Source organism: Pseudomonas sp. PA-7-1E (assembly GCF_021605325.1).
Classification (GTDB): domain Bacteria; phylum Pseudomonadota; class Gammaproteobacteria; order Pseudomonadales; family Pseudomonadaceae; genus Aquipseudomonas; species Aquipseudomonas fluorescens_BV.
Window position 1 is genome coordinate 1 of sequence record NZ_WKFA01000015.1, and the last position, 54,520, is coordinate 54,520.

57 protein-coding genes and 2 pseudogenes are annotated in these 54,520 nt (G+C 60.0%); 36 read left to right on the forward strand and 23 right to left on the reverse strand.

What is annotated here, in order from left to right:
- Positions 1–183: 183 nt before the first annotated feature.
- The 5 genes from GIW79_RS12325 to GIW79_RS12345 all read left to right on the forward strand — a co-directional run bounded on the left by GIW79_RS12325 (position 184) and on the right by GIW79_RS12345 (position 5,473).
- Positions 184–1,092: a carbohydrate ABC transporter permease gene (locus tag GIW79_RS12325; RefSeq protein WP_003193765.1), complete on the forward strand. Its 909-nt coding sequence runs from the start codon at positions 184–186 to the stop codon at positions 1,090–1,092.
- Complete coding sequence (locus GIW79_RS12330; RefSeq protein ID WP_034128525.1) at positions 1,085–1,930, forward strand: carbohydrate ABC transporter permease; 846 nt, start codon at positions 1,085–1,087, stop codon at positions 1,928–1,930. Before GIW79_RS12325 ends, GIW79_RS12330 begins: the two co-directional genes overlap by 8 nt.
- Before the next feature lie 2 nt (positions 1,931–1,932).
- Entirely contained in the window at positions 1,933–3,093 is a 1,161-nt protein-coding gene (locus GIW79_RS12335; RefSeq protein ID WP_054918234.1) for an ABC transporter ATP-binding protein, read from the forward strand.
- A gap of 85 nt (positions 3,094–3,178) precedes the next feature.
- Positions 3,179–4,525: a carbohydrate porin gene (locus GIW79_RS12340; RefSeq protein ID WP_054918236.1), complete on the forward strand. Its 1,347-nt coding sequence runs from the start codon at positions 3,179–3,181 to the stop codon at positions 4,523–4,525.
- A 102-nt stretch (positions 4,526–4,627) separates the two neighbouring features.
- Positions 4,628–5,473, forward strand: coding sequence for a D-hexose-6-phosphate mutarotase (locus tag GIW79_RS12345; protein WP_054918237.1), 846 nt, complete (start codon positions 4,628–4,630; stop codon positions 5,471–5,473).
- A gap of 188 nt (positions 5,474–5,661) precedes the next feature.
- Here the strand turns inward: GIW79_RS12345 and GIW79_RS12350 are convergent, their stop codons facing one another.
- Positions 5,662–6,522: a MurR/RpiR family transcriptional regulator gene (locus tag GIW79_RS12350; RefSeq protein ID WP_236455026.1), complete on the reverse strand. Its 861-nt coding sequence runs from the start codon at positions 6,520–6,522 to the stop codon at positions 5,662–5,664.
- A 220-nt stretch (positions 6,523–6,742) separates the two neighbouring features.
- Between GIW79_RS12350 and zwf the strand changes: the two genes are divergently transcribed.
- Genes zwf through GIW79_RS12365 form a run of 3 tightly spaced genes read left to right on the forward strand, consistent with a single transcriptional unit; the run spans position 6,743 to position 9,592 of the window.
- Positions 6,743–8,209 (forward strand): glucose-6-phosphate dehydrogenase, encoded by a 1,467-nt coding sequence (gene zwf / locus GIW79_RS12355; protein ID WP_034128521.1) that lies wholly within the window; start codon positions 6,743–6,745, stop codon positions 8,207–8,209.
- Positions 8,196–8,909 carry a 6-phosphogluconolactonase gene (gene pgl, locus GIW79_RS12360; RefSeq protein ID WP_034128520.1) on the forward strand — a complete coding sequence of 238 codons (714 nt, stop codon included), beginning with the start codon at positions 8,196–8,198 and terminating at the stop codon, positions 8,907–8,909. Before zwf ends, pgl begins: the two co-directional genes overlap by 14 nt.
- A 17-nt stretch (positions 8,910–8,926) precedes the next feature.
- Positions 8,927–9,592 (forward strand): bifunctional 4-hydroxy-2-oxoglutarate aldolase/2-dehydro-3-deoxy-phosphogluconate aldolase, encoded by a 666-nt coding sequence (locus tag GIW79_RS12365; protein WP_026067364.1) that lies wholly within the window; start codon positions 8,927–8,929, stop codon positions 9,590–9,592.
- A 204-nt stretch (positions 9,593–9,796) separates the two neighbouring features.
- Here GIW79_RS12365 and GIW79_RS12370 read toward each other — a convergent pair whose 3' ends face one another.
- Both GIW79_RS12370 and GIW79_RS12375 read right to left on the reverse strand, forming a co-directional pair.
- The gene (locus GIW79_RS12370; protein WP_072448469.1) at positions 9,797–10,972 is read right to left on the reverse strand and encodes an aminotransferase class V-fold PLP-dependent enzyme; all 1,176 of its coding nucleotides are present in this window, start codon (positions 10,970–10,972) and stop codon (positions 9,797–9,799) included.
- Positions 10,973–10,982: 10 nt separating this feature from the next.
- Positions 10,983–11,219, reverse strand: a complete 237-nt coding sequence (locus GIW79_RS12375; RefSeq protein ID WP_003193750.1) for a DUF3820 family protein — start codon at positions 11,217–11,219, stop codon at positions 10,983–10,985.
- 204 nt (positions 11,220–11,423) lie between these two features.
- Here GIW79_RS12375 and GIW79_RS12380 point away from each other — a divergent pair, with 204 nt between their 5' ends.
- Positions 11,424–11,891 (forward strand): ferritin-like domain-containing protein, encoded by a 468-nt coding sequence (locus tag GIW79_RS12380; protein ID WP_034128518.1) that lies wholly within the window; start codon positions 11,424–11,426, stop codon positions 11,889–11,891.
- Positions 11,892–12,036: 145 nt separating this feature from the next.
- Here the strand turns inward: GIW79_RS12380 and GIW79_RS12385 are convergent, their stop codons facing one another.
- The gene (locus tag GIW79_RS12385) at positions 12,037–12,507 is read right to left on the reverse strand and encodes a MaoC family dehydratase (protein WP_003193747.1); all 471 of its coding nucleotides are present in this window, start codon (positions 12,505–12,507) and stop codon (positions 12,037–12,039) included.
- Positions 12,508–12,563: 56 nt separating this feature from the next.
- Entirely contained in the window at positions 12,564–13,508 is a 945-nt protein-coding gene (locus GIW79_RS12390) for an alpha/beta hydrolase (protein WP_054918239.1), read from the reverse strand.
- A gap of 219 nt (positions 13,509–13,727) precedes the next feature.
- Between GIW79_RS12390 and fadD2 the strand changes: the two genes are divergently transcribed.
- Complete coding sequence (fadD2, locus tag GIW79_RS12395; protein WP_034128516.1) at positions 13,728–15,416, forward strand: long-chain-fatty-acid--CoA ligase FadD2; 1,689 nt, start codon at positions 13,728–13,730, stop codon at positions 15,414–15,416.
- A gap of 381 nt (positions 15,417–15,797) precedes the next feature.
- Positions 15,798–17,489, forward strand: a complete 1,692-nt coding sequence (fadD1, locus tag GIW79_RS12400) for a long-chain-fatty-acid--CoA ligase FadD1 (RefSeq protein WP_034128515.1) — start codon at positions 15,798–15,800, stop codon at positions 17,487–17,489.
- A 162-nt stretch (positions 17,490–17,651) separates the two neighbouring features.
- On the opposite strand, the gene GIW79_RS12405 is transcribed toward fadD1, so the two are convergent.
- A complete protein-coding gene (locus tag GIW79_RS12405; protein WP_003193739.1) occupies positions 17,652–18,029 on the reverse strand; it encodes a hypothetical protein in 378 nt (125 codons plus the stop codon).
- Positions 18,030–18,230: 201 nt separating this feature from the next.
- On the opposite strand from GIW79_RS12405, the gene GIW79_RS12410 reads away from it, so the two are divergent.
- The 3 genes from GIW79_RS12410 to def all read left to right on the forward strand — a co-directional run bounded on the left by GIW79_RS12410 (position 18,231) and on the right by def (position 20,090).
- On the forward strand, positions 18,231–18,416 hold the full coding sequence (locus GIW79_RS12410) for a CsbD family protein (RefSeq protein ID WP_003193737.1): 186 nt from the start codon (positions 18,231–18,233) through the stop codon (positions 18,414–18,416).
- Positions 18,417–18,600: 184 nt separating this feature from the next.
- Positions 18,601–19,554 carry a YihY/virulence factor BrkB family protein gene (locus GIW79_RS12415; RefSeq protein ID WP_032895581.1) on the forward strand — a complete coding sequence of 318 codons (954 nt, stop codon included), beginning with the start codon at positions 18,601–18,603 and terminating at the stop codon, positions 19,552–19,554.
- On the forward strand, positions 19,551–20,090 hold the full coding sequence (def, locus tag GIW79_RS12420; protein WP_034128513.1) for a peptide deformylase: 540 nt from the start codon (positions 19,551–19,553) through the stop codon (positions 20,088–20,090). Before GIW79_RS12415 ends, def begins: the two co-directional genes overlap by 4 nt.
- 117 nt (positions 20,091–20,207) lie before the next feature.
- Here the strand turns inward: def and GIW79_RS12425 are convergent, their stop codons facing one another.
- Entirely contained in the window at positions 20,208–20,627 is a 420-nt protein-coding gene (locus tag GIW79_RS12425; RefSeq protein WP_054896707.1) for a GNAT family N-acetyltransferase, read from the reverse strand.
- 302 nt (positions 20,628–20,929) lie between these two features.
- Here GIW79_RS12425 and GIW79_RS12430 point away from each other — a divergent pair, with 302 nt between their 5' ends.
- From GIW79_RS12430 to GIW79_RS29805, 6 genes and pseudogenes are all read left to right on the forward strand, one after another.
- Positions 20,930–21,859: a fatty acid desaturase gene (locus GIW79_RS12430; RefSeq protein WP_072448470.1), complete on the forward strand. Its 930-nt coding sequence runs from the start codon at positions 20,930–20,932 to the stop codon at positions 21,857–21,859.
- Positions 21,860–21,868: 9 nt separating this feature from the next.
- A complete protein-coding gene (locus GIW79_RS12435) occupies positions 21,869–22,660 on the forward strand; it encodes a phosphate/phosphite/phosphonate ABC transporter substrate-binding protein (protein ID WP_072448471.1) in 792 nt (263 codons plus the stop codon).
- A gap of 108 nt (positions 22,661–22,768) precedes the next feature.
- Positions 22,769–23,290 carry a sigma-70 family RNA polymerase sigma factor gene (locus GIW79_RS12440; protein ID WP_034128509.1) on the forward strand — a complete coding sequence of 174 codons (522 nt, stop codon included), beginning with the start codon at positions 22,769–22,771 and terminating at the stop codon, positions 23,288–23,290.
- A gap of 110 nt (positions 23,291–23,400) precedes the next feature.
- On the forward strand, positions 23,401–24,351 hold the full coding sequence (locus GIW79_RS12445; protein ID WP_054918256.1) for an aliphatic sulfonate ABC transporter substrate-binding protein: 951 nt from the start codon (positions 23,401–23,403) through the stop codon (positions 24,349–24,351).
- A 188-nt stretch (positions 24,352–24,539) separates the two neighbouring features.
- A pseudogene (locus GIW79_RS29800) lies at positions 24,540–25,313 on the forward strand (PAS domain-containing protein); the annotation flags it as partial.
- Positions 25,314–25,463: 150 nt separating this feature from the next.
- Positions 25,464–25,859: pseudogene (locus GIW79_RS29805) on the forward strand (methyl-accepting chemotaxis protein); the annotation flags it as partial.
- 106 nt (positions 25,860–25,965) lie between these two features.
- Here the strand turns inward: GIW79_RS29805 and GIW79_RS12455 are convergent.
- The 4 genes from GIW79_RS12455 to GIW79_RS12470 form a co-directional block, all read right to left on the reverse strand.
- The gene (locus tag GIW79_RS12455) at positions 25,966–26,427 is read right to left on the reverse strand and encodes a hypothetical protein (protein ID WP_054896713.1); all 462 of its coding nucleotides are present in this window, start codon (positions 26,425–26,427) and stop codon (positions 25,966–25,968) included.
- Between the two features lie 132 nt (positions 26,428–26,559).
- Positions 26,560–27,966, reverse strand: coding sequence for an MFS transporter (locus tag GIW79_RS12460; protein ID WP_236455024.1), 1,407 nt, complete (start codon positions 27,964–27,966; stop codon positions 26,560–26,562).
- An 86-nt stretch (positions 27,967–28,052) separates the two neighbouring features.
- The gene (locus GIW79_RS12465; protein WP_200583319.1) at positions 28,053–28,685 is read right to left on the reverse strand and encodes a glutathione S-transferase family protein; all 633 of its coding nucleotides are present in this window, start codon (positions 28,683–28,685) and stop codon (positions 28,053–28,055) included.
- 249 nt (positions 28,686–28,934) lie between these two features.
- Positions 28,935–29,966, reverse strand: coding sequence for a LacI family DNA-binding transcriptional regulator (locus GIW79_RS12470; protein ID WP_161793224.1), 1,032 nt, complete (start codon positions 29,964–29,966; stop codon positions 28,935–28,937).
- A gap of 225 nt (positions 29,967–30,191) precedes the next feature.
- On the opposite strand from GIW79_RS12470, the gene GIW79_RS12475 reads away from it, so the two are divergent.
- Together GIW79_RS12475 and GIW79_RS12480 are read left to right on the forward strand one after the other, a co-directional pair.
- The gene (locus GIW79_RS12475; protein ID WP_034128504.1) at positions 30,192–30,725 is read left to right on the forward strand and encodes a gluconokinase; all 534 of its coding nucleotides are present in this window, start codon (positions 30,192–30,194) and stop codon (positions 30,723–30,725) included.
- A gap of 84 nt (positions 30,726–30,809) precedes the next feature.
- A complete protein-coding gene (locus GIW79_RS12480) occupies positions 30,810–32,162 on the forward strand; it encodes a GntP family permease (protein WP_014719640.1) in 1,353 nt (450 codons plus the stop codon).
- A gap of 135 nt (positions 32,163–32,297) precedes the next feature.
- On the opposite strand, the gene alaC is transcribed toward GIW79_RS12480, so the two are convergent.
- Positions 32,298–33,509 (reverse strand): alanine transaminase, encoded by a 1,212-nt coding sequence (alaC, locus tag GIW79_RS12485; protein WP_236455022.1) that lies wholly within the window; start codon positions 33,507–33,509, stop codon positions 32,298–32,300.
- A 195-nt stretch (positions 33,510–33,704) separates the two neighbouring features.
- Here alaC and GIW79_RS12490 point away from each other — a divergent pair, with 195 nt between their 5' ends.
- Positions 33,705–34,187 carry a GyrI-like domain-containing protein gene (locus GIW79_RS12490; RefSeq protein ID WP_236455021.1) on the forward strand — a complete coding sequence of 161 codons (483 nt, stop codon included), beginning with the start codon at positions 33,705–33,707 and terminating at the stop codon, positions 34,185–34,187.
- Positions 34,188–34,253: 66 nt separating this feature from the next.
- Here the strand turns inward: GIW79_RS12490 and GIW79_RS12495 are convergent, their stop codons facing one another.
- Positions 34,254–34,745: a GNAT family N-acetyltransferase gene (locus GIW79_RS12495; protein WP_054896716.1), complete on the reverse strand. Its 492-nt coding sequence runs from the start codon at positions 34,743–34,745 to the stop codon at positions 34,254–34,256.
- Between the two features lie 145 nt (positions 34,746–34,890).
- Between GIW79_RS12495 and GIW79_RS12500 the strand changes: the two genes are divergently transcribed.
- The 4 genes from GIW79_RS12500 to GIW79_RS12515 are packed head-to-tail and all read left to right on the forward strand — an operon-like array spanning position 34,891 to position 37,427.
- A complete protein-coding gene (locus GIW79_RS12500) occupies positions 34,891–35,310 on the forward strand; it encodes a YybH family protein (RefSeq protein WP_060765182.1) in 420 nt (139 codons plus the stop codon).
- 42 nt (positions 35,311–35,352) lie between these two features.
- Positions 35,353–35,706 carry a YciI family protein gene (locus GIW79_RS12505; protein ID WP_034128501.1) on the forward strand — a complete coding sequence of 118 codons (354 nt, stop codon included), beginning with the start codon at positions 35,353–35,355 and terminating at the stop codon, positions 35,704–35,706.
- 24 nt (positions 35,707–35,730) lie between these two features.
- The gene (locus tag GIW79_RS12510; RefSeq protein WP_236454926.1) at positions 35,731–36,207 is read left to right on the forward strand and encodes an SRPBCC family protein; all 477 of its coding nucleotides are present in this window, start codon (positions 35,731–35,733) and stop codon (positions 36,205–36,207) included.
- Positions 36,204–37,427, forward strand: coding sequence for an RNA polymerase sigma factor (locus tag GIW79_RS12515; RefSeq protein WP_057975140.1), 1,224 nt, complete (start codon positions 36,204–36,206; stop codon positions 37,425–37,427). The genes GIW79_RS12510 and GIW79_RS12515 overlap by 4 nt, the downstream gene beginning before the upstream one ends.
- A 112-nt stretch (positions 37,428–37,539) precedes the next feature.
- On the opposite strand, the gene GIW79_RS12520 is transcribed toward GIW79_RS12515, so the two are convergent.
- On the reverse strand, positions 37,540–38,394 hold the full coding sequence (locus GIW79_RS12520; protein ID WP_034128498.1) for a LysR family transcriptional regulator: 855 nt from the start codon (positions 38,392–38,394) through the stop codon (positions 37,540–37,542).
- 88 nt (positions 38,395–38,482) lie between these two features.
- On the opposite strand from GIW79_RS12520, the gene GIW79_RS12525 reads away from it, so the two are divergent.
- Entirely contained in the window at positions 38,483–38,947 is a 465-nt protein-coding gene (locus tag GIW79_RS12525) for a multidrug/biocide efflux PACE transporter (RefSeq protein WP_236454929.1), read from the forward strand.
- An 80-nt stretch (positions 38,948–39,027) separates the two neighbouring features.
- Here the strand turns inward: GIW79_RS12525 and GIW79_RS12530 are convergent, their stop codons facing one another.
- Positions 39,028–39,786 carry an SDR family NAD(P)-dependent oxidoreductase gene (locus tag GIW79_RS12530; RefSeq protein WP_054896722.1) on the reverse strand — a complete coding sequence of 253 codons (759 nt, stop codon included), beginning with the start codon at positions 39,784–39,786 and terminating at the stop codon, positions 39,028–39,030.
- Positions 39,787–39,891: 105 nt separating this feature from the next.
- Between GIW79_RS12530 and GIW79_RS12535 the strand changes: the two genes are divergently transcribed.
- Positions 39,892–40,788 (forward strand): LysR family transcriptional regulator, encoded by an 897-nt coding sequence (locus tag GIW79_RS12535; RefSeq protein ID WP_198790621.1) that lies wholly within the window; start codon positions 39,892–39,894, stop codon positions 40,786–40,788.
- Here GIW79_RS12535 and GIW79_RS12540 read toward each other — a convergent pair.
- Complete coding sequence (locus GIW79_RS12540) at positions 40,785–41,702, reverse strand: LysR family transcriptional regulator (RefSeq protein ID WP_236454931.1); 918 nt, start codon at positions 41,700–41,702, stop codon at positions 40,785–40,787. The two genes, GIW79_RS12535 and GIW79_RS12540, sit on opposite strands and share 4 nt — an antisense overlap.
- 249 nt (positions 41,703–41,951) lie before the next feature.
- On the opposite strand from GIW79_RS12540, the gene GIW79_RS12545 reads away from it, so the two are divergent.
- Genes GIW79_RS12545 through GIW79_RS12555 form a run of 3 tightly spaced genes read left to right on the forward strand, consistent with a single transcriptional unit; the run spans position 41,952 to position 44,616 of the window.
- Positions 41,952–42,710, forward strand: coding sequence for a 5-oxoprolinase subunit PxpA (locus GIW79_RS12545; RefSeq protein WP_054896725.1), 759 nt, complete (start codon positions 41,952–41,954; stop codon positions 42,708–42,710).
- A gap of 56 nt (positions 42,711–42,766) precedes the next feature.
- Entirely contained in the window at positions 42,767–43,645 is an 879-nt protein-coding gene (locus GIW79_RS12550; RefSeq protein ID WP_236454933.1) for a 5-oxoprolinase subunit B family protein, read from the forward strand.
- On the forward strand, positions 43,642–44,616 hold the full coding sequence (locus tag GIW79_RS12555; RefSeq protein WP_034128491.1) for a biotin-dependent carboxyltransferase family protein: 975 nt from the start codon (positions 43,642–43,644) through the stop codon (positions 44,614–44,616). Before GIW79_RS12550 ends, GIW79_RS12555 begins: the two co-directional genes overlap by 4 nt.
- Positions 44,617–44,733: 117 nt before the next feature.
- Here the strand turns inward: GIW79_RS12555 and GIW79_RS12560 are convergent, their stop codons facing one another.
- The 3 genes from GIW79_RS12560 to GIW79_RS12570 form a co-directional block, all read right to left on the reverse strand.
- Positions 44,734–45,753, reverse strand: a complete 1,020-nt coding sequence (locus GIW79_RS12560) for a transporter (RefSeq protein WP_034128490.1) — start codon at positions 45,751–45,753, stop codon at positions 44,734–44,736.
- A gap of 145 nt (positions 45,754–45,898) precedes the next feature.
- Entirely contained in the window at positions 45,899–46,204 is a 306-nt protein-coding gene (locus GIW79_RS12565) for a PepSY domain-containing protein (RefSeq protein WP_034128489.1), read from the reverse strand.
- Positions 46,205–46,298: 94 nt separating this feature from the next.
- Positions 46,299–47,426 carry a glycerophosphodiester phosphodiesterase gene (locus tag GIW79_RS12570; protein WP_034128488.1) on the reverse strand — a complete coding sequence of 376 codons (1,128 nt, stop codon included), beginning with the start codon at positions 47,424–47,426 and terminating at the stop codon, positions 46,299–46,301.
- 232 nt (positions 47,427–47,658) lie between these two features.
- Here GIW79_RS12570 and GIW79_RS12575 point away from each other — a divergent pair, with 232 nt between their 5' ends.
- Entirely contained in the window at positions 47,659–47,982 is a 324-nt protein-coding gene (locus GIW79_RS12575) for a DUF2025 family protein (protein ID WP_032895610.1), read from the forward strand.
- Between the two features lie 130 nt (positions 47,983–48,112).
- On the opposite strand, the gene GIW79_RS12580 is transcribed toward GIW79_RS12575, so the two are convergent.
- Positions 48,113–48,433 carry an antibiotic biosynthesis monooxygenase family protein gene (locus tag GIW79_RS12580; protein ID WP_034128487.1) on the reverse strand — a complete coding sequence of 107 codons (321 nt, stop codon included), beginning with the start codon at positions 48,431–48,433 and terminating at the stop codon, positions 48,113–48,115.
- Entirely contained in the window at positions 48,430–49,137 is a 708-nt protein-coding gene (locus GIW79_RS12585) for a CTP synthase C-terminal region-related (seleno)protein (protein WP_034128486.1), read from the reverse strand. The genes GIW79_RS12580 and GIW79_RS12585 overlap by 4 nt, the downstream gene beginning before the upstream one ends.
- 79 nt (positions 49,138–49,216) lie before the next feature.
- Between GIW79_RS12585 and GIW79_RS12590 the strand changes: the two genes are divergently transcribed.
- Complete coding sequence (locus tag GIW79_RS12590) at positions 49,217–50,101, forward strand: LysR family transcriptional regulator (RefSeq protein ID WP_057975145.1); 885 nt, start codon at positions 49,217–49,219, stop codon at positions 50,099–50,101.
- Between the two features lie 25 nt (positions 50,102–50,126).
- Here GIW79_RS12590 and GIW79_RS12595 read toward each other — a convergent pair whose 3' ends face one another.
- Together GIW79_RS12595 and GIW79_RS12600 are read right to left on the reverse strand one after the other, a co-directional pair.
- Complete coding sequence (locus GIW79_RS12595) at positions 50,127–51,446, reverse strand: methyl-accepting chemotaxis protein (RefSeq protein ID WP_054918288.1); 1,320 nt, start codon at positions 51,444–51,446, stop codon at positions 50,127–50,129.
- Between the two features lie 326 nt (positions 51,447–51,772).
- A complete protein-coding gene (locus GIW79_RS12600; protein ID WP_034128571.1) occupies positions 51,773–52,399 on the reverse strand; it encodes a TetR/AcrR family transcriptional regulator in 627 nt (208 codons plus the stop codon).
- A gap of 122 nt (positions 52,400–52,521) precedes the next feature.
- On the opposite strand from GIW79_RS12600, the gene GIW79_RS12605 reads away from it, so the two are divergent.
- A complete protein-coding gene (locus tag GIW79_RS12605; protein ID WP_057975146.1) occupies positions 52,522–53,580 on the forward strand; it encodes an MBL fold metallo-hydrolase in 1,059 nt (352 codons plus the stop codon).
- A 266-nt stretch (positions 53,581–53,846) separates the two neighbouring features.
- Positions 53,847–54,383 (forward strand): hypothetical protein, encoded by a 537-nt coding sequence (locus GIW79_RS12610; protein ID WP_233098120.1) that lies wholly within the window; start codon positions 53,847–53,849, stop codon positions 54,381–54,383.
- Positions 54,384–54,520: the final 137 nt, after the last annotated feature.

Genomic DNA, 54,520 nt, shown 5'->3' on the forward strand with positions numbered 1-54,520 from the left:
AGTCGAAAACGACACCCTGGACGGGGGCAGCGGGCGAGGTGGGGGGGGGGTGCGGCCGCGGGGGGGGGCGAAGAGCGCCCGCACAGCTTGCGACTGCTACGCAGTCGAGCGGGAGCAAGCTCCCTCGCCACAAAGGCGGGTTCCTGCAGGCTGTAGTCCTTTTTCCCTGTACTGGATTTTCCCATGAGTTCTGTTGCTGTGTTCAGCAAGGCCTCGCCATTCGATGTGCTGCAGCGCTGGCTCCCTAAACTGGTGCTGGCGCCGAGCATGTTCATCGTGCTGGTGGGCTTTTATGGCTACATCCTGTGGACGTTCGTGCTGTCGTTCACCACCTCGACCTTCCTGCCCAGCTACAAATGGGCGGGCCTGGCGCAGTATCAGCGGCTGTTCGATAACGACCGCTGGTGGGTGGCGAGCAAGAACCTGGCCGTGTTCGGCGGCATGTTCATCGGTATCACCCTGGTGATCGGCGTGCTGCTGGCGATCTTCCTCGACCAGAAAATCCGCCGCGAAGGCTTTATCCGCACCATTTACCTGTACCCGATGGCGCTCTCCATGATCGTCACCGGTACCGCCTGGAAATGGCTGCTCAACCCGGGCATGGGCCTGGACAAACTCCTGCGGGACTGGGGCTGGGAAGGCTTCCGTCTCGATTGGCTGATCGACCCGGACCGCGTGGTCTACTGCTTGGTGATTGCCGCTGTGTGGCAAGCCTCGGGCTTTATCATGGCGATGTTCCTCGCCGGCCTGCGCGGTGTTGATCAGTCGATCATCCGCGCTGCGCAGATCGACGGCGCGAGCCTGCCGCGTATCTACTGGAGCGTGGTGCTGCCCAGCCTGCGTCCGGTGTTCTTCAGTGCGGTGATGATCCTGGCGCACATTGCGATCAAGAGCTTCGACCTGGTGGCGGCAATGACCGCAGGCGGCCCGGGCTACTCGTCCGACCTGCCGGCTATGTTCATGTACTCGTTCACCTTCAGTCGCGGCCAGATGGGCATGGGTTCGGCCAGTGCAATCCTGATGCTCGGTGCGATCCTCGCGATCATTGTGCCGTACCTGTATTCCGAGCTGAGGACCAAGCGCAATGACTAGTCTCGCCACCAAACCTGCCATCAGCCTGAGCCGCATCGCGATCTACGCGGTGCTGATCCTGGCGGTGCTGCTGTACCTGGTGCCGCTGGTGGTGATGCTGCTCACCAGCTTCAAGACCCCGGAAGACATCAGCACCGGTAACCTGCTGAGCTGGCCCACCGTGGTCAGCGGCATCGGCTGGGTCAAGGCCTGGGCCACCGTGGATGGCTACTTCTGGAACTCGATCAAGATCACCGTTCCTGCTGTGCTCATCTCTACCGCCATTGGCGCCTTGAACGGCTACGTGCTGTCGTTCTGGCGCTTCCGCGGTTCGCAGCTGTTCTTCGGCCTGCTGCTGTTCGGCTGCTTCCTGCCGTTCCAGACTGTGCTGCTGCCCGCGTCGTTCACCCTCGGCAAGATGGGCCTGGCCAGCACCACCACCGGCCTGGTGTTTATCCACGTGGTCTACGGCCTGGCGTTCACCACGCTGTTTTTCCGTAACTATTACGTGAGCATCCCGGATGCGTTGATCAAGGCAGCACGCCTGGACGGAGCGGGTTTTTTCACCATCTTCCGCCGGATCATCCTGCCGATGTCGACGCCGATCATCATGGTCTGCCTGATCTGGCAGTTCACCCAGATCTGGAACGACTTCCTGTTCGGTGTGGTGTTCTCCAGCGGCGATTCCCAGCCCATCACGGTGGCGCTGAACAACCTGGTCAACACCAGTACCGGGGCCAAGGAATATAACGTGGATATGGCGGCGGCGATGATCGCCGGGCTGCCGACCCTGCTGGTCTATGTGATCGCAGGCAAGTATTTCGTGCGCGGCCTCACGGCCGGCGCGGTCAAGGGGTAATCATGGCTACGCTTGAACTTCGCAATGTAAACAAGACCTATGGCGCCGGCCTGCCCGACACCTTGAAGAACATTGAACTGTCGATCAAGGAAGGCGAGTTCCTCATCCTGGTCGGCCCGTCGGGCTGTGGTAAATCCACGCTGATGAACTGCATCGCCGGCCTTGAGACCATCACCGGCGGCGCGATCATGATCGGTGATCAAGACGTGAGCGGCATGAGCCCCAAGGACCGTGACATCGCCATGGTGTTCCAGTCCTACGCGCTGTACCCGACCATGAGCGTGCGCGAGAACATCGAGTTCGGCCTCAAGATCCGCAAGATGCCGCAAGCCGACATCGACGCCGAAGTGGCGCGCGTGGCCAAGTTGCTGCAGATCGAACACCTGCTCAACCGCAAGCCGGGCCAGTTGTCCGGTGGCCAGCAACAGCGCGTGGCCATGGGCCGTGCCCTGGCGCGTCGGCCGAAGATCTACCTGTTCGACGAACCGCTGTCCAACCTCGACGCCAAGCTGCGGGTCGAGATGCGTACCGAAATGAAGCTGATGCACCAGCGTCTGAAAACCACCACCGTCTACGTGACCCACGACCAGATCGAAGCGATGACCCTGGGCGACAAAGTGGCGGTGATGAAGGACGGCATCATTCAGCAATTCGGCACCCCGAAGGAAATTTACAACGACCCTGCCAACCTGTTTGTGGCAAGCTTTATCGGTTCACCACCGATGAACTTCGTTCCCATGCGTCTAAAACGACAGAACGGTGGTCTGGTCGCGCTGCTCGACAGCGGCCAGGCCCGTTGCGAGTTGCCGCTGGGCGTGAATGACGCCGGGTTGGAAGACCGCGATGTGATCCTAGGCCTGCGCCCGGAGCAGATCGTGCTGGCAGCGGGCGAGGGCAACGGCTCGTCGAGCATTCGCGCCGAAGTGCAGGTGACCGAGCCTACCGGCCCGGACACCCTGGTGTTTGTGCAGCTCAATGACACCAAGGTCTGCTGCCGTTTGGCGCCGGACGTGGCACCGCAAGTGGGCGAGACACTGACCTTGCAGTTCGACCCGGCCAAGGTATTGCTGTTTGACGCCAAGACCGGTGAGCGGTTGGGCGCAGTGGCTTCATTGCCGGCACAGGGGCATGCCGACAATGTGACCCAGTTCAAGGGGCGTTGAGCAAGATAAGTGATTGTTTTAGTTAAAAAATGTAACCCGCGTTAGATAAAAACAGTTTAATAACAATAAAGACGAGGATGTAGGGATGAAAAAGCAACACAACAACACCCGGCTGATCTGCCAACTGTCAGCGGCAGCAGCCCTTGTATTGTCCGCCAATGCGATGGCGGCCGATGCATTCAGCGCCGATTCCAAGTGGATGACCGGCGATTGGGGCGGCGAGCGTACCAAGCTGATCGAGCAAGGTATCGACATCAAGGCCGACTACGTGGGCGAGATGGGCTACAACGCCCACGGCGGCTACAACGACGACAAGACCGGTCGTTACTCCGACCAGTTCGGTCTGGGCGTGGCGCTGGACCTGCAAAAACTGTGGGGCTGGGATAACACCCAGGCCAAGATCCAGTTGACCAATCGTAATGGCCAGAACATCTCCAATGACCGCATTGGCGACCCGCGTGCCGGCACCTTGAGTTCCTCGCAAGAAGTGTATGGCCGTGGCCACATGGTGCGTCTGACCCAGTTCTGGATTCAGCACCAGATGTTCGACAACAAGCTGGACGTGAAGCTCGGTTACTTCGGTGAAGGCGAAGACTTCAACACCTTCCCTTGCGACTTCCAGAACCTGTCGTTCTGCGGCTCGCAGGTCGGTAACTACGTCAATACCTGGTACAACTGGCCGGTCGCCCAGGCCGCTATCCGCGTGAAATACAACATCACGCCTGAGCTGTATGCGCAAATCGGTGCCTACAACCAGAACCCGTCGCAGTTGGAGCACGGCAACGGCTTCAAACTCAGCGGCAGTGGTACCAAGGGCACCGTGATTCCGGTGGAATTGGTCTGGTCGCCGAAGGTTAATAACCTGCCGGGCGAATACCGTGTGGGTTTCTATAAAAGTGCGGCCGATGCTCCGGATGTACGTGAAGACGTCAACGGTAACGATGCGGTCCTCAGCGGCGCCGACTTCCGTACCCGCAGCAGCAAGAAAGGCTACTGGTTCGTTGCGCAACAGCAACTCACCACCCATAACGGCGACGCTTCCCGTGGCCTGAACATTGCAGCCAACGCGACCTTCCATGACAAGGAAACCAACCTGGTCGACAACTACCAGTCGTTGATGCTCGTGTACAAAGGCCCATTCGACGCGCGTCCAAAAGATGACGTCGGCATTGGCGTCGCTCGCCTGCATGTCAACGATGACGTGAAGAAGAACTCTCAATTGCTCAACGCCGCCAATGGTGTGAGCGACTACGACAATCCGCTGTACACGCCGATTCGTGAGACTGAGTACAACGTCGAACTCAACTACGGTTTCCACGTCACCAACTGGCTGACTGTGCGTCCGAACCTGCAGTACGTTGTCCAGCCTGGCGGCGTGGATAAAGTCGACAACGCGCTGGTAGCGGGCCTGAAAATTCAGTCTACGTTCTAACGCTGTTGCGATAAGCTCCTCTCTCTGTGCGCATTTGCGGGTAGCCAGCCATGGCTATCCGCTTTTTTTTGCGTGGCACTGTGATATTCGGGACCTGGGCACATGCACGAGCAACCGCTGCAACGCTTTTTCAAATCCCTGCGCGAGCGTCCGGTGTTCGCCTGGGAGCGCTTTCAGATGCGCGATGTGTTGGTGATCGACCACCCCCTGTGCCAGGCGGTGTTCAGTCGCCAGGGCGCGCAATTGCTGCACTTTCAACCTACGGGCCAGAAGCCGTGGCTGTGGTGTGCCGCCAAATGGCCGCAAGTCGGGGCTATCCGTGGTGGCGTACCGGTGTGCTGGCCGTGGTATGGCCGCCACCCCAGCGAAAATGCCTGGCCGTCCCACGGATGGGCCCGCTTGATCGACTGGAAACTGCTCGACAGCAGCACCGATGACGACGGCGTGCGCCTGCTCTGGCAATTGCAACTGTGCGACTGGCAGGTGGACTTGCACGCGCACCTGGGTGACACCCTGGAACTGCGCCTGAGCACCGAGCATCACGACGAGCTGCCGTGCCAGTTGAGTCATGCATTGCACGCTTACTGGCGTATTGGTCACGTCGATGAGGTAGCGCTGTCTGGGCTCGAAGGAGCACAAGGTTACGACCAGCTCAATCGCCAGGTTTGCCAGCAGGAAGGTGAATTGCGGGTCGATGGCGGATGCCAGCGGGTGTTCCAGCATGAGGGCGAATTGCAGCTCAAGGACCACGCCTGGCAGCGTGAACTGTGCATCGACACCGGCGACAGCGCCGACACGGTGGTGTGGCACCCGGGGAGCCGGCCGCTGTTGGGCGTGAGCTTTAACGAAGCGTCGGGGTTTGTGTGCGTAGAGGCGGCGATGGCGGCGGCGAGCCTGGCGCCGGGGGAGAGGGCCCACTTGAGTTTACAGGCCAGGGCAGGGGTTTAGCGGTGTGGCTGATGGCGCTATCGCAGGTACTGCTGGAAGAGCTGCCTGCTAGTTGCATTCATGATCGTTCCCACGCTCCGCGTGGGAATGCAGCCTATGACGCTCCGCGTCACGACGCTAAAGGCAGACGCAGAGCGTCCAGTGAGGCATTCCCACGCGGAGCGTGGGAACGATCAGTTGACACGGATTTAGTTGAATTCATCCCCCACCGGATATCGGCTGTCATTCAAGCTCTCTTTGATTTTCCGCAAATGCGGCTGAAAATCTACGCCACGGCGCAACGTCATGCCGGTCGCCAACACATCCAGCACCGTCAATTGAATGATCCGCGAGGTCATCGGCATATAGATATCGGTATCTTCCGGCAACGGGATGTTCAGGCTCACCGTACTGGCCTTGGCCAGCGGCGAGTTTTCGGCGGTCACGCCCAGCACTGACGCACCGTTTTCCCGAGCGATACGCGCCACTTCCACCAGCTCGCGGGTACGGCCGGTGTAGGAAATGATCACGAACAACTCACCGGTGTGCGCCACCGAGGCGATCATGCGTTGCATCAGCACGTCGGCATGGGCGGTCACCGCCAGGTTGAAGCGGAAGAACTTGTGCAACGCGTCCATGGCGACGGGGGCCGAAGCGCCGAGGCCAAAGAAGTGGATTTGCCGCGCCTGGATCAACAAGTCCACGGCCTTGCTGATCAGCGCCGGGTCCAGGGCCTGGCACGCACTGTCCAAAGAGGCAATGGCGCTGCCAAAGATCTTCTGGGTGTAGGCCTCGGGGTTATCATCGGCCTCCACGGCGCGGCTGACATACGCGGCGCCACTGGCCAGGCTTTGCGCCAACTGCAATTTGAGTTCAGGGTAACCGCTGACACCGAATGAACGGCAGAAGCGGTTGACCGTCGGTTCACTGACCGAGGCGGCCTGGGCGAGGGCGGCGATCGAGAAGCGTGTGGCCTGCTGCGGGTTGAGCAGGATCACTTCAGCGACTTTGCGCTCGGCCTTGTTCAATTCTTCGAGGCGGCTCCGGATCTGTTCCAGAAGATTTCGCACGCGGTCCATTCAGTCTTTCCTTCGGGCGACGATGCAAATAAAAAGGCGGTAACCAATCGATGAGTGGCTTTTCGCGGTGGCCTATCCTACTGAGGGTAGCTGAACACCACCACTCGCAATGCGTATTTCGGGAAAATGTTGTGGTTATTACTACATTTTTCCTTGAGTGATGCCTTGAAAAAAGGTATTTGTAGCTTAACTTGATAAAAGAACAAACATCATGCCTTCGATAACCGTGGAACCCTGCACCTTTGCCCTGTTTGGCGCCTTGGGTGATCTGGCGCTGCGCAAGTTATTTCCTGCCCTTTATCAACTCGATGGCGCCGGGTTGCTGCACGACGACACACGCATCCTGGCCCTGGCCCGTGAAGCCGGCTCCGAGCAGCAACACCTGGCCCATATCGAAAAAGAATTGCGTAAATACGTCGGCAAAGAGCTCGACGAAGCCGTGGCCCAGCGTTTCCTCGCACGCCTGGCTTATGTGCATGTCGACTTCATGAAGGCCGACGACTACGTCGCCCTGGCCGAAAAAGCCGGCAGCGAGCAACGCCTGATTGCCTACTTCGCTACCCCGGCGGCGGTATACGGCGCGATCTGCGAAAACCTGTCCAAGGTCGGCCTGGCGGAAAATACCCGCGTAGTGCTGGAAAAACCCATCGGTTCGGACCTGGAGTCGTCGCGCAAGGTCAACGACGCCGTGGCGCAGTTCTTTCCGGAAAACCGCACCTATCGCATCGACCACTACCTGGGCAAAGAGACGGTACAGAACCTGATCGCCCTGCGTTTCGCCAACAGCCTGTTCGAAACCCAGTGGAATCAGAACTACATCTCCCACGTGGAAATCACCGTGGCCGAGCAGGTTGGCATCGAAGGCCGTTGGGGTTACTTCGACAAGGCTGGCCAGCTGCGCGACATGATCCAGAATCACTTGTTGCAACTGCTTTGCCTGATTGCCATGGACCCGCCTGCCGACCTGTCCGCCGACAGCATCCGCGACGAGAAGGTCAAGGTGCTCAAGGCCCTGGCGCCGATCAGCCCCGAGGGCCTGACCACTCAGGTAGTCCGTGGCCAGTACATCGCCGGCTACAGCGCTGGTAAAGCCGTGCCGGGTTACCTGGAAGAAGACAACTCCAATACCCAGAGCGACACCGAGACGTTCGTTGCCCTGCGTGCCGATATCCGTAACTGGCGCTGGGCCGGCGTGCCGTTCTACCTGCGTACCGGCAAGCGTATGCCGCAAAAACTGTCGCAGATCGTCATTCACTTCAAGGAACCGTCCCACTACATCTTCGCCCCGGAGCAGCGCCTGCAAATCAGCAACAAGCTGATCATCCGCCTGCAGCCGGACGAAGGTATTTCCCTGCGTGTGATGACCAAGGAGCAGGGCCTGGACAAAGGCATGCAACTGCGCAGCGGACCACTGCAATTGAATTTTTCCGACACCTATCGCAGCGCACGCATCCCCGATGCCTACGAGCGATTGTTGCTGGAAGTGATGCGCGGCAATCAGAACCTGTTTGTTCGCAAAGATGAAATCGAAGCCGCGTGGAAGTGGTGTGACCAGTTGATCGCCGGGTGGAAAAAATCCGGTGATGCGCCCAAGCCGTATGCGGCGGGGTCCTGGGGGCCGATGAGCTCCATTGCACTGATCACGCGGGATGGGAGGTCGTGGTATGGCGATATCTGAATTGAAACTGCCTCAGGGCGTCACTGCCCATGAGTACCGTACGCCTGCGCTGCTGGCCGATGGCCTGGCCAATGACGTGGCTGAACAACTGCGCTCGGCCATCAGTGCCCGTGGCGAGGCGACGTTGGTGGTGTCCGGTGGCCGCAGCCCCGTGGCGTTTTTCCAGAACCTGGCCAAGCAGGGCCTGGACTGGTCCAAGGTCACCATCACCCTTGCCGATGAACGCTGGGTGCCGGTCGAACATGCCGACAGCAATGCTGGCCTGTTGAAGCAACACTTGCTGCAAGGTCCGGCGGCCAAGGCGAAGTTCTTGAGCCTGTACAGCCCCGCTGCCAATCTTGAAGACGCTGCCGAGCAGGCCGATCGCCTGCTGGGCGAGTTGCCAGCCATTGATGTGCTGGTGCTGGGCATGGGCGATGACGGCCACACCGCATCGCTGTTCCCCAACAGCCCTAACCTGAGCGAAGCGCTTAAGGCCGACGGTACCCGCCGTTGCTGGCCGATGCTGGCGCCCACTGTGCCGCACCAGCGCCTGACCATGAGTCGTGCGCTGCTGGCCACGGCCAGCTACACCGTGCTGTCGATTTCCGGCAGTTCGAAATTGACTACCTTGAGCGCCGCCCTGGCCAGCGACGATGTTGCTGCCATGCCGATTCGCGCGTTTTTGCAACCTACTCTAGAGATTTACTGGTGCCCATGAGCCAAGGATCAGCCGCTATGAAAAGCCCTCAACCGACCGTGTCCATGGCGGATAAAGTTGCCTTGATCGACAGCCTCTGCGCCAAGGCGCGGATCCTGCCGGTGATCACCATCGCCCGCGAGCAGGACATCCTGCCGCTGGCCGACGCCCTGGCCGCTGGCGGTTTGACCGCGCTGGAGGTGACCCTGCGTTCCGAGTTCGGCCTCAAGGCCATTCAGGTCTTGCGCGAGCAACGTCCTGAACTGTGCACTGGTGCCGGTACCGTGCTCGATCGTCACATGCTCGAAGCGGCAGAAGTGGCAGGCTCGCAATTTATCGTCACCCCCGGCATCACCCGTGACTTGCTGGAAGCCTCGGTGCACAGCCCGATCCCGCTGCTGCCGGGCATCAGCAATGCCTCCGGCATCATGGAAGGCTACGGCCTGGGTTATCGCCGCTTCAAGCTGTTCCCGGCTGAAGTCAGCGGTGGTGTTGCTGCCATCAAGGCTCTCGGCGGCCCGTTCGGCGAAGTCAAATTCTGCCCGACTGGCGGTGTTGGCCCGGCCAACATCAAGAGCTACATGGCGTTGAAAAACGTGATGTGCGTGGGCGGCAGTTGGATGCTGGATCCGGAGTGGGTCAAGAACGGCGACTGGGCGCGTATCCAGGAAGTCACTGCCCAGGCGCTGGCGCTGCTGGACTGAACTGATTTATCGAATCGTTGTTGCTGTGCTTAACGGCATTTTTGCGGCGCACTTGGTCGGTGTGCCGCTTTTTTTTGCCTGTAAAAAACCTCAAGCACATCGCCGCTCTGAAGGTGGGGGCTGGCTTGCCTGCGATAGCCATTTATCAGTTAGCCCATCTTTGGCTGATACACCGTTATCGCAGGCAAGCCAGCTCCCACAGTTTTAAACGGTGTTTAGTTTGGTGATCGCATGGACTAGCGCATTGATGTCCGCCGCCGACGTCACCAGCCCCGGCGTCACCCGGATACAGGTGCCAAACGCTGCCCCCGTGCGCGTAGTGGTGAACAGGCCGTGCTCCTTGAGCAACCTGTCCGCCATCGCCTGCTGATTACGCCCGATGAACTTGAAGGCTGTGATCCCGCAATACAGTCGCGGGTCATCCGAGGTCAGCACTTCAATTCCCGGCAACGGCCGTACCTGGTTTACCCACAGGTTGCGCAGGTAATTGACGCGTGCGCCCTTGGCCGCCGCGCCACCCAACTGTCGATGCTCTTCAAATACCAGGGGCAATGTCATCAGCGCCGGAAAGTTCGGCGTGCTGTAGGACGTACGCGCTCGCACATCGGTGGCTGGGTAGTGAAACTCGCCCATATCCGGGTCGATATCGGCCAGGCGCTCTGGTGCGATATACAAAAAGCCCAGGGTCAGCGGCGCGCCGATCCATTTGTGCAGGTTGAAGCCTGCGAACTGAATGCCCAGTTCGGCCAGGTTGAAGTCGATCTGGCCCAAGGCGTGCGCGCCGTCGAGGATCACGTCGATTGCACGTTCGCGCGCGGCCTTGGCAATGTCCGCAACCGGCATGACCAGGCCCGTACGGTGGGTCACATGGGTCAAGGCCATTAATTTCAGACGCGGGTACTGCACAAACGCATCGTGATAAGTCTGCACCAGGCTGTCGAAACTGGCCGGGTGGGTGTGGGCCACCTCTATCACTTCCACGCCGCGAATCGCTGTCAGCCAGCGCATGGCGCCTTTGACCGTGTCGTACTCCAGGTCGCTGATCAGCACCTGGTCGCCCGGTTGCAGGCGGTTGTAGTTACGGATCAGCGACTGCAAGGCTTCGGTGGCGTTACGGGTGAAAGCGACCGATTCGGGGTCGACATCAATCAACCCGGCCAACTGGCGGCGTATCTCGTTGTTTTCGCCCTGCTCAAAACGCTGGCGCACATGCACAGAGTTGCTGCGGTTGATAAAGCTGATGTGCTCAAGGTACTGGGCCTGCACCGCCCGGCTCATGCGCCCGAAGTAGCCGTTTTCCAGGTTGATCGGACCGGGCTCGTATTCATAGCGTTGGGCGATGGCCTGCCAGTGCGGGTCGTTATCGGCATTCCTTGGCATGGTGAGTCTCTTAGTGGCGGGGGGCGGGTCTGCCATGTTTGGCGCGCAGTGGTTCAAGCAATTCGGACAGGCCGTTGTGGTCGATTTCCTGCATCAAGGCCAGCAAACCGCCCAGTTCCCCGTGGGGGAAACCTTCACGGGCGAACCAATTCAGGTAGGGCCCAGGCAGGTCGGCAATGATCCGGCCTTTGTATTTGCCAAAGGGCATTTGGCGGGTGATCAGCAGTTCGAGTTTTTCGGGATTCATGAGCGTCGTAGGGTTGAGGCCAGGCTTTCGAAAATACAGGCATTCTGCATGAAGGCCAAATGACAGATCATGCAAATAACCAACATACAGATGGTTCAATAATTCGTAAGTTATTGAAAATAAACATAAAAATAATTTTTATAAACCTGGCACGGGCGCTGCAATAACCAAGGCAACCTTCTAACCCGTACAAGGAATTGAAAAATGACTGATATCAACAAAGAATCGATCTCCGTACTGAACGACCTGATCGAGACCAGCATCGACGGCCAAAAGGGTTTCAAGGAATGCGCTGAAGACATCAAGCATCCGGAACTCAAGGCATTGTTTGCCAAGCGTGCTGTTGATTGCGGTACCGCTGCCGAAGAACTGAAAACTGCTGTGCGTGCCCTGGGCGGCGATCCAGAGAAGTCCGGTAGTGTTGCCGGCGCCCTGCACCGTGGCTGGGTCGACGTGAAGTCGATGGTCACCGGCAAGGACGAAGAGGCCGTATTGAACGAAGCCGAGCGCGGTGAAGACCACGCACTGAAGGCTTACAAGGAAGCGATCGAGAAGATCAACAAGCACAACCTGGTGGGCATTCGTGACTTGGTTGAGCGTCAGTACCACGGTGTACAGCGCAACCACGACCAGGTAAAAGCCCTGCGTAACCAGGCTCGCGCTCAGTCGTAAGACCTGAGGTAAGACCTACGCTGGACCTAGTGTGGGAGCGGGCTTGCTCGCGAAAGCGGTGGATCAGTCACTGTTGTATTGGCTGATACACCGCATTCGCGGGCGAGCCCGCTCACATTTTTTTATGCAAAGGCTGGAATGTAGATCAGCCGATGCTGATTGGCGGCAGCTCGGTCAGGGTCACGACTTGCTGTTTGCGCGGCGCCAGAATCTCCGCCTCGCCATCGACTACCAACTCATCACGCTGGTTGAACACCCGAGTGGCAATGCGCACGCGAAACTTCGGCAGTTTCTCGAGGATTTCCAAGCGCACGGTCAAGGTGTCGCCGATCTTCACCGGTTTCTGGAAGGTCATTTGCTGGCCGATATAGATCGTGCCCGGCCCAGGCAGCTCGCAGGCCACTGCCGCGCTGATCAGCGCGCCGCTGAACATGCCGTGGGCAATCCGCTCCTTGAACATGGTCGCCTTGGCGTATTCAGCGTCCAGGTGCACCGGGTTGTGGTCACCCGACATGGCGGCGAACAGCTGGATATCGCGCTCTTCGACGGTTTTGCTGAAGCTGGCAGTCTGGCCCACTTCAAGCGCTTCGTACGGGGTGTTGGTTACCTGGGTCATCTCAACGTGCATCCTGTGGCTTAACGGTAATTAATCGGCTGATTTTAAAGCAAAAACTATTCGCAGCGGGTGGGCCTGCGCAACGCCAGCGCCTGGTCGAGCCAGGTCAGCAGGTCGGCGGTGACTTCATCACGGTTGGTTTCGTTGAATACTTCATGGCGCGCCTGCGGGTAAAGCGTCAATTGCACGTCTTGGCAACCGGCCTCACGCAGGGCGTGGGCCAGGTGCTTGAGACGCTTGCCTTCACTCACCGGATCACGATCGCCGCCCATCACCAGGATCGGCAGGCCGGGATCAATCTGCGCCAGGTTGGAGACTTTGCTGATCTGCTGCAAGCCGCCCAACAGGTCGATCCACAGTTGATTGGTGCAACGAAAGCCACAGAGTGGGTCGTTGATGTAGTTGTCCACTTCAACCGGGTCGCGGCTGAGCCAGTCAAACGCGGTGCGATTGGGTTTGAAGGCTTTGTTGAATGAGCCGAACGACAAGAAGTCGATCAACGCACTGCGCCCTCGCATGCCTTGGCGTGCACGTTCGATGCGCGCAATGATTTGCGCTGCACGGTAGAGGGCCACCGGCTGGAAATTCGAGCCGCTGAGTATTGCGCCATGCAAGCTGGCGCTGTGATGCAGCAAGTATGCCTGGGAGATATAGCTGCCCATGCTGTGGCCCAGCAAGATGATCGGCAGCCCGGGATGCTGTTGGCCGATGTGCTGATTAAGGCTGGCCAGATCGCCCACGACTTTGTTCCAGCCATCCGTTTCAGCATATAGCCCAACGGTGCCGGCCTCGGCGGTACGGCCATGCCCACGCTGGTCCAGCGCATATACGCCATACCCTGCGCCACACAACGCTTGCGCCAGGCGCGCATAGCGACCGCCGTGCTCGGCCATGCCATGGGAAATCATCACCACGGCCCTGGGCGGGCCGTCGGGCATCCATTGGTTGACGTACAGACGGGTGTGGTCGTTCGCGGTCAGCCAGAAGGTGCTGTGGTTCATGGCGGCTTCCTTTGCTCAGGGTGGTTGCATTGTATAGCTCATCCGGCGTGGGGCGGGGTATCTGCCTACGCCTTAGGTACAAGATTCATACAATCAATGACACAGTTCAGCGTCTTGCCTGTTTGGCCATAGCTGCTAACTTCCCCAAAGCTCCGCTTCTTATTGCTGCACATCTGCATGGCAGCGGCCGGACACACTCAGGTAAAGAGGACAAGAATAATGCAACCTGATTTCTGGAATGACAAACGCGCGGCGGGAGTCCCCAATGCCATCGACCTCAGCACCTACACGTCGGTGATCGAGGTCTTCGAGCGTTCCTGCAAGACCTTTGCCGACCGTCCGGCATTCAGCAGCATGGGCATTACCCTCACCTACGCCGAGCTTGAGCGCCAGAGTGCGGCGTTTGCCGGTTACCTGCAGCAGCACACCGACCTCAAGCCCGGCGAGCGCATCGCGGTGCAGCTGCCCAACGTGCTGCATTACCCGGTTGCGGTGTTCGGCGCACTGCGCGCCGGGCTGATCGTGGTCAACACCAACCCGCTTTATACGCCGCGCGAGATGCGCCATCAGTTCAAGGATGCCGGTGTGCGGGCGCTGGTCTACCTCAACCTGTTCGGTTCACGTGTGCAGGAGGTGTGCACCGACACGGAGATCGACTACCTGATAGAAGCCAGGATGGGCGATTTCATGCCCGCCGCCAAAGGCTGGCTGGTCAACACCGTGGTCGACAAGGTGAAGAAGATGGTCCCGGCCTATCACCTGCCGCGGGCGGTTTCGTTCAAGCGCGCCCTGCGCATGGGCGCGGGCCTTGGGGTGACGCGCCATCCGGTGACCCTGGACGACGTCGCCGTGCTGCAATACACCGGCGGCACCACTGGGCTGGCCAAGGGCGCGATGCTCACTCACGGCAACCTGGTGGCGAACATGCAGCAAGTGCGGGCGTGCATGTCGCAACTGGGCGACGACGGCCATCCGCTGATCAAGGAAGGGCAGGAGGTGATGATTGCACCGCTGCCGCTGTACCACATCTATGCATTCACGGCCAATTGCATGTGCATGATGGTCTCCGGTAATCACAACGTGCTGATCACCAACCCACGGGACATCGGCGGGTTTATCAAGGAGCTCAAACAGTGGCAGTTCTCCGGCCTGTTGGGGCTCAACACACTGTTTGTGGCGCTGATGGACCACCCGGATTTCAAGACCCTGGATTTCTCCCACCTGAAGATTACCAACTCCGGCGGCACCGCCCTGGTCAAGGCCACGGCGGAACGCTGGAAAGCGGTGACCGGCTGCGCCATCGGCGAAGGCTACGGCCTCACCGAAACCTCGCCAGTGGCCAGTACCAACCCCTACGGCGGCCTGTCACGCCTGGGTACCGTGGGCATCCCGGTGCCGGGTACGGCGATGAAGGTCGTGGATGACCTGGGGCAAGAACTGCCGTTGGGCGAGCGCGGCGAACTGTGCATCCAGGGCCCACAAGTGATGAAGGGCTACTGGCAGCAACCGGCCGCCACCGCCGAAACCCTGGACGCCGATGGCTGGTTGAAGACCGGTGACATTGCGGTGATCGACACCGATGGCTACATCAGTATTGTGGATCGCAAGAAGGATTTGATCATCGTCTCGGGTTTCAACGTGTACCCCAACGAAATCGAAGACGTGATCATGGCCCACCCGGCCGTGGCCAACTGCGCCGTGATCGGCGTACCGGACGAGCGCACGGGGGAGGCGGTGAAGCTGTTCGTGGTGGCACGGGCCCAGGGGGTGAGCCTCGAGGAACTGAAGGCGTACTGCAAGGCCAACTTCACGGGGTACAAGGTGCCCAAGCATATTGTGTTGAGAGAGTCGTTGCCGATGACGCCGGTGGGGAAAATTCTGCGCCGGGAGCTGCGCGACATCGCTTGAATTGAAATAGGGTAAAAAAATGTGGGAGCTGGTTTGCCCGCGATAGCAGTGTTTCAGTCGCCTGTTGAATTGACTGATCCATCGCTATCGCAGGCAAGTCAGCTCCCACACTGTATTTTTCGCCCGTGAGAGCCTGTTCTAGAGCCATTTCTGGAGTTATAGAATTTTTGCTCTAAAAGTGACCATTGGATGTTCTTGAGTCATGTTTATGACTGTAGGGGCCTCTTTTGGCTCTAGGCGGCCCTTGGCAAAGCTGCTACTCTCGGCGCGCTTTGTGACTTCTAGGCCTGCTTGAAAGCGCCAGACTCACCTAAAAACATACACCAATAATAATCGCATCAAATGCGATGATGAATTCGCGTCGCTGAGGAGTGGGCTTCCATGAATGAAGACTTTTGGAAGGATAAGTACCCCGCCGGGATTGCTGCACAGATCAATCCAGACGAGTATCCGAATATTCAGGCGGTACTGAAGCAGTCCTGCCAGCGCTTCGCCAACAAACCGGCTTTCAGCAACCTGGGCAAGACAATCACCTACGGTGAACTGTACGAATTGTCCGGCGCATTCGCCGCGTATCTGCAACAGCATACCGATTTGAAGCCTGGCGATCGAATCGCCGTGCAACTGCCCAACGTTCTGCAATACCCCGTCGCTGTATTCGGTGCGATCCGCGCCGGCCTGATCGTGGTCAACACCAACCCGCTGTATACCGCGCGGGAGATGGAACACCAATTCAATGATTCGGGGGCCAAGGCCCTGGTTTGCCTGGCCAACATGGCGCACCTGGCTGAAAAAGTCGTGCCCAAGACCGCCGTCAAGCACGTGATCGTCACCGAAGTTGCCGACCTGCTCTCGCCGTTCAAGCGCGTGCTGATCAACAGCGTGATCAAATACGTAAAGAAAATGGTCCCGGCCTATCATCTGCCCCAGGCCATCAAGTTCAACGACGTACTCGCCAAGGGCCATGGCCAGCCGGTCAACGATGCCAGCCCGGCCAGCGGCGATGTGGCCGTGTTGCAATACACCGGCGGTACCACCGGCGTGGCCAAGGGCGCGATGCTGACCCACCGCAACCTCGTCGCCAACATGCTGCAATGCAAGGCGCTGATGGGCTCCAACCTCAATGAAGGCTGCGAGATCCTGATCACGCCGCTACCGCTCTACCACATCTATGCCTTCACCTTTCATTGCATGGCGATGATGCTGATCGGCAACCACAACATCCTGATCAGCAACCCGCGCGACCTGCCGGCGATGGTCAAGGAACTGTCGAAGTGGAAGTTCAGCGGCTTCGTCGGCCTCAACACCCTGTTCGTGGCACTGTGCAACAACGAAGGTTTCCGCAAGCTGGACTTCTCTGCGCTGAAGGTCACCCTATCGGGCGGCATGGCGTTGCAGCTGGCGGCGGCGGAGCGTTGGAAGGCCGTGACCGGCTGCGCGATCTGCGAAGGCTACGGCATGACCGAAACCAGCCCGGTGGCCACGGTCAACCCGATCCAGCACATCCAGATCGGCACCATCGGCATTCCGGTGCCTTCCACCGCGTGTAAAGTCATCGCCGACGACGGTACCGAGCTTGCACTGGGCGAAACTGGCGAGTTGTGCGTGAAAGGTCCGCAAGTGATGAAGGGCTACTGGCAGCGCCAGGAAGCTACCGACGAGATGCTTGACAGCGAGGGTTGGCTGAAGACCGGCGACATCGCGATCATCCAGCCAGACGGCTACATGCGTATCGTCGACCGCAAGAAGGACATGATTCTGGTCTCCGGCTTCAACGTCTACCCCAACGAGCTGGAAGACGTGCTGGCGGGCCTGCCGGGTGTGCTGCAGTGTGCGGCTATCGGCGTACCGGATGAAAAATCCGGCGAGCACATCAAGTTGTTCATCGTGGTCAAGCCAGGGGCTACCCTGACCAAGGACCAGGTGATGGAGCACATGCGCGCCAACGTCACCGGCTACAAAGTGCCCAAGGCCGTGGAGTTCCGTGATGCGCTGCCGACCACCAACGTGGGCAAGATCCTGCGGCGTGAATTGCGTGATGAAGAACTGAAGAAACTCGGTCTTAAAAAGTAACCCATAAAAAACCCCGCCGATGCGGGGTTTTTTATGAGGGCGCTGGCGAAACACTTACCCCCGTGGGAGCTGGCTTGCCTGCGATAGCGCTACAGCAGCCATTGCTGTATCGCCTGACTCACTGCCATCGCGGGCAAGCCCGCTCCCACAGGGTTACCGGGCTTACAACGCGAACTGCGCGAAGCTCACACCCGCACCGGCGGGGCGTACGTCCTTCAAGAACGAGTCCTTATCCGCGCTTAGCTCCAGGGTAATCTCCGGCTTGCGCTTGCCCGCATTGCGTACCACCAGCCCTTCGAGTTTTTCACGCAGGAACACGGTCGGCACCTTCAGGTGCAGCAACTGGTCGGTGTCGGCGTTGTGCATCAACAAGTGGATCCACTCGTACTGGCCCACGGCAATACGCCCCACCGGCAGGTCGAACCACCAGATGTTGCGTTTGCGGTCCAGGTCGGTGAAGTGGCAGTTGTTGACGCCGAGTACGGCACCGCCCAGTTCCTGGTTTCTGCGGGCAATGGCCTGTGCTTTATTGAGTTTCATAACCTTCCTACGGGATCTGTTATTCAGCGTTGCAGCCTGAATGTGCCGGGCATTCTCGTGGGTTGGCTGCAAAACATAAAGCCAAACCTGCCGCTTTCGATGAAATGCTTGCGCAAAAATAATTGAAACTCTGCCGTTGCGCTTCAGGTCAACCGCTACGTAGTGACCAAAAACCATTTGATTGTTATCAGGAGTAATACCATGAGCAGCACTTCCGATAAGGTAAAGGGCTTGGCGAACGAAGCTGTCGGTAACATCAAGCAAGGCGTCGGTAAAGTCACAGACAATGACAAGCTGCGTGCTGAAGGCGTGATCCAAGAGAAAAAAGGCGAAGCTCAGCAAGCAGTGGGCAAGACCAAGGACGCAGTGAAAAAAGCCACTGAGTAACACGTCCTGGCTGGCTGACCCCAGCAGCCCGACGGCCATCCACGGATGGCCGTTTTTGTATCCGGTGCTGCAACTAAACTTTCGAAGAAATTGTTTCAAAGTCGCCAAATGGGCTACTTTGATGTAGAAAACGGCCCCTGAGTCGCCCACGAACTCAACCTCTTTTGCGGCGAAAGGAGACGCTATGCTTTTTCCAGTACTCGATGGTCTCAAGCTGCACAAGGTGCTGGTACGCACCATCAAGGAATTCGTCGATGACGAGATGCCTACCTACGCCTCGGCACTGGCCTACCAGATGCTGTTCTCTTTGTTTCCGTTCCTGCTGTTCCTCATTGCCCTGATCGGCTTCCTGCACTTGCCCGACTTCTTCAGTTGGCTGCGCCTGCAATCGGAGCTGGTGTTGCCTCCCCAGGCGCTGGAACAGGTCAACCCGGTGATCGATCAGTTGCAGCAGTCCAAGGGCGGCTTGCTCTCGGTGGGTATCGTTATCGCACTGTGGACGGCCTCTGCGGGCGTGCGCCTGATGATGAGCGCCATGAACGCCGCCTACGATGTGGTTGAAGGTCGGCCGATCTGGAAGCGTTTCCCGCTGTCGATTTTCTACACCGTGGGTATCGCCGGCATGCTGCTGGCGGCCGCCGCGCTGATGGTGCTGGGCCCGCAAGTCATGGAGTGGCTGGCCGGGCAGATTGGCATGCAGGAATTCGTGGTCACGCTGTGGACCATCCTGCGCTGGCCGCTGATTGTGATCTTGCTGATGTTCGCCGTGGCCCTCATGTACTACGTGATGCCGGACGTCGAGCAGGAATTTCGCTTTATCACCCCCGGCTCCGTCTTGGCCGTGGTGGTATGGATCGTCGCCTCCCTGGGCTTTGGCTACTACGTCAAGACCTTCGCGGACTACAACGCCATGTATGGCAGTATCGGTGCGATCATTGTCTTGCTCCTGTATTTCTACATCTCTGCCGCCGTACTGCTGCTGGGCGCGGAGATGAACGCGGTGATCGAGCATATGTCTGCCGAGGGCAAGGACCCCGGCGAGAAGGAAATAGGCGAGCCGGGCCACACCGATGAAAAACAACACGTCTCAGGCCTAGGCCGGGACCACTCCAAGCCCATGACCGAGCCTGAACAATGATCCGTGAAATCCTGAAAATGGGCGACGAGCGCCTGCTGCGTATCGCCCCGCCGGTGCCGCCGGAAATGTTCGACAGCCCGGAGTTGTGGCAACTGATCGACGATATGTTCCAGACCATGGAGCACGTGGGCGGCGTTGGCCTGGCGGCGCCGCAGATTGGCGTGGACCTGCAACTGGTGATCTTCGGTTTCGAGGCCAGCGAACGCTACCCGGACGCGCCGCCTGTGCCGCAGACCATCTTGATCAACCCGCTGATCACACCGCTCAGCCCGCTGCAGGAAGAGGGCTATGAAGGTTGCCTGTCAGTGCCCGGCCTGCGCGGCGCCGTGAACCGTTACCAGCAGATCCGCTACGAAGGATTCGACCCCAAAGGCGAGCCGATCGTACGTTTTGCCGACGGCTTCCATGCGCGGGTGGTGCAGCATGAGTGCGACCATTTGATCGGCCGGCTGTACCCATCGCGGATTACCGACTTCAGCAAATTCGGTTTTATTGAAGTGATGTTCCCGGAGCTGGACCCAACGGCTGACGAATAGCCCCTCTGAACCCACAGTTCAACTGTGGGAGCTGGCTTGCCTGCGATAGCGGTGGGCCAGCTACCTTATTTGTAGCTGATACACCGCCATCGCAGGCAAGCCAGCTCCCACATTGGATCAGTGTTTTGGGGCATTGAGCCCCATCGCAATCATCGGTTTATTGCGCTTGTAACGCACCAGCCGCTCACTCAGCGATTGCGGCAAAACCGTGTCCTGGCTGAACCCCATGCCCTGATACAACCCTTCCAGGTCCGGATGGCACAGCAACCAGACCGTCCCCTCACAACCTGCCACGGCCTCGCCAATCAGTCGCGCCGCCAGCTGCTGGCCACGATAAGTCGGCGCCACAAACACCCCCGTCAGCCACTGCCCACCCATCACCGGGCTCAAGCACAAGCCGGCCACGATCTCGGCATCTCGCACTACCCACAAACGGCCGCCCTTGAGCGCCTTCATCGATGAATTGTGGCTGCGGTAAAACTTGTTCAGCAGTGGCCACAGAGGCTCGGCCAGCGGTTCGATGTGCATTGGGGGCATGGGGTTCAGACAAGCATTATCCAGGGCAGGGGATTATAAGCGCCTTCTGCCGGGCAATAGGTGGTATACCCAGTGCTACATCCCCTGTTAGTGGAGCATGCATCATGGCCAAAGGTATGGATTCAAAGAAAGCCGCGAAGAAAAAACCGGCAAAGACCGCGGATGAAAAACGCGCGGACAAGAAGACCAAAAAATCCGAAGCAGGCCTGTTCGGTCACTGAGTTACACGCTTAGAACCAAACGATCTGCAAGATTTTCCCGCCTCATTGCACAGAGCAGGAAACACCTGCTCTGAGCTGCCGATGGCCAATTACCTTGATCCGACCCACCGCCGGGAAATCGAAGCCCTGGCGACGACCTTTGTGGCAAGAACCGAGTGGCCGACCTGGCTGCTGTTGATCGGCGTGTATGCCGGCTGGTTTGCGGTGATCCTTGGCAGCCGGTGGCTGGGCGTGTGGCTGAGCATGTTGCTGCTGATTCCGCTGCTGACCCTGTGGCTATCGGTGCAGCACGAATTGCTCCACGGCCACCCGACCCGTTCGTTATGGCTGAATAAACTCCTCGGCTATGCCCCTTTCGCGGTGTGGTATCCCTACACGCTGTACCGCGACAGCCACCTGTTGCACCATAACGACCATGACCTGACCCTGCCGGGCATCGACCCGGAAAGCCGCTACCTCAATCAGCAGCAATGGAACAACAGCTCACTGTTCGAACGTGGCGTGCATTGGCTGACCAAGACCGTGCTTGGCCGCTTCCTGCTGGCTGCGCCGTTGGCGATTGGCCGGTTGGCACGTCACGAGTTTCAACGCCTGCCCCAGGTATGGCCGATGTGGCTGGCCCACGGCGCCGTCACTGTGCTGATGCTGAGTTTCATCGCCTACTACAGCGCGCTTGCGGTGTGGCACTACCTGCTGCTGGTCAGCGTGCCAGCCTTGTCCCTGGCCTCGATCCGTTCCTACTATGAGCACCGCCCCCATCCTCGGCCGGAACAGCGCACAGTGCTCAACGAAGCATCCTGGCCCTGGGCCTGGCTGTTTCTCAACAACAATCTGCACCTGGTGCACCACGATCTGCCAAAGTTGCCGTGGTACCTGCTGCCCAGGGTGTACCGTGCCCGGCGCGAGCAGTGGCTGGCGCGCAGCGGTGGTTTCCTGTTGCATGGCTACGGCCAGTTGATCAGCCGTCACGGCCTCAAGGCCATCGACAGTCCCCTGCACCCGTTTGCCTGAGAGGCGACCATGAGTGAGCACTACGCCGACCTGCGCATGTACGTTGCGCCCGAGCCCATCCAGCAGGCCAATCAATACTGGCTGGCGCGCATCCTTGAGCGCTTGAAGCTGCATCGTCTTGATGCCGACCACCTCGACTTGCGCGGCCTGTGGCTGGCGCCGCAATTGCTCGTCAGCCAAACCTGCGGCTACCCGCTGATGACCCAACTGCGCGGCCAGGTGCGCATCATTGGGCGCCCCCGTTACGAGTTGGCCCACAGCAGCCACGGCGAACATTGCAGCCTGCTGTTAACTCGCGCTGACAACCCGCGTACCCGCCTGGCGCAGTTCTACCAGAGCCGCGGCGTGATCAACGGCCACGACTCCAACAGCGGTATGAACCTGCTGCGTGACTGCCTGGCGCCGTTGCAGCGCGACGGGCGTTTCTTCGCCAGCGTCGGCATCAGCGGTGCCCATCGCGAGAGCTTGCGCTGGCTGCGTGAAGGCCACGCCGACCTCGCCGCCATCGACAGCGTCACCTACGACTACCTCGCCCGATTCGCCCCCGAAGAGGTCGCGGGCCTGCGCGTCATCACCCGCAGCGCGCCGAGCCCGACTTTGCCTTACATAGGTGCGCTGGGCTTGAGCGATGCGCAGGTAGCGCAGATTCGTGAGGCGATGAACCTGGCGTTGCAGGACCTGCCGCAGGTGGCGCAAACCCTCGGTGTGCGAGCTGTGGTTCCTGCCAGCGAAGATGACTACCAGGTGGTGCTGGATTACCAGCACAAAGCCGCCAGCATCGGCTATTCGGTACTTCAATAAGGTTATATAAAAATGCGTTTTAAATATTATTAAAGCATAAGAAGCCTTGCTAGGATTGCTTCACCGGAACACCGGACATACCGCGCAACCTACTCAGAAGGAGCCACTATGTCCGGCGCCGATAGTGCTCACAGCGACTACGTGGGCTCATTGTTTCGCATTCATTACCCTTGGCTGTGCAGCCGCTTGCACCGCTACCTCAACTCCCGTGCCCACGCCGAAGACATCGCGGTCGACGCGTTTGTCCAGCTCTTGAGTGCACCTCAGGTAGCGCCGATACGACAGCCCCGCGCATTGCTCACCACCATTGCCCAGCGCCTGGTGTACCAGGTGTGGCGCCGGCGTGACCTGGAGCGTGCCTACCTCGCTGTGCTGGATGACGATGCAGCCTGCGCCGAGGACCGGGCGCAGGTACTCGAAGCCCTCCAAGCCATCGATCTCTCGCTCGACCGCTTGCCGGCCAAGGTCAAGACGACGTTCCTGTTGTCCCGCGTCAACGGCCTGACGTACCCCCAGATCGCCGCCGAACTGGGGATTTCCCAGCGCTCGGTCAGTGACTACATGGCCCGCGCTGTTACCGGACTTGAATCCCACCCCGATCAAATGTGGGAGCTGGCTTGCCTGCGATAGCGGTGAGCCAGCCAACACCTCTGGCCATGACAGGCCGCCATTGCAGGCAAGCCAGCTCCCACACTTCCTGTGCTCACTTTGAATCTGATCGAACCACCAAGAGGCAACTTATGAAAGCAATCAGACACCTGCTGGGCAGTTCGCTGCTGGCATTGGCAGTACTGGCGCAACCCACCTCGGCGGCCGAACCTTCCACGCTGCGCATCGGCTACCAGAAAAGCTCGGTCAGCATGGTGCTCGCCCGTGAGCACAAGCTCTTCGAAGCCGCACTGCCGGGCACCCAGGTGCAGTGGACCGAATTTCTCGGTGGCCCGCCGCTGATCGAAGCGCTCAACGCCGGCAGCCTGGACATCGGCAATATTGGCGATATCCCGCCGATCTTCGCCCAGGCAGCCGGGATCGACTTGCAGTATTTTGCCGTCGAGCCCAACGAGGGCAAGGCCGAAGCAGTGCTGGTGCCCAAGGCCAGTACCGTGCAGAACGTGGCCGAACTCAAGGGCAAGCGCGTGGCATTGCTCAAGGGCTCCAGTGCACACAACCTGTTCCTCAAAAGCCTGCTGCACGCCGGGTTGCAGTGGAAGGATGTGAACGTGGTGTACCTGTCGCCTTCCGACGGCCGCGCCGCGTTCGAACAAGGCAAGGTGGACGCATGGGTAGTGTGGGACCCGTACTACTCGGCCGCCGTGATCGACGGCTCGGCACGCGTGCTGCGGGACGGGCAAGGGTTGAACCCTGCGGGCAGTTTCTTCGTGGTCAACCACCCGTTTGCCAAGCAGCACCCAGAGGCCATTGCCACGATTATCCAGACGCTTGGCAAGGCGCAGCGGCTGTCGCTTGATGAGCCTGACGCGAGCATCACGCTGATGGCCGGCACCCTGGGCCTGCAACCGGCGGTGGTCAAAAGCTACTTCGAACATCGCTCGCCCGAGCCGATCCGCCCCTTGGCGGCCATCGACATTGCCAACCAGCAACGCACCGCCGACCTGTTTTTTGCCAACGGCCTGATCCCGAAAAAAGTCGATGTGCAGCAGGCTGTCTTCAAGCCCCTTGATCATCCATGAGCAGCAATGCTGGCGGATTAGTGGCCTTGCAGAGTGCCAAGGCCTGTCTATGCTCACCCAGAACCGTTAACGACGCTTGGCCGATAAAGCGTTTCCAATGGTTATTTCCCCATGCAGGTGTACCAGAAATATCCAACGTATGAATGGAATGCGCCCTCCAGGCGCCGGGAATCTAGGGTGATCTGACCATGTTCAACCGCCAGCACAAATCCGACCTGCAAGAAATCCAGCGTTTTTCCTGTGCCCTCACCGAAGCCAACGCCAAGCTTGCCGCCATCAGTCGCTCCATGGCGATGATCGAGTTCGACCGCACGGGAGTGATCCTGAATGCCAACGAACGCTTTTGCCAAACCATGGGCTACAGCGTCGAGGAGATCCGTGGCAAACATCACCGCCTGTTTTGCGAGGAGGTGTATACCCACACCGATGCCTACCACCAGTTGTGGCGCGATCTGGCGCGAGGCGAGGCGCTCAGCGGCACCTTCATGCGCCTTAACAAACGCGGTGAGCAAGTGTGGCTGGAAGCCAGCTATTTGCCGGTGCTGGACAGCGACCATCAGGTACGCAGTGTGATCAAGGTGGCGGCGGATATTTCCGCACGGGTCCATCACGAACACGAAAACCAAAGTCTGATCGACGCCATCAGCCGTTCCATGGCGGTAATCGAATTCACTCCCCAGGGCCAGATCCTCAATGCCAACGACAACTTCCTGCGCACGGTGCAGTACACGCGCGAAGAAATCATCGGCCAGCATCACAGCATGTTTTGCCACCGCAGCGAAGTCGAGTCCCCGGCGTATAAGGCGTTCTGGGCTTCACTCAATCGCGGTGAGTTTCACTCTCACCGCTTCGAACGTAAAAACAAATACGGCAAGACCCTGTTTCTGGAAGCCTCTTACAACCCCATCTTCGACACCCATGGGTGCTTGTACAAAGTGGTGAAGTTCGCCAGCGATATCACCGAGCAAGTCAGCACCCTGCGCACGGCTGCCGATTCGGCGCACGCTACTTCGGTACAAAACGATGCCTGCGCCCGCAAGGGCTCGCAGGTGGTGCAGCAAACGGTGCAGATCATTGAAGCCATGTCCCACGACCTTAACCAGGCGGCACAGAGCATCGATGCGGTGAGCAAACAGTCAGACATCATCGGCGCCATCGTGCAGACCATCCGCAGCATTGCCGAACAAACCAACATGTTGGCCCTGAATGCGGCGATTGAAGCCGCGCGCGCGGGCGAGCACGGGCGGGGGTTCGCGGTGGTGGCCGATGAAGTGCGCAGCCTTGCCGCTCGCACCAGCCAGGCCACCGTTGAGATCGTGGACGTGGTGCGCAAGAACCATGACCTGTCGTTGAGCGCCGTGTCGAGCATGCAGTCGAGCTTGAGCCGTACGGGCCTGGGCGTGGAGTTGGCGAACGAGGCGGGGCAGGTGATCCTGGAGATCCAGGAAGGGTCACGGCATGTGGTGGATGCGATCAGTCAGTTCAATTCGACGCTGCAATTGCAATAGCGCAGACCCTGCTCTATGTGGGAGCAGGCTTGCCTGCGATAGCATCACCTCGGTCTGGCAGATCCACCGAGTTGTCTGCATCGCAGGCAAGCCAGCTCGCACCTGTTTAGATCGCGGCCAAGGTTTCTTTAAGTGTCTGGGCTGGCGAAGCAGTAGCCTTCGCCGCCACCTGCTGCTGTTGCTGCTCTTTCAAGCGCTCGGCCACTTGTTTGGCGATGGCGTCTTGTTTGTCCTGGGGCATCGCCTGAACTTGTTCTTCGGTCAGCCCTTGTTCCTTGAGTAACTGTTCACGAATACGTTCGGCTGGGGTCTTGCTCATGTATTCGGTGAACTCGGTACGTGCCCCATTAGTTGTGGCCTGTAACTGCACGCGAGTCTTGGCGAAGGCTTCGTCGATGCGATCGCTGGCCTTGTCCAATTCCCTCTGCGCGGCGGGGACTGTCACGCTGTGTTGCGCAGCCTGCAGGGCGCCGCTGTACAGCGCACTGGCGGCGGCGTTGGCGGGGTCCATGTCGGGTCGCGTGATCTGCTGCACGTTCGACGCCGCTTGAGTGTTGTTAACCAGCATGATCGTTCACCTATGAAAACAGACGGTGCGACAGCTGGAGCAAATACTGTGCCGGTTGCCAGACCCCAGTGTTTACTGGGGCTGGCGTCGTCGACGCGGCAAGCCTTCTCCTTGTGCGGCCAACCGTTGCCGTCAGTGAGCGATGTTCTCCAGCGCCAGGTTGCGCGTGCGCGGCCCAAACCAACTGATGGTAATCATCACGATCAACATGCTGCTGGCAATAAACGCCAACACGCCCGGCGTGCCCAGGTGTTCGAGGATAAAACCGATCAATAGGCTGCTGAACACCGTGGATAAACGGCTGAACGAATAACAGAACCCGACCGCTCGCGCACGGATATTGGTGGGGAACAATTCGCTTTGGTACGAGTGATAACTGAAGCTCAGCCAGGCATTGCAGAAGGTGATCATCACCCCGCAGAAAATCAGCCCTAACGCCGTGGTTTGCAGGGCAAACAGGCTGCCGAAAATCACTGCACCCATGGCCGATCCGACAATTTGCCACTTGTTCTCGAAGCGGTTGGCCACCTTGACGAACAACAGCGGGCCCAGCGGGTAGGCGAGGGTGATGATGAAGGCGTAGAGCAGGCTGTGGGTCACGCTGACACCCTGGCCCGAGAGCAAGGCCGGCAGCCAGTTGCCGAAGCCGAAGAAGCCGATGGCCTGGAATACATGAAACACGATCAGCATCAAGGCGCGGCGACGGTAGGGCGGCTGCCAGATATCGGCGAAACGGCCAGTGCCCTGCACGCTGATCGCTTCGGGTTCCGGTTCGTCCAGCGGCTTGCCTTGGTCCTTTCGGCAGCGTGCCTCCAGGTTTTTCAGGATCGTGTCGGCCTCTTCGAAGCGTCCCTTTTGTGCAAGCCAGCGCGGTGACTCCGGCAGGCGCTTGCGCAGTTGCCAGATAAACAATGCAAACACTGCACTGCTCAACACCACCCAGCGCCACCCGGCGATACCGAACGGCGCCTGTGGCACCAGCCACCACGACATCAACGCCACGGCCGGTACGGACAGAAACTGGATAAAAAACGCAAAGGCAAACGCCGAACTGCGCATACGTTTGGGCACCAGTTCCGAGAGGTAGGCGTCGATGGTCACCAGTTCGATGCCAAGGCCAATGCCCACCAGAAAGCGCATGCAGATGATGCCCAAGGCCGAGGTTTGAATGCCCATCAACACCGTGGCCACCGTGTACCAGACCAACGCAAAGGTGAAAATCGCGCGTCGCCCGAAGCGGTCAGCGATGGGGCTGAGCAGGCTGGCGCCGAGGAACAGGCCGAGGAACGTGGCCGAGGCGAAAGCGGCTTGGTCCGAGAAACCGAAAACACCTTCGCTGCCGGTATGAAAAATCCCGTCGCTGATCAGGCCAGGGCTGATATAGGCGGTTTGGAACAGGTCATACAGCTCGAAAAAACCGCCGATGGAGAGCAACGCCACCAGGCGCCAAATAGTGGCGACGGCGGGCAGGCGGTCGATGCGGGCGCTGATGTGGGCGGCGCGGGTGGGGTCTGAGACGCAGGCGGCGAGTGTGGGCATAATAACCTTGAGTTAGTCGGTTGGAAGCTTCGAGCTTTAAGCCAAACCGCTATTGGGCTTGGAGCTTAACGTGCGCAACTGCTTCTCTAATTGTGGCCGTCGAGCGCGAACGTCTTGAAGCCGGCGTGCTGGCTGAGGCGTTGGTAATACGCCGCGATGGCGGGGTAGGGTGGCCGCTCCATGGGTGTCATCTGCCACCGATGTACCGAAAGGCCTATCAAGATGTCAGCGAGGGTGAACTCTTCGCCGGCGACGTAGGCGCCGGTCTTAGTCAACTGTTGTTCTAGCAAGGCCATCTTGTCATTCCAGGCCTGCACACCCGCCTGGATGCGTTGCGGGTCCTGATAGTTCGGGTTTTGACGCACCAGTGCGTGGAACGCATAGCCCCACGAAGGGTTGAGTTCGGTGGCTTGCCAGTCCATCCACTGTTCGACCCGTGCACGCAAGGCAGGCTCAACGGGTAGCAAGTCATGGCGCTGGTAGAGGCCGACAAGGTAGCGGCAGATGGTATTGGACTCCCACAGCACGCCATGGTCGTCGATCAGCACTGGCACCTGGGCGTTGGGGTTCAAGGCGAGGAAATCGGGGGATTGGGTAGGCTTGAAACCGATGCCCCAGTCTTCGCGCACGTAGTCGATGCCCAACTCCTGGCAGGTCCACAGTACTTTTCGCACGTTGATTGAAGAGGTACGACCCAAGATTTTCAGTGAATGGCCCATGGTGCTTCCCTGGCATCTAAGAGAGTGACCAATCTAGCAGGGGCCGGGCACGGCGGCGAGGGTGTGAAGCGGGCACGGCCGAAAATGTGGGAGCTGGCTTGCCTGCGAAAGCGTTGGTTCAGTTGAAGATGCGTTGACTGACCCACCGCCTTCGCGAGCAAGCCCGCTCCCACAGGGGATCTGTGCCAGGCGCTGATTCTGTGGACACTACATGGCCAGCTCTCACATTGATTGCGTTCGGCTCGACGCTCAGGTGCTCTCGCGCACCTGCAACTCAAACCCCATATCCACCACTGGCTTGGCCACCTTGTTGCCCGCCATGATCGTCAGCAGATGCTCTGCTGCCCGACGCCCGATGGCTTCCCGTGGCGTGCTGATGCTGCTCAGGCGCGGCACCATGAATGACGAGGCGGGTAGGTCGTTGAAGCCCAGCACCGCCACACGTTCAGGCACCTTGATGCCATGGCGCAGGGCTTCGAGCAGGGCGCCCTGGGCCAGGTCGTCGTTGCCGAAGAAGATCGCGTCCACATCCGGGTGGGCGGCCAGCAGTTGCAAAAACAGTTCGCCTCCCAGGCCCACGGAGGACGGGCGTGGCGTCAGCAGCTCCAGCGCCGGATCGTACATGCCGGCCTGTTGCAAGGCGCGGCGAAAGCCTTCGCCACGCAGCAAGGTGCGTTGGTCCAGTTGTGCGCCGATATAGGCCAGGCGCTTGCGCCCCCGGGACAGCAAGTGCGCCGCCGCGGTCTCGCCGGCGGCCAGTTGCGAGAAGCCCACACAGTTCACCCCGGCATTGGGGTCCAGATCCATCATGTACACACAGGGCACATTGCTGGCCTCGACCATTCGTCGCGCGCTTTCGGTGCGGTCAAAACCGGTCAGCAACAAACCCCGTGGCTGGTAGGCCATGTAGTTGCGCAGCAGGTCTTCTTCTTCATCACGCGAATAATGGGAGTTGCCAATCAGTACTTCAAAGCCCTTGGGCCGCAGTACCTGATGGATAGCTTCGAGGGTTTCGATAAACAGCAGGTTGGACAGTGACGGCACCAGCACCACCACCGAATGGCTCTGCGCCGAGGCCAGTGCCCGGGCGGCGGGGTTGACCACGTAGCTCAGTTCGGCGGCGGCCTGTTGCACTTTTTCCACCAGTTCGGTGGCCACGGTACTGATACCGCGCAGGGCACGGGAGGCCGTGATCGGGCTGACGCCGGCCAGGCGCGCAACTTCATTGAGGGTAGGGCGGCCCGTCGTGCGGGTATTTTTATCGTTCTTGGAGGTCATCAGGCGGCTTGCCAAACAAAAATCGAGGCACTAAGGTAGCGCTGTCTCCAAAGGGCTGCAAATTCTTGGATAAAGGGTTGCCTGATCCTGTCCAGCTCTTGAAGTCAATCTGTTGGAACGGATGCACGCGTCACTCCATAAAAATGACAAGTCGGCGCGGGAAAAGCCTGTTTTTGCACTAGCCTTACGCTATGCAAAGGTAGCGCTATCTGCGTCCTGAGGTGTTTCATGAGTCAACCTGTTACCGCCCTGGTCATCATGGGTGTTTCCGGCTGTGGCAAGTCCAGCGTCAGCCAAGCCCTGTGCGCCCTTAACGGCGCCACTGCCATTGAAGGCGACAGCTTTCATCCTGCCGCGAACATCGAAAAGATGAGCGCCGGCCACCCCCTCAACGACGACGACCGCGCCGGCTGGCTCGATATCCTGTGCGATGAACTGCGTCGTGCGTTGAAAGCGGGCGAGCATCCTGTACTGACCTGTTCGGCCCTGAAGAAAAAATACCGTGATCACCTGCGCGAAGCTGCGCCGGGCCTGGGTTTTGTCTTCCTGGAGCTGACCCGCGAAGTCGCCGCCGACCGCGTGTCTCACCGCCCCGGCCATTTCATGCCGGCGAGCCTGATCGACAGCCAGTTCGCCACACTTGAATCGCCCAAGGGCGAGCCGCTGACCCTGGCCTTGAACGCAAGTGAAGACAGCGTCGAGGAACTGGCCGCGCAGACCCATACCTGGTGGCGCAAGCACGGCTTTGAACCTACTCATTAATTTTTTGCCGGAAAAGATAGCGCTATCCCCGGCAGGAAGTTCAACACCCGCTTTAATAACAACAACAAACAGGAGAGACCCCCCATGTTTGGCATGTCCCACGAGTCTTACCTGCTGCTAGATGCAGTAGTCACTATCATCGGGTTGATCGTACTGATCACCAAGTTCAAGGTGCACCCGTTCATTGCACTGATCATCGCGGCCGGTTTCCTCGGCCTGACCTCGGGCATGCCCGTGGACAAGATCATCAAGGCGTTCCAGGACGGTTTCGGCGGGGTGCTCGGCTTTGTCGGCATCATCCTCGCGCTGGGCACGATGCTCGGCAAGATGATGGCCGAGTCCGGCGGTGCCGATCAGATCGCCCAGACCCTGATCCGCGCCTTCGGCAAAGAGAAGGTCCAGTGGGCCATGATGTTCGCCGCGTTCCTGGTGGGCATCCCGCTGTTCTTCGAAATCGGCTTTGTTTTGCTGATCCCGCTGGTGTTTATCGTCGCCCGGCGTACCGGCGTGTCGTTGATCAAGATCGGTATCCCGCTGCTGGCCGGTCTGTCGGCGGTGCACGGCCTGGTGCCACCGCACCCGGGCCCGCTGCTGGCCATCGGCGTGTTCGGTGCCGATATCGGCAAGACCATCCTGTACGGCCTGATCGTCGCACTGCCGACCGCCATCATCGCCGGCCCGATCTTCGGTACGTTCATCGCCAAGTACATCCCGGGCAACCCGTCCCAGGAACTGGTGGACCAACTGGCCCGCGAGACCGATAACAAGTCGCTGCCCAGCTTCAGCATCACCCTGGTCACCGTGCTCTTGCCGGTATTCCTGATGCTGCTCAAAACCTTTGCCGACATCGCCTTTGCCGAAGGCAACGTGGTGCGCAACTGGATGGACATGATCGGCCACCCGATCACCGCACTGTTGCTGGCTTTGCTGTTATCGCTGTACACCTTTGGCCATCGTCAGGGCATCCACTCCAAGCAGATCCTCAAGCTGCTCGACGCCAGCCTTGCGCCGACCGCCGCGATCATCCTGATCATCGGTGCCGGTGGTGGCTTCAAGCAGATGCTGGTGACCAGCGGCGTGGGCGACGTGATCGGCCATATGGCGGTGAACGCGCAGATCAACCCGATCCTGCTGGCGTGGCTGGTGGCGGCGGTGATTCGGATTGCCACCGGTTCAGCGACGGTTGCGACCATTACCGGCGCGGGCATTGTGGTGCCGGTGGTGGGGATGATCCCTGGCGTCAACCGCGAGTTGCTGGTACTGGCGACGGGCGCGGGTTCGTTGATCCTGTCTCACGTCAACGATGCGGGGTTCTGGCTGGTCAAGCAGTACTTCAACATGACCGTGGCCGAGACGTTCAAGACCTGGACGGCGATGGAGACCATTCTGTCGATCGTGGCGCTGATCTTCATCATGTTGCTGTCGTTGGTGGTGTAAGCCACACCCCAAAGCAAGGGTGGGAACTGATCAAATGTGGGAGCTGGCTTGCCTGCGATTGCGGTAGTGAATCCAACACTGCCATCGCAGGCAAGCCAGCTCCCACATTGATTGGGTTTCTTCAGGTAGATCAGGTCAGGCTTTGCTGACCAAGGCATCCGCCCTGAACATCCCGCGAATCCCACGCACGGCCTGGCGAATCCGGTCCTGGTTTTCGATCAGCGCAAAGCGCACATGATCGTCGCCATACTCACCAAAGCCGATCCCCGGCGACACACACACCTTCGCTTCCAATAGCAGTTTCTTGGCAAACTCCAGCGAGCCCATGGCCGCGTACTGCTCGGGAATCTTGGCCCAGACGTACATAGACGCCTTCGGATTCTCCACCATCCAGCCCAGTTCATGCAGGCCCTTGACCAGCACATTGCGACGCTGGCGGTACTGCTCGGCGATGTCCTTCACGCACTGTTGGTCGCTTTCCAGCGCCGCAATCGCCGCCACTTGCAGCGGGGTGAAGGTGCCGTAGTCGTGGTAGCTCTTGATGCGTGCCAGGGCGTTGACCAGTTCAGGGTTGCCCACCATGAAGCCGATGCGCCAACCGGCCATGTTGTAGCTCTTGGACAGGGTGAAAAACTCCACCGCAATGTCCTTGGCGCCGGGCACTTGCATGATCGAGGGGGATTTCCAGCCGTCGTAGACGATGTCGGCGTAGGCCAGGTCGTGCACCACCAGCACGTCGTACTGCTTGGCCAGGGCGATCACCCGTTCGAAGAAGTCCAGCTCCACGCACTGCGCGGTCGGGTTGGACGGGAAGCCGAGGATCATCATCTTCGGCTTGGGGATCGAGCCACGAATCGCGCGCTCCAGCTCAGCGAAGAAATCCACGCCCGGTATCAGCGGCACCGAACGTACCTGGGCGCCGGCAATCACTGCGCCGTAGATATGAATCGGGTAGCTGGGGTTGGGCACCAGCACGGTATCGCCCTGGTCCAGGGTGGCCAGCATCAAGTGCGCCAGGCCTTCCTTGGAACCGATGGTCACGATAGCTTCGGACTCCGGGTCGATTTCCACCGCGTAACGGTCCTTGTACCAACGCGAAATCGCCCGGCGCAAGCGCGGAATGCCTTTGGAGGTGGAGTAGCCGTGGGTGTCTTCACGCTGGGCGACGGTGACCATTTTCTCCACGATATGAGGAGGCGTGGCCCCGTCAGGATTACCCATGCTCAAGTCGATGATGTCTTCGCCGCGCCGACGCGCAGCCATCTTCAGCTCGGCAGTGATATTGAAAACATACGGGGGGAGTCGATCTATGCGCGCAAAGCGGCGCGGCGAACCTTGGTCTGCCATTGTTGCCTCGAGGTACGTAAGCGCCCGGAACCGTCCGAGCGACGTCGGCCACTGCGGTGGCCTGCGGGGCAGACAATAAGGGCGATGATGGCCAGTTGTCCAGATGCGTAGGAAATTTTTCTACATGGAGTACAACGCGGATATGCCCCTATACTCGATGCGGGTTTGTTCCCTCATAAGAAGGAGACTGTTCGTATGGATCAGCAGACAAAAAAACCGTTGGAGTCACGCCTGGAAGCCGGTAAGGCCCTGGTGATAGCCGGGGTACAAGGGCGATATTCGAAGGCCACCGTTGGCGATATCCCACGGCTGTGGGAGTTGTTCGATACCTGTATCAAGGACATCAAGAAGCGCGTCGGCGGTGTGACCTACGGGGTGTGCCATAACCCGCATCACGGCGAATTCGATTACCTGGCAGGTGTTGAAGTCCCGGCCAAGAAGGACGTGCCGAGCAATTTCGAGGTGATCGAAATTCCGCCACTCAACTATGCCGTGTTCCCCCACTACGGGCCGGTGCAGGCGCTTGAGCAAACCTACGAGCGCATCATGTTCGAATGGCTGCCGCACTCGGGCTACAAGGTCATGGGCGCGGATTTCGAGCGCTATAGCGCGGACTTCGATGTCAGGAAGGGCACGGGGACGGTGGAAATCTGGCTGCCGATCGGGGAGCGGGGCTGACACTGCACCCGATGTCACGTAAACACGACATGCACGCTTAAAAGTCATGTTTACGTGACATTGCCGCTATGGATTAAACCTGAAACTCAACCGACGCTCATACCCTACACGACCCTTGTACGCCTCACCGCGATCCACCCATCCCGCCCCCAGATACAACCCCATTGCCGCCAGGTTGTGGGCATCCACCGACAACTCCAACCCCTTGATCTGCGGCCAGGCCTCGCGCGCCACGGCGGGCAACGCCTGCAAACACATCTTGCCGTATCCACGCCCCTGTTGATGCCGGTCTACCTGTAGCGCGTGGAGTGTGGCGCTGTGTTCATCGGCCCAATGAGGCAGGCACGGTGGTCGCTTGAGCAGCAAGAACGCCACAGGAAGGTCGTCGACCAACAGCGCAAAGCCCTTGACCCCAGGGCTCGGGTTTGCGAGCAGGGTATTGAGGGCGCAATACATATCACCGCAAAACGGCAGTTGTTCAGGGTGAACTTCGATGGCGCCGACTTGCTGTTTTTGCACAGCGTTCAGCGCCTCGTAAGCAACGAGGCGGGTTGGCATGGGACTATCCGAACGGCTGCAAGAGAAGTGGCAGTTTATCGGGTTTGAGCCACGGGAAATTATTTTTCAGGGGGATGTCGATTTCCCTCGGGGCCATTCGACTAAGGGGGTCTTCCGTGATTTTCCACCCCAAGGAGTCATCGCCATGAGCACTGCAATCAAGAGCCTGATCGAGCAATGGAAAGGCGCCGTTGTCAGTCGCGATATCGACCAGATTGTCAGCTTTTACGCCGACGATATCGTCTCGTTCGACGCTGTAACCGCTCTGCAATTCAAGGGCAAGGCGGCCTATCGCGCGCATTGGGAGGCGTGCATGGAGCACTGCCCCGGCCCCGGCATCTTCGAGTTTCATGAACTGCATGTCGTCGAAGCGCCAGACAGCGCATTCGCCCACTGGCTGGCCCACTGCGGCGGTGCCGGGCCGGACGGTGAGGTGAAGGCTTGCTGGATGCGTGTCACCGCCGGCTACCAGCGCATCGATGGCCAATGGAAGGTGGTGCACGAGCACTGGTCGGCGCCGTTTGATATGCAAAGCGGCACGGCGTTGTTCGACCTGAAACCTTGAGCACCGCGAACTATAGTCAGTAGTCCGAAAACGGAGAACGCCATGAAATACCTGTGCCTGATCTACAGCGATGAACAGGTGTTGCACACCTCGCCTGACAGCCCCCACGACTCGGAATGTCTGGCCTACGCCGAGGCCGTCCAGGCCAGCGGGCGCATGCTGGCCGCTGAGCCGCTGGAGTCGGTGACCACCGCCACCACCGTGCGCATGCGCAACGGCAAGCTGTCGATCACCGACGGGCCGTTTGCCGAAACCAAGGAGCAGCTCGCCGGGTTCTACCTGATCGACGCCAAGGACCTCAATGAAGCGCTCCAGGTGGCTGGCGGCATTCCGGCGGCCCGGGTCGGCAGTGTGGAAGTGCGCCCCGTACGCCAATTGAATCTCTCAACACAATAATCAAAAGACGTGAGGAGGTTTCCCGTGAACACTCAACCCGCCCAATTTGAGCTGTCCATCAGCCGCTTGATCGATGCGCCGCGCCGCCGGGTGTTTCGCGCCTGGACTGAGCCAACCCTGCTGCAACAATGGTGGGGCCCCCACGGCATGACCACCCCTGAATGCGAGATGAACCTGTGGGTCGGCGGCTTGTTCCGCACCTTGATGCGCGCCCCGGATGGCAGCGAGTACCCGACCCAAGGCGTGTTCCTGGAGATCGACGCGCCCAACCGCCTGGTGTTTACCGACGCGTTCATGCCGGGTTGGGTGCCTTCGGGCAAGCCGTTCATGAGCGCCGAAGTCACCTTTGAGGAGGTCGGCGAAAAGACGCTCTATACCGCCCGCGCCATGCACTGGAGTGCCGAGGACAAGCAGGTCCACGAAGCCATGGGCTTTCATGACGGCTGGGGCCAGAGCCTGGACCGCCTGGTGAAGTTGGTGACCGAGGACATGGTCGATTGACCCAGCAGATCGACGCTATTTACCGCCGCGAATCACGCCGCGTGCTCGCGACGTTGATTCGTGTGCTGGGTGATTTCGACTTGGCCGAGGAGGCGCTGCACGAAGCATTTTTCGTCGCCCTGCAGCGCTGGCCCGAGGATGGCGTGCCGGATAATCCACGGGCGTGGCTGGTGTCCACCGGTCGCTTCAAAGCCATCGACCGCCTGCGTCGGCAGTCGCGTTTTACCCCGTTATTGGAAGAGCAGGCCGAGGCGTTGGAGGTCGCGCCTTGGAGTGATGAAGACGTGGAAGACGACCGCCTGCGCCTGATGTTCACTTGCTGCCACCCAGCGTTGGCAGCCAATGCCCAGGTTGCGCTGACCTTGCGCGAGATCTGCGACCTGAGCACCGAGGCCATCGCTCACGCTTTTCTTGCCACGCCCACCACCATTGCCCAACGCATCGTGCGCGCCAAGGGCAAGATCCGTGAGGCGAAAATTCCGTATCAAGTGCCGTCCCGCGCCGAATTGCCCGAACGATTGGACAGTGTGCTGCGGGTGATTTACCTGGTGTTCAACGAGGGCTATTCGGCGTCAGCGGGTGCCGACCTCACCCGTGAGGACCTGACCTTGGAGGCCATTCGCCTGGGGCGTTTGCTGCTGGAGTTGCTGCCCGAGCCGGAAGTCATGGGCTTGCTGGCGTTAATGTTGCTGCACGAGTCGCGTCGGCCTGCCCGCACTTCTGCCAGCGGCGAACTGGTGCTGTTGGACGCTCAGGATCGTACGCTTTGGGACAGGGCCTTGATCGCTGAAGGCTGCGCATTGGTGGAGCAGGCGCTGATGACGCCACGCTTCGGGCCGTATTGCTTGCAGGCTGCGATTGCCGCCGTGCACGCCGAGGCGCCCAGCGCAGGGGAAACCGATTGGCGGCAGATTGTCGGGCTCTACGATGTATTGCTCAGGTCTGTGCCGTCGCCGGTGATCGAGTTGAACCGTGCGGTAGCGGTGGCGATGGAGCAGGGGCCGTTGGCGGGGTTGGTGCTGGTAGACAATCTTTTGCAGCGCGGTGAGTTGCAGGACTACCACTTGGCGCATTCGGCGCGTGGGGAGTTTTGCCGGCAGTTGGGGCGGTTTGACGAAGCCCGCAGCGCGTACGAAAAAGCGCTGTCGCTGACGCAACAGGCGCCAGAAAAACGCTTCATCACGCGGCGTCTCGCCGAACTCAATTCCTCCAGGCAGTGACGATCCAAATGTAGGAGCGAGCTTGCTCGCGAAAAACTCACAGACGCCACGTTTCTTCAGGAAGCACGCGTTATCGTTGACGTTCTTCGCGAGCAAGCTCGCTCCTACAGGCTCATTCCAGCATCTTGCCCAGCAACCAGCTCCCCGCAGGCCCCGGCGGCTGGTGCCGGGACCACAGCGCATCCACCGCCACCGAACGCGGCCAACTGCGCACCTTGAGTTCAACCAACTGGTTGCCGCCAAAGCGCTCCACCAGCCAGCGTGGAATCGGTGCCCAGCCAAACCCCAGCTGTGCCATCTCCATCAGCATCAGGTAACTCGGCGCCGACCATACTCGCTGCGTGCCGCGGTTTTCATTGGGGCTGATGATGCTCGCCAAACGCAACTCCCGGTGTTGTTGCAAGGTGTGCGGGTGAACCTTGTCCAGGGTCGCCAATGGGTGTCCAGGCGAGACAAACAGCGCGATCTCCGTGCGCTCCTCCACCGTGGAGAAGGAAAGGTCCGGCGGGTAGGCTTCTTGTTTCTCGATAAACGCGATCTGCGCCCGGCCACTTTGCACCAGTGCGATCAAGTCTTCGCATTCCGCGATCAGGCATTCCAGCTCAAGGTCCGGGTAGCGTTGCTCGAAGGCCGTGAGGGCGACCTCGAATCGATCGGATTGGTAAGTATCGGACATGGCGAGACTCAACTTCGGCTCCAGGCCTTGCGATAACTGACTGGCTGCCAGCTCCAGGCGGCTACTGGCTTCCAGCACTTGCTCAGCCCTTTGCAGCAACACTTGCCCCGCCGGCGTGAGGGTCGGCTTGCGGCTGCTGCGGTCAAACAGCACCACGTTCAGGTCAATCTCAAGGCTGGCCACTGCCGCGCTCACGGTGGACTGGCTTTTGCCCAGCTTGCGCGCCGCCGCGGAAAACGAGCCTTGGGTGGCAGCCTGGACAAACGCCTGAAGCACTTCATGGGAGGCCATGACTATCGCCTTGATCGATGGTTATTGGTTATGAAGTATCGATACAAAGCCTGATCATGGCAACCATCGTCACTCACGGAGCCGGGTCATGACCCCTACCAAATCCTTTACTGAACGCGTGTTTCAAGCCCTTGGTTTCGAAGGGCTGGCCTTATTGATTTGCACGCCGCTGTTGGTGTGGATCACCGGCCGGCCGGCGCTGGAAATGGGCGCAGTGACCCTGGGCATCAGCCTGTTGGCACTGAGCTGGAACGTGGTGTTCAACAGCCTGTTCGACCGCCTTAAAAATCGCCTGCAACTGGCCAACGGTGGTTGGACCCGTTTGCTGCACGCGCTGTTGTTTGAAGGCGGCCTGATTCTCTTGGCAGTGCCGTTGATTGCCGCCTTGATGAAGATCAGCCTGCTGGAGGCCTTCATCCTCGACATTGGCGTGCTGTTGTTCTTCCTGCCGTACACCTACGTGTACCACTGGGTTTATGACGTCATTCGGGAAAAAATCAGCGAAAAAAACGCCGCCCACTGTAGGAGCGAGCTTGCTCGCGAAGATCGCTAACGATAACGCGAGGCCTCTGGAAACACGCGGCGCTCTTGAGTTTTTCGCGAGCAAGCTCGCTCCTACAGAGGGGAAGCCGTTTAGAGGAACATCCCCCCCGATGCCTCGATCCGCTGGCCGGTGATCCAATGACTGCCATCGGCCAGCAAGGTCGAAATCGCCCCGCCAATATCGTCCGGCAAGCCAGCGCGGCCCAGGGCGGTGTTATTGGCAACCATCGCATTCACATCGGTGTTATCGCGTACCGCGCCGCCGCCGAAGTCAGTGGCAATCGCGCCCGGTGCCAGGGTGTTCACGGTAATACCCCGTGGGCCCAGCTCTTTAGCCTGGTAGCGCGACAAGACTTCCACCGCGCCTTTCATGGACGCGTAAGCGGCATAACCCGGCAGGCTGAAGCGCGCCAGGCCGCTGGAGACATTGATAATGCGCCCGCCATCGCTGATCAGCGGCAGCAGTTTTTGCGTGAGGAAAAACGGTGCCTTCACATGGATCGCCACCAACTGGTCGAACTGGGCTTCGGTGGTTTCGGCAAAGCTTGCGTAGGTGCCAACCCCGGCGTTGTTGATCAGGAAGTTGAAATGTTCCTGGGCGAACACATCCTTGAGCAGGGTGCCGATCTGCCCAACGAATGCATCGAAGGTTGCGCTCTGGCTGACGTCCAATTGCAGCATGGCGGCGCGACCGCCCAAGGCCTCTACCTGGGCAACCACGGCTTGGGCTTCGGCCGCTGCGCTGTGGTAAGTGCCGATGATGTCGATGCCTTGCGCAGCCAGGTGCAGGGCGGCGCTTTTGCCCAGGCCACGACTGGCGCCGGTGATGAGTGCGATTTTACGGGTCATGGTGCAGTCCTCAGTGGGGGTCAGTGGGAGTGAGTGTATTTGTCCGCCTATAACGTGATAAACAGTGCTATAGCGGAATCACTGGCCGGATAAGGCGAACAATCCATGAACAAGCTAGAGCTGCTGCGCACCTTCGTACGGGTGACCGAATTGTCGAGTTTCACCCAGGCCGGTGAAAGCCTCGGCCTGCCGCGCTCCACCGTGTCCGAGCATGTGCAGGCCCTGGAAGAGCTGCTCGGTGCGCGACTGTTGCAACGCACCACGCGCAAGGTGCAGGCGACCCAGGATGGCCGTGTGTTGTATGAACGCAGCAAGGACCTGCTGGCGCATATGGAAGAGCTCGAGGGCCTGTTTCGCCAGGATGAGACCCAACTGGCCGGGCGCATTCGAGTAGACATGCCTAACGTCATGGCACGCAGCGTGATCTTGCCGAACCTGCCCACCTTCATGGCGCGCCATCCTCTGATCGACATGGAGATCAGCGGTTCGGACCGCCAGGTGGACCTGATCGCCGAAGGTTTTGATTGCGTGGTGCGCGTCGGCGCCCAGCCCGATCAAACCGTGGTAGCGCGGCGGGTGTGCAGCATGCCGATGGTCAACTGCGCGAGCGCGGCGTACCTGCAACGGTATGGCGTGCCCGAAACCCTGGCAGACCTGGCGCATCACCAGTTGGTGCATTATGTGCGGCCGCTGGGCGCACGCTCGGCCGGGTTCGAATACATGGTGGGCAACAAGGTGCAGCGGCTGGCGATGGCAGGCCGGGTGACGGTCAACAGCACCGACGCCTATCAATCGGCGTGCCTGGGCGGGTTTGGCATCACCCAGGTGCCGCAGCTCGGGATACGCGACTTATTGGCCAGCGGCGAGTTGGTGGCGGTGCTGCCCGACTACCAAGCGCCGCCCTTAGATGTGTCGTTGCTGTACGCCGGCCAGCGGCATCTGCCGTTGCGAGTGCGGGTGTTCATGGACTGGTTGACCGCCACCCTGCAAGCTCATCTTTAACGGCGTGCCGACAACTGCTGGGGCGCCAGAAACGCGTCGTGGAAGTAATCCCGGAACGCTTGCATCGCTGGGGTAAACGCGCGCTCGCGGTGCCAGGCCAGGCCGACGCTCATGGGTGTGACCGGGTCGGTCACGGTCAGGGTTTCGATGCGTTTGCCTTCCAGGGACCAGGGCCGGTGCACCAGGTCTGACAGGATCGCCACGCCGCTGCCGTTGGCAACCATGCTGCGCACCGCCTCCACTGAGCTGGTGCGCAGCCGCACCTTGGGCGTTTGCCCGGCCTGTTCCCAGTAGCGCATGGCGCTGTGTTCGGCTTCGTCGACGGTGAGCAAAATGTAGGGTTCCTGGGCCACGTCGGCCAGGCTCACGGCTCCGCGTTCGCACAACGGGTGATGGCTGGGCAGCCACAAGCGGCGCTCGGAGTTGAACAGAATTTCCGAGACGATATCCGCGTGGGTAAGGTTGGCGGTCAGCACCACGGCCATGTCGGACTGGCCGTCGAGCAGGCCCTGTTCGATGGCCTGGCGCTCCTGTTCGAACACCTCGATGGTTACGTCCGGATGCCAATGCTCCATGCGCTGTAAATGGTGCGGCAGGAAATAACCCAGCACGGTGTAACTGGCCGCCACCCGCAGCACGCCGCTGGCGCGGTAGTCCGGCAACGGGCTGTTGAGGGCGTCCTCCACGCTGCGCACAATCACATAGGCACGGTTGAGAAAATGCCGCCCGGCGTCGGTGAGGTTCATGCCTTGGGCCGAGCGCACGAACAACTGCACGCCGAGCATGGCTTCCAGCTCCTTGATCGCCGTGGTCACCGCCGATTGGGAAATATTCAAGTGAATCGCCGCCTGGGATATCTGGCCGATCTCGGCGGTGGCGACGAAGTAGCGAACCTGGCGCAAGGTTAAAGACATATCGCACTCTGCTTATTGATCGTTCCCATGCTCTGCGTGGGAATACCTCTTGTGGCGCTCCGCGTCACGGTCTCAAGTGCGGACGCAAAGCGTCCATGGCTGCATTCCCACGCAGAGCGTGGGAATGATCTGGGGTCGAGGATAAAAAGCTATCTGATTTTCAGAAGATGGGCCATCTGATAATAGATCTTCCCAAGGGGTCAAGCCCCGGCCTACTTTGCGGGCATCACCTTTGGCGGAGCGACCCTGATGCAGGCAGTGGATTTCAATTCAGACATGGGCGAAAGCTTTGGCCCCTGGACCATCGGCGACGGCGTCGACGCAGAGCTGATGGGCTATATCAGCTCGGCCAATATCGCCACCGGCTTTCACGCTGGCGATCCGGGCACCATGCGCCGCACCGTCGAGCGCGCCAAGCAACTGGGTGTGGCCATCGGCGCGCACCCAGGCTTTCGTGACCTGGTGGGTTTCGGTCGCCGGCATATCAACGCACCGGCCCAGGAACTGGTGGACGACATGCTCTACCAGCTCGGTGCCCTGCGTGAAATGGCTCGTGCCCAAGGCGTGACCCTGCAACATATCAAGCCTCACGGCGCGCTTTACATGCACCTGGCCCGTGATGAAGAGGCCGCCCGGCTGTTGGTGCAGAACCTGCAAATCATTGAGCCCACGCTGATGCTGTACTGCATGCCCAACTCAGTGATCTGGCGCATCGCCAAGGAACTGGGGCAGCCGGTGGTGCGCGAGTTCTATGCCGACCGTGAATACGACCTGAGCGGCTCCATCGTGTTTACCCGCAATGTGCGGGCGCTGGCCCCAGCCACAGTGGCCGCCCGGGTCTTGCGTGCGTGTCAGGCCGGCCTGGTACGTACCGTCGAAGGCGAAGACCTTGCGATCGAATTCGATTCCATCTGCCTGCACAGCGACACCCCTGGCGCCCTGGATCTGGTGGAGGCTACCCGTGAAGCCTTGGACCAGGCGGGTATCGACGTCAGAACACCCCGATAAGATCCAACCCTTACTTTTTTGCCTGCCTTTCTACAAAGATTCCAAGAGGAACAGACATGGCTGAAACGTCCCCCATCCGCTATAGCTTCGGCGGTGATGAACATCTGTTTGCCGAGGTCAGCGACAGCATGTCCCTGGAGGCTTTTTTCAAGGGCATGGCGGTGACCCGCGCCGTGGAGCGCCTGGCACTGGAAGGCGTACTGGATGTGTGCCTGGCCAATGCATCCTTCCAGATTCGCTTCGACCCTGACCGCATCGCCCCTCACGCGCTGCTCGACGCCGTGCAAAGCGCCGAAGCCCAGGCCGTGGCCGAACGCACCTTGCGCACGCGCATCATCGAAATCCCGGTGCTCTATAACGACCCCTGGACCCACGAAACCCTGATGCGTTTTCGTGACCGCCACCAAGACCCCAGCGGCACAGACCTGGAATACGCGGCACGCATCAATGGCCTGGCCGACGTGGAAGCGTTCATCGCCGCCCACAGTGGCGCGCCGTGGTTTGTGTCGATGGTCGGCTTTGTCGCGGGCTTGCCGTTCATGTTCCAGATGGTCGAACGCGAGCGGCAATTGCAGGTGCCCAAATACCTGCGGCCACGCACCGACACACCGAAACTGACGCTGGGCCATGGCGGTTGCTTTGGCTGTATCTACTCAGTGCGAGGGGCGGGCGGTTATCAGATGTTCGGCGTTACCCCGGCACCGATCTACGACCCGGCGCAGCAGTTGGCGTACCTCAAGGAGCACATGGTGTTCTTCCGCCCTGGCGATATCGTGCAGTTCAAGCCGATGGACCGCGAGGCATATGACCTGGCGGTCGCCGAGGTGGACGCCGGGCGTTTCGACTTGCGCATTCGCCCGGTGGAATTTTCTCTGGATGCCTTTCTCGCCGACCCCATTGGCTATCCGAAAACCCTGCAGGAGGCGCTGGCATGATCAAGGTCCTCAAACCCGGCCTCGCCACCTCCGTGCAGGACCTGGGCCGCGAAGGTTATTACCATTTGGGCATCCCACCATCGGGGGCGCTGGACCAATACGCGTTGAGTGCGGCCAACCACCTGGTGGGCAATCCCGTGGGCGCGGCGGGCCTGGAATGCACGCTGATCGGGCCGGCGCTGGAGTTCCAGCAGGACGCGCTGGTGGCCTTGAGCGGCGCCTTGATGTCGCCGCGCCTGGACGGTGATGTGGTGCATCAGGACACCGCCTTTGCCGTACGCGCCGGGCAGGTGCTGCGGTTCGAGTTTCCCAACGCCGGCGCACGCACCTACCTCGCCGTCGCTGGCGGTATCGACGTGCCGTTGGTGCTCGGCAGCCGCTCCACCTACACCCTCGGCGCCCTCGGCGGGTTTAATGGCCGACGCTTGCAGGAGGGCGATCAATTGCCGATCGGTAGCGCCAGCGGTACCGGGCGTGCGGGCAACAGCTTGCCGATGGCGTTGCGGCGTTCGGTCGGCGGCGATGTGACGTTGCGGGTGGTGCCGGGGCTGTATTACGAACGCTTGAGCTTGGAGGCCAAAAGCAGCTTTTTTGCCGAGCCGTGGACGGTCGGCTCCGAGGCCGATCGCATTGGCTATCGCTTCAAGGGCGGCAGCGCGTTGAGCTTCCAGCCGCGGGAACAGCCGTTTGGCGCCGGCTCCGATCCTTCCAACATCGTGGACAGTTGCTACCCGATTGGCTCGATTCAAGTACCGGCGGGGCTGGAGCCGATTGTGCTGCACCGCGATGCGGTGTCGGGCGGTGGCTACGCGATGATTGGCACGGTGATCAGCGCCGACCTGGACTTGATCGGGCAAATGCAGCCCAACCAGCGAGCGGGGTTTGTGGCGGTGAGTCTGGAGGAGGCTTTGGAGGCGCGGCGGTTGTACAAGAAGCGGCTCAGAGCGATGACGGGACTCTTCAATCACTGAACATACGCTTAACCCCTGTGGAAGCTGGCTTGCCTGCGATAGCGGTGGGTCTGCTTGCATTGTCTTGGCTGATACACCGCAATCGCAGGCAAGCCAGTTCCCACCTTTGGGCTTATTTCAATTTGAGAATTTGCGGAATGCCCACCGCCCAGCGATCAGGGTGAAGGTTGCGACCAAGGCCACCAGTATCCAGAAGCCTTCCGGGTCTTGGGACAGGGGCACCCCACCCACATTCATGCCAAAAAAACCGGCAATGATGTTGATCGGCAGCGCCAGCACCGTCACCACCGTGAGGGTAAACAATGTGCGGTTGCTCTGTTCATTGAGGTTGGCGGCAATCTCTTCCTGCAACAGTTTGATGCGTTCGCCCAGGGCGGTCAGGTCGTTGATGATCAGCGCAAACTCCTCGGTGGATTTGCGCAATTCCTTCACGTCTTCCTTTTGCAGCCATTGCGGCGGGCGATTGAGCAGGCGTAGCAGCGAGCCCGGCTCCAAAGCCAGCAGGCGTTGCAGGCGCACCAGCACGCGGCGGGCGGCGCCCAGTTCGGCACGGTTGGTGGACAGGCGCGAAGACAACAGCTGATCCTCGATTTGGTCAACGCTGATGCTGGTCTTGCGCACGATCTGCGTCAGCACTTCGCCCTGGTCGCGCAGCAGGTGCACCAACAGCTCCAAGGGGGAGCGAAAGTGTTCGCCGGCCTTCACCGACGAGCGCAATTTATCCACCGAGTGCAACGGCTGCAGGCGTGCGCTCACCAGCAAGCGGCTGCGCGCGCACACCCACAGCGTGGAAATATCCGACGACACCATGCTGCTGAAGTTGAACACCACATCGTTGACCACGGCCAATAAGGCCGAGTCCACATGCTCGATGCGCGTGGAGCGTGAGCCTTCATGCAAGGCTTCAAAAAACTCTTCTGGCAATGACAGATGCGCCTGCATCCAGCGCTCGCAGGCGGCGTGCGCCAGGTTCAGGTGCAGCCACAGGAATTCGTCCGGGTCTGGCGGTTGCTGTAAGGTGGCGAGGGCGGTGGCGGAATCAATTTGTTGGCCTTTCTCGCCGGGGCGAAAACGAAAACCGTAAAGCAGGCCAAACAGATCGGAATCTTGATGGCCGTGGTCGATGCTGTGGTTCATGGCGACTCGCAGAGAAAGGGCCTGTAGGACGTTTCACAGGTTCCTGAGCGAATCATTGCAAGGTGGTATGACGGTTATGTGACGGTTTGAGGCGCGCATAAAAAAACGCGCCACCCGAAGGTGGCGCGTTTTTTCAAGGTTCAACTCAGGTGTCTTGCTTGTTTTCCAGCACGGCACCGGTTTTGGCGTCGAGCTTCACATCCCATTTCTTGCCGGTGGTGTCGGTCAGGTCCACTTCGTAGACCAGCTTGCCAGCTTCGTGATCCAACTCGGTATCGTTGATGGTAGCGCCGGCATGTTGGGCGACGGCGGCGGCGTTGAGCTTTTCGAACGCCATCACTTCACCGGTCTTGAGCAGGCTGGGAATCTGGTCTGGACGAACATCAGCCTGGGCCAGGCCGGCGGTCAAGGTCAGGGCAGTAGCGGCGAACAGGGCGGTCAAGGTTTTCATGGTGTATGTCCTTCTTAGGTTGAGCTGTTTAAGTGGCGCCAGATTAACCAGCGCAACTTAACTCATCCTTAATGGCTCACTGACACCAACGCTTTTAGTACTTATGGTCGTTGAGCAGGTCCTGCACGCTGGACGACGGCCAGCGCTTGTAGAACTTCAACAGCTCGGCGGCGCGGTTGGTAAAGATACCATCGACGCCGGCCTTCATGACCTTCTCGAAGTCCACCGGCTCATCCACGGTATACACATGCACCAGCAGGCCCTTGTCGTGGGTCAGCTTGTTCATTTCCGGCTTCACCAGGTCGGTGTAGCTCTGGTCGCCGTGGTCGGTCAGCTCAGCCGACGGGCCGGTGCCGATGGCGCCGAGGCTTTTGGCCTCATCGACCCACTTTTCGAATTCGGCGGCGTCTTTGGGCTCTTGCTTGGCGTAGTAGGCGGCCTTGGTGGCTTCGCCAGACTCGGCGAAGGTCACTTTGGATTTGGGCTCGATGCTGCCTTCACCTACCCACAACAGCAGGATTTTCGGGGTGTTGGGCATTTCCTTCTGCAGCTCTTTAAGGCTGGCGGTTTCGAAGGTTTGCAGCACCACGCGGCCCTTGCCTTGGCCGACACCGGTGTTGCTCTTGCCCAGCTTGGAGCCGGCGGAGCTCAGCCAGCCTTTGTCGAGCAGCTTGTTTTTCAGGTCGGCTTCGATACCGGGGAACTGCTTGGGCTCCTTGGTCTCGATGTACAGGCCGGGTTTGTGCGAGGGGTTGCCTTCGGCGATCTTGATGATGTCGTCCAGGCTCAGGATTTTCAGGCCAACGAAACCGGGGCGCGCGCGGTCCGGGTAGGCGGCGTTGAACCAGCTGCCGGCGTCGAGGGTTTGCAGTTCTTTCCAGGTGAACTCGTTGGCAGGCGCGTCTTTGCGCTCGGGGAACTTGGTGGCAACGTCGGTGGTGCGCTGCAGGTTGTTGTCGTGCAGGGCGAACAGTACGCCGTCCTTACTGCGTTGCAAGTCCAGTTCCAGGTAGTCGGCACCCAGGTCGCGTGCAACCTTGTAGGCAGCGGCGGTGGATTCAGGTGCGTCGTAGGACGCGCCACGGTGAGCGATCACGGCAGGATAGGGGATGCCTTCGTTTGTCGCCAATTCGGCCGGGCTGACCGGTTCGGCAGCCTGTGCCTGGCCAAGGCCGAGCATCAACGCCAGCAGCAAGGCGCTTTTGGAAAACGTGACAGGCATATGCGAAGTCCTTTCGTGGAGGTAACTTTGAGAAGGTGTCCTTTTTAACAATTGATTGCGAACGGCGCTATCACCAAACCGACATTAACGTGCGCACCGGCCAATTTTGTCGACTTTTTTGCAGGGCGTTGCAGTATTCTTACGGGTAGCTGCCCCGTCAGAGGGCGGTAATTTCTGCCACGCGTGTAAACCATCTTTCCAGTCCCTGTGGGACTTTTCAGTGAGGTTTACCATGCGCATCACTTCCGAGCTTATCTGCCAAGCTGCCGACCAACTCCAGGGATTTGTCGGCCTCAACCGCAAGACCGGCCAGTACATCGTACGTTTCAGCGAAGACTCATTCGGCATGGACGTGGCCGATGACGGCATCATCCCCACGGCCGAGTTCGTCTGGCTGCCGGCCGCCGACCACACCATGACCCTGTGCCGAGCCCGCCTGCAGTTGTTGCTCGACCAGAATATCGACGACCGCATCAACATTACCGAGCCGCTACGCGTGTATATGCGTCGGGTAGAGATCCCGCAGATCAGCGCGTTGCGTAGTTTGGTGAGCTGAGCGTCCGCGATTGCTAACGATGACGAGCAAATGTGGGAGCTGGCTTGCCTGCGATAGTATCACTGCGGTTTCACTGCATCACCGAGGTGTCTGCATCGCAGGCAAGCCAGCTCCCACCGGGTTCGGTGATTCAAGTGGAGAAGGTGTAGGCCCGCTCTACCTTGCATACCCGTGTGTGAAACGCCGCATACCAGGTGGCCCGCCCTTGCTCGCGCACCTGCCGATGCTCGGCCTGCTGTTTCCAGGCCAGTATCGCCGCCTCACTGGCCCAGTAGGACACGGTAATCCCCAGTCCATCCTCCCGCGCCGATTCCACCCCAAGGAACCCCGGTTGTTGCCTGGCCAGTTCCAGCATGCGTGTGGCGGCCTCGCCATAACCCAGGTCGGCGCCGGTGCGCAGCGAGCTGAAAATCACCGCGTAATAAGGTGGGGCGGGTGTCTTGGCGATCATACCGATACCTCCTGGCAGGCCTTGAGCAGCGCAATCGTCAGCGGCGGCGTGATGCCCTTGAATGCGGCGCGTTCGGGCTGGAACAGGGTGGCGACGAAGAACGGGTGGTCGAGCAGTTCCACCGCGCGCAGATCGCCCGCCGAATCGTGGCCGGTGGGAATCAGGTTGGCGTCCAGCAGGGCGTCGGCAAAGGCGGGGTTGATGCCGTAGCGGCAACGGTAACCCTCGTGGATGTCCAGGCGGCCGTAGGCCTGGGCAATGCGCGTGTACGGGGCCAGGCGTACGGTGTCGCTCACCTCCACCAGGGAGCAGTTCAGCGGCGTGATGACAGCGCGTTCAGCATCCGGCATTAATTCGCCGTGCTGGGCATCGGCCCAGCCGAGCACATGGCGGGCATATTCCAGCACGGCATGTTGAAAACCGCCGCAGGTACCGAGGAAAGGGCGACCTTGTTCGCGGGCAAAACGTATCGCCCGTAAGGCGCCGTCGACATCGCGATAGGGGCTGCCGGGCACGCACCAGAAACCGTCGAAGTCGCTCAGGGCAGAAGTGGAGGTGAGGGTGTCGGTGGCCAGCCATTGCACTTGGACGTTCAGGCCCAGAACGTCGGCGGCCTGTTGCAGGGCCATGGGAATGGCCTGGTGGGCGGTCACATCGGGGTTGTAATCACCGATCAGGGCAAGGTGCAGCGCGGGGGTTGGCATCATGTACGTCCATGACTTGTGGTGGGGTGATGCCCACTATAGATTGGCGCTCATGCAATCAATATTGGCGTTTGCCCATATGTTCAATGCAGTCACGCACTATCAAATCGACTACGCCGACCTGTCGTTGATCCTGGCCCTGGTGCGCGGCGGTACCCTGGCGCGGGCGGCGGCGCTGCTGCGGGTCGATGTGTCCACGGTATTCCGTGCGGTGCGGCGGCTGGAGGCGGCGCTGGGCCAGACCCTGTTTGAAAAAAGCCGTGCCGGTTATTTGCCCACCAGCCTGGCGAGCAACCTGGCCCAACAGGCCGAGCGTGCCGAGCAGGCGCTGGAGGCGGCGCGTATTGGCGTGGAGCAGGGCGGTGAAGTGATCAGCGGTACCGTGCGCCTGACCTGCACCGACTCGGTGTTGCAAGGTTTGCTGTTGCCGGCCCTCGCGCAGTTCATGCCGGCCTACCCGGCGTTGACCCTGGAACTGAGCACCTCCAATGACTTCGCCAACCTCAGCCGCCGCGATGCGGATATCGCCCTGCGCCTGACCAAGACGCCGCCAGCGCATCTTGTCGGACGTTGCCTGGGGGCGGTGACCTATCAGGTGTGTGCCAGTGCCGACTATGCGCGCCTGCACCCAGACCATGAGTGGGCCGACCTGGCCTGGATCGCGCCGGACGATTTTTTACCCGATCACCCCACCGTCATCTGGCGCCGTGAGCATTTGCCGGGCGTGCGTCTCCGTTATCGGTGCAACAGCATGCAGTCGGTGACCGAATTAGTGCGCGCGGGGTTGGGCGTGGCGGCGCTGCCGGATTTTCTGATGGGCGATGGCCTGCAACCGCTGGGCCCTGCGCTGGCAGGGCACGATACGGCGCTGTGGTTGTTGACGCGGCCTGATTGCCGGGCGTTACGCTCGGTGGTGACGCTATTTGATGAACTGGGGCGGCATGTGCGCTGGCTGCGAAGTTAACCTGCAGACAGCCAGCGCCAATGGCTCAGCGATTGCCCCGCTCATTGGCAAACGCACTTACCGCTTGTACTGCTTCGCCGGTGCCTTCGCGAATCTGCAGGATCACCGTGCCGGCCTGGTTGGCCAGTTCCACACCCTGGGCGGCGCGGTCGCGGGTGGCGTCCATGCTGTCGATGGCTTGGCGGGTTTCGTCCTGGATCATGGCGATCATGCCGGAGATTTCGGCGGTGGAGCCGCTGGTACGCGCCGCCAGTTGCCGCACTTCATCGGCCACCACGGCAAAGCCACGGCCCTGCTCGCCGGCGCGGGCGGCTTCAATGGCGGCGTTGAGGGCGAGCAGATTGGTCTGGTCGGCGATGCCGCGAATGGTATTGACGATGGCGGTGATCTGTTGCGAGCGTTCGCCGAGTTTGGCGATCAGTTGCGAAGATGTGTCGATATCCACGGCAATTTCGCGCATGCCGCTGGCGGTTTTCTGAATCACCTCGGCGCCTTTTTCCGCCATCTCCTGGGTGTTCAACGACAGGTGGTAAGCCTGGGCGGCGCTCTGTGCGTCAGCGGCATGCTGTAGCACGCGGGCGGTGACATCCGAGGCGAACTTCACCACTTTGCACAGGCGCCCGCTGGCGTCGTACACCGGGTTGTAGTTGGCTTCCAGCCACACGACCTGGCCGTGTTTGTCCACCCGCTCGAACTGGCCATTGAACAGCTCGCCCTGGTTCAAGCGCTTCCAGAACTCGCTGTAGGCCGCACTGTTGGCCAGCTCGGGTGTGCAAAACAGGCGGTGATGCTTGCCCTGGATCTGCGCCAGGCTGTAGCCCATGCGCTGCAGGAAATTGTCGTTTGCGGTGATGATGGTGCCGTCGAGGTTGAACTCGATCATCGCCATGGCGCGGTCGATGGCTTCGAGCTTGGCGTTGGCTTCGCTTTCGGCTTGCAGACGCGGGGTGACGTCCATGGCGTATTTCACCACTTTGATCACATTCCCCGCCTCATCCCGTACCGGGTTATAGCTGGCTTCCAGCCACACCGAGGCGCCGTTGGCGCCTACTCGTTCAAAGGTGCCCGACTGGAATTGGCCGTTTCGCAGGTGCGTCCACAGCTGGTTGTAGTCCGCGCTGCGGGCGAACGCCGGGGTACAGAACATCCGATGGGGCTGGCCCAGGATCTGTTCGGCGCGGTAGCCCATGGTCTTGATGAAGTTGTCATTGGCGCGCAGCACGGTGCCTTGCAGGTCGAATTCGATCACGGCCATGGAGCGTTCGATGGCGTCCAGCAGGCTGGTCTGTTGGGCTAGGCTGTGTTGCAGGGTACTGATGGTTTTCTTGTGAGCGTTGAATAGCATGGTGGAGGGCTCGGGCATGCAAGCGTATGCGGGGTCCATGTATTTGCGCCTGACCCCGTAGGGCCCCTGGCCTTACGGTTGACTTGCTCATTGCCAGCTTCCTGATGCTGACAGAGGGGGGTAGAACAACGGTGTCAGAGTGATCAACCGACCTGGAAGTTCGCCCGTCAGGCAGGACTATTTTGACCAGGCGACCAATGGCGGCATTATGCTATTGCGGCAAGCCGGCGAATGAAGTTTCAGACGAGGTGTCATCAGACAACTCAGGCCGGATGGGCGGCCACGCAACGGGCGGAATACGCCAAAACGCTCTGCAATAACGCGCCTTAGTATGAGGGCGGAGTGCTGACTTCGTAGCCGGCCAGGAACAGGTCGATGGCTGATTCGATAACACCTGCCTGGGCGGCGGGGTCGAGGGTGGGCTGGCCGAGGGTAATCTGCGGCCAGAATGCAAAGGCCTTGAGCAGGCTTTGGATCTGGTGGGCGGCGAACCCCGGGTCGGTGCAGGTGAGGCGGCCGTCTTCCTGGGCGGCGCGCACCCATTGGGTAAAGCCTTCTTCTCGTGCGCTGAGGCGGTTGACCATGTCTTGAGCGCGTTCCGGCGAATGAATGGTGGCAGCAATGGCTACGCGTGCCAGGTCGAGGAAGTTGGCGTCCGACATCATCTGCATTTTCGCTTCCAGCAACGTGCGCAGTTGGTCGCGCAGCGGACGGTCGCTCGTATAGATCACGTCCAACTGGGCAACGCTGCTGGCCCATAGTTGGTGGAGGATCTCGGCGAACAGTTCTTCCTTGCTGGGGAAATGGTTGTACACCGTGCGCTTGGAAACGCCAGCAGTTGCGGCGATTTTGTCCATGCTGGTGACCTCGAAGCCGTTCTCGCGAAATTCGGCAATCGCCGCAGCCACGATGGCTTCACGTTTACGCTCGGTGAGGCGTTTGGGGGCAGTCATGGAAGGCATTCGACTCAACAATGAAATTACACCGGGCAGTTTACTTGCTCCGGATTTTGTTGCAATCTAGAAACTACACTGTGCAGTGTAATACTTGAGCGGACCGCCGGAGTCACATCGTCATGGCCACTATTTCAACCCGTCTCGACCCGGCGCCCTCGGCGCCCAAGCCTGCCGAGCAGGGCCTGGGGCACTTCAGCAACGACACTCCGGTGCAGCACGGTGGCTTGGGCAAGACCCTGCGCATTTTCTGGAACATGCTATTCAACAAGCCGCGCACGACACGGCCGGTGGGGCAGATTCCGGTACAGCCACTGACCCGCGAGCAGTTATTGGCCGCCCCTGATCACAGCGTGTATCGCCTCGGCCATTCAACCGTGCTGCTGAAACTACGTGGTAAATTCTGGGTCACCGACCCGGTGTTTGCCGAACGCGCCTCGCCGTTCAGTTGGGCCGGCCCCAAGCGTTTTCATCAGCCGCCTATCAGTGTTGATGAGCTGCCAGCGCTGGAAGCGGTGATCCTTTCCCATAATCATTACGACCATCTCGACCGCAAAGCGGTAGTCCAATTGGCCGAAAAGACCCGCTACTTCCTGGCGCCCCTGGGCGTGGGTGACACGCTGGTCAAATGGGGCGTAGACGCCAGCAAAGTGCGCCAGCTGGAGTGGTGGCAGGGCATCGAAGTCGATGGCGTTCGTTTTGTCTGCACGCCGGCTCAGCACTTTTCAGGGCGCGGCCTGTTTGATGGCAACCAGACCCTGTGGTGCTCATGGGTAATGATCGACGCTACGCGACGTATATTTTTCAGTGGCGATACTGGCTATTTCGACGGTTTCAAACGCATCGGCGAGCAGTACGGGCCGTTTGACCTGACCCTGATGGAAACCGGCGCTTACAATGTCGATTGGCCCCATGTGCACATGCAGCCGGAGCAAACGCTGCAGGCGCATATCGATCTGAAAGGGCGCTGGCTTCTGCCGATTCACAACGGCACCTTCGATCTGGCCTTCCACGCCTGGCATGAGCCCTTCGACCGCATCATGGCCCTGGCCTGGGAGCGCAATATCTCGATCACCACTCCGGCGATGGGTCAGGCTTTTCGCTTGAACCAGCCTGAGCGCGGGCAAGCCTGGTGGCTGGAAGTGGAGCCTCAACCGGTCAACGAACACGCAGCAAGCTGAGCCGATGGCCCGCTTGGAAAAGAGTTTTTCAGCGAATTTCTGCTCTGCGACAAAGGCCAAATGAGAGTGCGATGATCCCGCGGAAATTTTATTTCCGGGAGGATGTTTCGATGGACAGCCACTGTAAGAAGCTTTGGAAAATAGGGGTGCCTTGTGCCCCAGCCCAACCGCTACCCCCGCCAATGAACGCCGCCGACGTACCCGCTTCACCCCCCCATGCTGCACCCACCTCTATTGTCTTTGGCACCGAACAGGCTGCGGGCGCCATGCTCATCCCAGGGTATAACGCCCTGGCGCCCCATCTACGGCCGGTGCGTGACCCCGCGCTATCACTTGTCGCCCTCAGCGGCGAGGACCCTACCGAACCGGTGATGGTAGAGGTACCGCTCGTGTTGAATAACACCACGTTCACCGCCACGCGGGCGTTGACGGGCTATCGGGTCGGGTATGTCGAGCGCTATGTGCAGGGCAATCACGTTGAACGGGTCGAACACAGTGAGGCCTTGCACCGAGTCTTCGACACCCTGCGCAGGGCCGGTGTCCAATGGGTAGCGGTGGACATGCAGCGCAGCGGCGACAATCAGCAGGCCTGTCGTGAAATCGATGAGCGGGTGGCAGGCCTTCGCCTGGATGCCTTGGTGTCGGAGGATCCAGAAGCCGCCTTTCATAACGCCTCGAAAAGCGGGTACCCCACGGTGTGTGAAACCCTGGAGGATGGCTCCAGAGTCTGGTTTTACGGTGCACGCTGGGCAGGTGATCGTTTGGCGGCACTGGTACGCGCTTACCGCCAGCTACGGCCATAGACGTTATTGAAGACTACGTCGGGCTGGGAAGAGTAGGACGCAGCAGCAGGATTCGCCCGAAATAGTGATGGGGTGTCGGCTCTTAGACTGGTGCGGTGTTATCGACCGATAACGCTCACATCCAGTTAGACAGAGGG

Excerpts from the sequence above, each read along its gene's own strand:
- GIW79_RS12325 (WP_003193765.1), top strand. The coding sequence starts at position 184 with ATGAGTTCTGTTGCTGTGTTCAGCAAGGCCTCGCCATTCGATGTGCTG.
- GIW79_RS12330 (WP_034128525.1), top strand. The coding sequence starts at position 1,085 with ATGACTAGTCTCGCCACCAAACCTGCCATCAGCCTGAGCCGCATCGCG.
- GIW79_RS12335 (WP_054918234.1), top strand. The coding sequence starts at position 1,933 with ATGGCTACGCTTGAACTTCGCAATGTAAACAAGACCTATGGCGCCGGC.
- GIW79_RS12340 (WP_054918236.1), top strand. The coding sequence starts at position 3,179 with ATGAAAAAGCAACACAACAACACCCGGCTGATCTGCCAACTGTCAGCG.
- GIW79_RS12345 (WP_054918237.1), top strand. The coding sequence starts at position 4,628 with ATGCACGAGCAACCGCTGCAACGCTTTTTCAAATCCCTGCGCGAGCGT.
- zwf (WP_034128521.1), top strand. The coding sequence starts at position 6,743 with ATGCCTTCGATAACCGTGGAACCCTGCACCTTTGCCCTGTTTGGCGCC.
- pgl (WP_034128520.1), top strand. The coding sequence starts at position 8,196 with ATGGCGATATCTGAATTGAAACTGCCTCAGGGCGTCACTGCCCATGAG.
- GIW79_RS12365 (WP_026067364.1), top strand. The coding sequence starts at position 8,927 with ATGAAAAGCCCTCAACCGACCGTGTCCATGGCGGATAAAGTTGCCTTG.
- GIW79_RS12370 (WP_072448469.1), bottom strand. The coding sequence starts at position 10,972 with ATGCCAAGGAATGCCGATAACGACCCGCACTGGCAGGCCATCGCCCAA.
- GIW79_RS12375 (WP_003193750.1), bottom strand. The coding sequence starts at position 11,219 with ATGAATCCCGAAAAACTCGAACTGCTGATCACCCGCCAAATGCCCTTT.
- GIW79_RS12380 (WP_034128518.1), top strand. The coding sequence starts at position 11,424 with ATGACTGATATCAACAAAGAATCGATCTCCGTACTGAACGACCTGATC.
- GIW79_RS12385 (WP_003193747.1), bottom strand. The coding sequence starts at position 12,507 with ATGACCCAGGTAACCAACACCCCGTACGAAGCGCTTGAAGTGGGCCAG.
- GIW79_RS12390 (WP_054918239.1), bottom strand. The coding sequence starts at position 13,508 with ATGAACCACAGCACCTTCTGGCTGACCGCGAACGACCACACCCGTCTG.
- fadD2 (WP_034128516.1), top strand. The coding sequence starts at position 13,728 with ATGCAACCTGATTTCTGGAATGACAAACGCGCGGCGGGAGTCCCCAAT.
- fadD1 (WP_034128515.1), top strand. The coding sequence starts at position 15,798 with ATGAATGAAGACTTTTGGAAGGATAAGTACCCCGCCGGGATTGCTGCA.
- GIW79_RS12405 (WP_003193739.1), bottom strand. The coding sequence starts at position 18,029 with ATGAAACTCAATAAAGCACAGGCCATTGCCCGCAGAAACCAGGAACTG.
- GIW79_RS12410 (WP_003193737.1), top strand. The coding sequence starts at position 18,231 with ATGAGCAGCACTTCCGATAAGGTAAAGGGCTTGGCGAACGAAGCTGTC.
- GIW79_RS12415 (WP_032895581.1), top strand. The coding sequence starts at position 18,601 with ATGCTTTTTCCAGTACTCGATGGTCTCAAGCTGCACAAGGTGCTGGTA.
- def (WP_034128513.1), top strand. The coding sequence starts at position 19,551 with ATGATCCGTGAAATCCTGAAAATGGGCGACGAGCGCCTGCTGCGTATC.
- GIW79_RS12425 (WP_054896707.1), bottom strand. The coding sequence starts at position 20,627 with ATGCCCCCAATGCACATCGAACCGCTGGCCGAGCCTCTGTGGCCACTG.
- GIW79_RS12430 (WP_072448470.1), top strand. The coding sequence starts at position 20,930 with ATGGCCAATTACCTTGATCCGACCCACCGCCGGGAAATCGAAGCCCTG.
- GIW79_RS12435 (WP_072448471.1), top strand. The coding sequence starts at position 21,869 with ATGAGTGAGCACTACGCCGACCTGCGCATGTACGTTGCGCCCGAGCCC.
- GIW79_RS12440 (WP_034128509.1), top strand. The coding sequence starts at position 22,769 with ATGTCCGGCGCCGATAGTGCTCACAGCGACTACGTGGGCTCATTGTTT.
- GIW79_RS12445 (WP_054918256.1), top strand. The coding sequence starts at position 23,401 with ATGAAAGCAATCAGACACCTGCTGGGCAGTTCGCTGCTGGCATTGGCA.
- GIW79_RS12455 (WP_054896713.1), bottom strand. The coding sequence starts at position 26,427 with ATGCTGGTTAACAACACTCAAGCGGCGTCGAACGTGCAGCAGATCACG.
- GIW79_RS12460 (WP_236455024.1), bottom strand. The coding sequence starts at position 27,966 with ATGCCCACACTCGCCGCCTGCGTCTCAGACCCCACCCGCGCCGCCCAC.
- GIW79_RS12465 (WP_200583319.1), bottom strand. The coding sequence starts at position 28,685 with ATGGGCCATTCACTGAAAATCTTGGGTCGTACCTCTTCAATCAACGTG.
- GIW79_RS12475 (WP_034128504.1), top strand. The coding sequence starts at position 30,192 with ATGAGTCAACCTGTTACCGCCCTGGTCATCATGGGTGTTTCCGGCTGT.
- GIW79_RS12480 (WP_014719640.1), top strand. The coding sequence starts at position 30,810 with ATGTTTGGCATGTCCCACGAGTCTTACCTGCTGCTAGATGCAGTAGTC.
- alaC (WP_236455022.1), bottom strand. The coding sequence starts at position 33,509 with ATGGCAGACCAAGGTTCGCCGCGCCGCTTTGCGCGCATAGATCGACTC.
- GIW79_RS12490 (WP_236455021.1), top strand. The coding sequence starts at position 33,705 with ATGGATCAGCAGACAAAAAAACCGTTGGAGTCACGCCTGGAAGCCGGT.
- GIW79_RS12495 (WP_054896716.1), bottom strand. The coding sequence starts at position 34,745 with ATGCCAACCCGCCTCGTTGCTTACGAGGCGCTGAACGCTGTGCAAAAA.
- GIW79_RS12500 (WP_060765182.1), top strand. The coding sequence starts at position 34,891 with ATGAGCACTGCAATCAAGAGCCTGATCGAGCAATGGAAAGGCGCCGTT.
- GIW79_RS12505 (WP_034128501.1), top strand. The coding sequence starts at position 35,353 with ATGAAATACCTGTGCCTGATCTACAGCGATGAACAGGTGTTGCACACC.
- GIW79_RS12520 (WP_034128498.1), bottom strand. The coding sequence starts at position 38,394 with ATGGCCTCCCATGAAGTGCTTCAGGCGTTTGTCCAGGCTGCCACCCAA.
- GIW79_RS12525 (WP_236454929.1), top strand. The coding sequence starts at position 38,483 with ATGACCCCTACCAAATCCTTTACTGAACGCGTGTTTCAAGCCCTTGGT.
- GIW79_RS12530 (WP_054896722.1), bottom strand. The coding sequence starts at position 39,786 with ATGACCCGTAAAATCGCACTCATCACCGGCGCCAGTCGTGGCCTGGGC.
- GIW79_RS12535 (WP_198790621.1), top strand. The coding sequence starts at position 39,892 with ATGAACAAGCTAGAGCTGCTGCGCACCTTCGTACGGGTGACCGAATTG.
- GIW79_RS12540 (WP_236454931.1), bottom strand. The coding sequence starts at position 41,702 with ATGTCTTTAACCTTGCGCCAGGTTCGCTACTTCGTCGCCACCGCCGAG.
- GIW79_RS12545 (WP_054896725.1), top strand. The coding sequence starts at position 41,952 with ATGCAGGCAGTGGATTTCAATTCAGACATGGGCGAAAGCTTTGGCCCC.
- GIW79_RS12550 (WP_236454933.1), top strand. The coding sequence starts at position 42,767 with ATGGCTGAAACGTCCCCCATCCGCTATAGCTTCGGCGGTGATGAACAT.
- GIW79_RS12555 (WP_034128491.1), top strand. The coding sequence starts at position 43,642 with ATGATCAAGGTCCTCAAACCCGGCCTCGCCACCTCCGTGCAGGACCTG.
- GIW79_RS12560 (WP_034128490.1), bottom strand. The coding sequence starts at position 45,753 with ATGAACCACAGCATCGACCACGGCCATCAAGATTCCGATCTGTTTGGC.
- GIW79_RS12565 (WP_034128489.1), bottom strand. The coding sequence starts at position 46,204 with ATGAAAACCTTGACCGCCCTGTTCGCCGCTACTGCCCTGACCTTGACC.
- GIW79_RS12570 (WP_034128488.1), bottom strand. The coding sequence starts at position 47,426 with ATGCCTGTCACGTTTTCCAAAAGCGCCTTGCTGCTGGCGTTGATGCTC.
- GIW79_RS12575 (WP_032895610.1), top strand. The coding sequence starts at position 47,659 with ATGCGCATCACTTCCGAGCTTATCTGCCAAGCTGCCGACCAACTCCAG.
- GIW79_RS12580 (WP_034128487.1), bottom strand. The coding sequence starts at position 48,433 with ATGATCGCCAAGACACCCGCCCCACCTTATTACGCGGTGATTTTCAGC.
- GIW79_RS12585 (WP_034128486.1), bottom strand. The coding sequence starts at position 49,137 with ATGCCAACCCCCGCGCTGCACCTTGCCCTGATCGGTGATTACAACCCC.
- GIW79_RS12590 (WP_057975145.1), top strand. The coding sequence starts at position 49,217 with ATGTTCAATGCAGTCACGCACTATCAAATCGACTACGCCGACCTGTCG.
- GIW79_RS12595 (WP_054918288.1), bottom strand. The coding sequence starts at position 51,446 with ATGCTATTCAACGCTCACAAGAAAACCATCAGTACCCTGCAACACAGC.
- GIW79_RS12600 (WP_034128571.1), bottom strand. The coding sequence starts at position 52,399 with ATGACTGCCCCCAAACGCCTCACCGAGCGTAAACGTGAAGCCATCGTG.
- GIW79_RS12605 (WP_057975146.1), top strand. The coding sequence starts at position 52,522 with ATGGCCACTATTTCAACCCGTCTCGACCCGGCGCCCTCGGCGCCCAAG.
- GIW79_RS12610 (WP_233098120.1), top strand. The coding sequence starts at position 53,847 with ATGCTCATCCCAGGGTATAACGCCCTGGCGCCCCATCTACGGCCGGTG.